Origin of the sequence: Sphingopyxis sp. LC81, from assembly GCF_000756375.1 — a bacterium.
Classification (GTDB): Bacteria; Pseudomonadota; Alphaproteobacteria; order Sphingomonadales; family Sphingomonadaceae; genus Sphingopyxis.
Genome location: NZ_JNFD01000039.1, coordinates 1 through 54,014, shown reverse-complemented (window position 1 = coordinate 54,014; position 54,014 = coordinate 1). Strand labels below are relative to the sequence as shown.

The following is a 54,014-nucleotide window of genomic DNA, read 5'->3' as shown; positions in this document are numbered from 1 at the left end:
GGCAAGCTGTTGTGGCGGGATTTCTCATTCCCCTGTCCTTCATCGTCATCAGGCGGCAAGCTCCCCGCCTGCCTCGGGGAAAAGCGGGGGCGCTGGTTATCGGCGCAGGGATATTGGGCACACTTGGTTATTGCATCGCGGTCTGGGCGATGAGCCGAAGCACGATGGGCGGCGTTTCTGCCATTCGCGAAACCAGCATATTATTTGCGGCACTTATCGGGACATTCGTGCTGCACGAAAGGATGACGCTGCAGAAGATTTTGGGTGCGTTGACGGTGACGGCGGGCGTCGTCTGTCTCTCGGCGGGATAAGGAACCCGCCTTTCGCTGTCCGGCATTTAGTGCCAGGGCGACGTCCGTACGCTCCAATAGACAATATAGAGCAGCCCCGCCCACAGCAGCAGGATGAACGCCATGCCGGCGCGGCTCGACGGACGTTCGCTCGCGGTTTCGGCGGCGGCGTGGAGTTCGGCCCAGAGTGGATCGGGGATCAGGCGGCGCACGACCCACAGGCCGAGCGGCACGAGCAGCAAATCGTCGAGCCAGCCGAGCACCGGAATGAAATCGGGGATCAGGTCGATCGGCGACAGCGCATAGGCCGCGACCGCGATCGCGAGCAGGCGCGCGAGCCAGGGCACGCGCGGGTCGCGCGCGGCGAGCCAGGCGGCGTGCGCCTCGACCGCGAGGCGGTGGCCGAGGTCGCCGATACGTTCGGAAAGGGATTTGCCGGTCATCGCGATCTACACTAGCCTTCCCGCATGGCTATCCAACTGAAAAGCGCACGTGTTGAACGCTGGCCGGTCGCCGGCGCGTTCGTGATCAGCCGCGGCACCAAGACGCACGTCGATGTGGTCGTCGCCGAAATAGAGGGAGAGGGCGAGCTTGGGCGCGGCGAGGGGACGCCGGTCTATTATCTGGGCGAGGATGCGGCGGGGTGCCGCGATCAGATTTTGCGCGTCGCGCCGCATATCGCCGAACTGGATGCTGCGAGTGCGCGTGCGGCGGTGCAGGAGTTGATGGCGGCGGGTGCAGCGCGCAACGCTCTCGACTGCGCGCTGTGGGACCTTGAGGCGCGGCAGCGCGGCCTCAGGCTTTGGCAGCTCGCGGGGTGCGACGGCGCGCCGACGTCGCGTGTTACCGCATTCACCATCTCGCTCGGCACTCCCGGCGCGATGGCGGAGCGGGCGGCGACGGCCGAGGCCGACGGCTATCGCTTGCTGAAGCTCAAGCTCACCGGCGAGGACGACCGGCTGCGCGTCGCCGCGGTGCGCAAGGGCGCGCCCGGGGCGCGGCTGATCGTCGACGCGAACGAAAGCTGGCGCGACATCGACATTTTGAGCGAGGCCGAGGCGCTCGCCGATCTGGGGGTCGAAATGATCGAACAGCCGGTGCCGGTGGGCGCCGACGCGCTGCTCGATCCGATCTATGCGCCGATTCCCTTCCTTGCCGACGAGAGCTGTCAGACCGCGGCCGATGTCGCGCGGATCGGCGCCTTTTACGACGGGGTGAATATCAAGCTCGACAAGGCGGGCGGATTGACCGAGGCGCTGCGCATCGCCGATGCGGCCGATGCGGCGGGCTTGTCGATCATGGTCGGGTGCATGCTCTGTACCAGCCTCGCAATCAGACCGGCTTTCGTACTCGCGCAGCGCGCGCGCTGGGTCGACCTCGACGGACCGGCGCTGCTGGAGCGCGATCGCGAGGGCGGGTTCGAGTTTCGCGACGGGCGGATCGGGCCGCCTGTGGTTTAACGTTACCCCTGCCTTCGCAGGGGCGACGAATGTTTACAGCGCCACTTTGGCATGTTGGCCGAAGTCGCCCGCCTTCATTGTCATGCCGGTCGCGAGCTTGAACATGCCTTTGACGCCCGGATGCGCGGTCCAGATTTCGGCATCGTCGAGATCGAAGCGCAGCAGGACGAGCCTGGGGTCGTCCTTGCCGCCTTCGTACCAGGCGGCGATGTGGTTGTTCCACAATTTGTCGAGCACCGCGCGGTCGGTTTCGCGACGCAAAGTGCCAGAAATGCATGCGAAAAGGTCGTGGCCCGCGGCGGCGAACTGCGCCATCGCGGGGCCGCCGCCGGCCAGCTGGTTGTCGGTTGCGGTGAAAAACCAGAAGACGCCGTGCGCTTGCCTGTCGAGCTGCGCGGTCATCGGGATATGATGTTCGCGTTCGCCGGTCGCCCCGACCATGACGATGGGGCTGTTGGCCAGCGCCTTCCAGAATAATGCCTTGATGTCGTCGCTCATCGAAAGACTCCTTCATGCCCCCCGATGATCGCTCAACGCGGCAGGGCGCCGGTCGTTGCCCCGTTCAGCGCCGCCGCGGCTCCGCATAGCTGACGACCTCATATTCGATGCCGTCGGGATCGAAGAAATAGAAGCGGCGCCCGGGTTCGTAATCGCCGTGGTTGAACGGGGTCAGCCCGACCGCCTTCACGCGCATTTCGATCGTGTCGAGATCGTCGACCTGCACCCCGACATGGTTGAGTGGTGCGCCTTTCGGATATTGCGCGCCGGCGTGCTCGCCGTCGGGGCCGGTGTAGAGCGCGATATAGGCGGCGTCGCTGCCAAGGTGGATCGTGCGCCCGCCACCCTGCGCAGGGCCGCGCCAGCGTTCGTGCCAGCCGAAGATCGCCGAGAGGATTCCGGCGGTGCGGTCGGGATCGCTGACCGTCAGATTCACATGCTCGATGAAGGGGTGCGTCACCTGTTTTCTCCTGATTCGCGTTGACGCGCGGCTTATGAAAGCTCAAGTCAGGTTGAGATCAAGGGGAAAAGCGGGAGCGCGGACAATGCATCGGACCGACCTGATCGCGATCGGCGAACTCGCGGCGCGCACCGGCGTCGCGGTGTCGGCGATCCGCTTTTACGAAGCGAAGGGGCTGATCGAGGCGCTGCGTACCGGCGGCGGCCAGCGCCGCTTCCTGCGCGCCGATATCCGCCGCGTGTCGTTCATCCTGATCGCGCAGCAACTGGGGCTGAGCCTCGAGGAGATCGTCGACGAGCTGGCACGGCTTCCCGCGGGGCGGACGCCGAACGGCGCCGACTGGACGCGGATCAGCACCGGCCTTCGTGCGCGGATCGACGCGCAGATCGCGGCGCTTCAGCGCACGCGCGAACTGCTCGGCAATTGCATCGGTTGCGGCTGCCTCTCGCTCAAGAAATGCGGCCTCTACAACCGCGAGGACAAGGCGGCGCAGCGCGGGGCGGGGCCGCGCTATGTGCTCGGCGACCGGTCGGGCGAGATCGCCGAGGTCGGCTGAGTGCCGGTCAGGCCGCGCTGAGCCGTTCGATCTCGGGCGCGCCGGCGAGGCAGGGGCCGAGCTTGGCGCTAAGGTCGCGGAAATGGTTCGACGCGCGGTGCGCCACGACCGCCGCGTCGTCGTCATAGCATTCCATCACCTTGTAGACGCTAGCCTCGCCGGTGCGGAACAGGCGGTAATAGCTGTTGCCGGGTTCGTCCGCGCGGACCGCGGCCGCCAGCTCGGCGAACACCGCCTCGAACGCCTCTTCCTTGCCGGGCTGCACGCGCAGCGTGGCGATCACACCGATGGCACTCATCGTCTTTCTCCCAAATTTCAGGCTTTGAGGTCGGGGTCGACGGTCCAGCCGTCCTCGACCTGGATGCCGAAGCTGTTCAATATCATCGAAACCTGCGCGTATTGGCCGACGGTCATGACGAGGTCCATGCGGCCCTTGTCGCCGAGCGGCGCGAGCGCGGCCCAGCTTGCGTCGGTCACGAAATGATTGCCGGTGAGTTCGTCGGTCGCGCGGAGCATCGCACGGTCGAGGTCGTTCCAGCCGCTCGCGTCGGGGCCGGCCTTGATGCGCGCAATCTCGTCTTCGGTCAGCCCGCAATCGAGCCCGATGCGTTTGTGCTGCGTCCATTCATAACCCGAGCGGCAGTTGTAGCCGGTGCGCAGGATGACGAGTTCGCGGTCGCGGGCGGAAAGCGCGTTGCGCTTCGAGAGGATATAATTGCCCCAGCCGAGGAAGGCGGTCAGCGCCTTGGGCGCATGGGCGAGGGTGCGGAAGATGTTGAGGATCTTGCCGCCCCCGACCTTGCCCCCATCGGAGGCAAGGAAGGGTTCGAGCGCGGTGCGCTGGTCGGCATCGAGCCGGTCGAGGTCGACCGGCTCGATACGCGGTTGGCTCAGCCGCAAATCAGAAGACCTCGAAGAGGCCCGCTGCGCCCTGGCCGCCACCGATGCACATGGTGACGACGGCGTACTTCACGCCGCGGCGCTTGCCTTCGATCAGCGCGTGGCCGACGCAGCGCGCGCCGGTCATGCCGAAGGGGTGGCCGATCGAGATCGAGCCGCCGTTGACGTTGAGCAGCTCGTTCGGGATGCCGAGCTTGTCGCGGCAGTACAGCACCTGCACCGCAAAGGCTTCGTTGAGTTCCCAGAGGCCGATGTCGTCCATCTTGAGCTCGAAGCGTTCGAGCAGCTTGGGGATCGCGAAGACGGGGCCGATGCCCATTTCGTCGGGCTCGGTGCCCGCGACCGCCATGCCGACATAGCGGCCGAGCGGCTGGAGACCCTTCTTTTCGGCGACCTTGGCTTCCATCAGAACCGCGGCCGATGCGCCGTCGGCGAGCTGGCTGGCGTTGCCCGCGGTGATCGAGAAGCCTTCGCCCATCACCGGCTTCAGGCTCGACAGACCTTCGAGCGTCGTGTCGGGACGGTTGCACTCGTCCTTGTTCGCGACGACGTCCTGGAAGCTGACTTCCTTCGTTTCCTTGTTCACCACCGCCATCGTCGCGTTGCACGCGACGATCTCGTCGTCATATTTGCCCGCGGCCTGCGCGGCGGCGGTGCGCTGCTGCGACTGGAACGAATATTCGTCCTGTGCTTCGCGGCTGATGTTGTAGCGCTTGGCGACGACCTCGGCGGTGCCGATCATCGGCATATAGGTGTCCTTGTGCATCGCGATCAACTCGGCGTCGGTCTCGATGAACACCTTGCCGCTGCCGCTGACCTTCGAGATGCTCTCGATACCGCCGGCGACCGCGATATCCTGGCGGTCGACGATGATCTGCTTCGCGGCGGTCGCGATCGTCATCAGGCCCGACGAGCACTGGCGGTCGATCGACATGCCGGGGACGGTGACGGGCAGGCCGGCGCGCAGCGCAATGAGGCGCGCGACGTTCATCGTCTGCGAGCCCTGCTGCATCGCGGCGCCGAAGACGACGTCGTCGATCTCGCCGCCTTCGATGCCGGCGCGCTCGACCGCGGCGCGGACCGCATGGGCCCCCAGCGTCGGGGCGAGGGTATTGTTGAACGAGCCGCGCGCCGCCTTGGTCAGCGGGGTGCGGGCGGTGGAAACGATGACGGCGTCACGCATGATGTAATTCCTCTTCGAAGAGTTTGGCAGAATCTTTGCCGGGGAGGGCTATGCTCAAACGAAAAACTGGCTGATCCATTCGGCGATCAGGGCGGGCTTTTCCTCGCCCTCGATCTCGACGGTGACTTCATTGGTCTGCTGCCACTGGCCGGGGCGCTTTTCCTCGAGCTCGAGCAGCTTCACATGGCTGCGCACGCGTTTGCCCGAGCGGACGGGCGAGAGGAAGCGGACCTTGTTGCAGCCGTAATTGACGCCCATCTTGACGCCGCCGACCTTGGGGCCGTCGGTGCTCGCGCCGAGCAGCGGCATCAGCGAGAGGGTGAGGAAGCCGTGCGCGATCGTGCCGCCGAACGGCGTCAGCTTCGCCTTTTCCTCGTCGATATGGATGAACTGGTGGTCGCCCGTGGCGTCGGCGAACTTGTTGATCATCTCCTGATCGACGAGCACCCATTCGGAGGTGCCGAGATGCTCACCGACCTTGGTCTGCAGTTCCTGCGGCGTGATGGTGGCCATATGTCATCCCCTGAAATTGCTGGTTCGGGGCGCGTTCTAGGCATCTCTTGCCGCGTTGCACAAGAGCCAAGCCCCGCAGCCGCGGCGCCGTAGCGTCAGCCGGGCTTCGCTGCCTTTGCCGCCGCCGCCTTTGGCTTTGGAGACTCGGAATAGGGCATGATCATGGTCCCGTCGGGCGCCGCGGTAAAGGTCGTCTGCGTCGGATAGGCGAACTCGTAGCCGCTCCTGGCCATCGCGTCGAAAACGCGGATGGCGATATCGGTGCGCGCCGCGGCGACGACATCATAATCGTCGCTGAAGACATCGAAGATCAGTTCGAAATCGAGGCTCGACGGGCCGAAGGTCAAAAAGCTCGAGCGGATGAATTCCTGGCCGCCGGCAACCACCTGCTCCTCGAGCAACGCCGGCAGGTCGCGGAGCATGGTGGGGGTCGTCTGGTAGATGACGCCGATCTTGAAGGTGATCCGGCGGCGGTGGAGATGCGCGAAGTTGGTGATCTCCTTGCTCAGCAAATTTGTGTTCGAGATCACGAGCAATTCGCCGTTGAGCGAACGGAGGCGCGTGCTCTTGAGCCCGATGCGTTCGACCGTCGCGGTGCTCATATCATATTTGATCGTTTCGCCGACGCGGAACGGGCGGTCGAAGATGATCGAGAGCGAGGCGAAGAGGTCGGAAAATATCCCCTGCGCGGCGAGGCCGATCGCGATGCCGCCGATACCGAGGCCGGCGATGAGGCCCGTGACGTTCACGCCCATATTGTCGAGGATGACGATCGCCGCGATCGCGAAGAGCGCGATGCTGATCAGCAGGCGGATGATGCCCATCGCGTTGCTGAGCGTCTCGTTATTGCCCTCGGCGGCGCGGCGCTGGATCAGCCCGAGCACGATCTCGCGCGCCCAGATCGCGACCTGCAGCACCACCGCGACGGTGAAGACGAGCTGGACCAGATGCATGATCACGGCGGGCGGCTGCGCATAGCCCGCGACCATGCGGATCGCGATGATCGCGAGCACCGATGATTTGGTCTTGTGGATCACGCGCCCGGCGATGTGGGTCAGCGAGAGGTCGCCTTCGGCCGACCGCGCATATTTGAGCGCAAAGCGGCGGGCCATCGACAGCAGGAAATAGATGAGCAGGCCGACGCCGATCGCGATGCCGATCTGCAGCCAGTGAATTTCCACCCACGCGAGGCTCATGTCCCAAGTGCGTTGCAGGTCGGCGAGCGGGTCGGTCGCGGCCGCCTTTGCGGGCGCAGCTTTCGGGGCGGCGGTGGTCGCGGCGGCGAGGATGGAGAAATTCATGGGGGTCCTATGTACGTCGGATCAGGCGGATTGGAGCAGCACCGCGGCCGCGGGCGCCTGCTCCAGATAGGTCAAAAATCCGCGTTCGTAACGCGAAAGATAGCGCGTCGCGCGCGGCAGGTTGCCGACCATCGCGGCAAAGTCTTCGCGCGCCTGCGCCGCGGCGAGCATTGCCGGGTGGACATAGGCCTTGCGCGCAATCGCGGGGGTGTTGCCGAGGCGGTCCGCGACATGTTCGAGCATCGCCTTTAAGGTCGGCGGTTCGGGCGCGTCGTAGAGGAAGGCGAATGCCTCGACGCTCGCCGACCAGGTGCGGAAATGCTTGGCGCTGAACTCGTCGCCCATCGCTTCGCGGATATAGGCGTTCACATCGTCGGACGCGACGGCGCAGAGGGCACCCTCATCCTCATATTGAAAGAGATTCTGGCCGGGCAGGTCCTGGAGCCGGCGCACCAGCGTGGTGAGGCTGCGGTCGCTGATCGTGACCTCGCGCTTGGCGCCGCCCTTGGCGATATATTTGAGGCGGAGCGTCTTGCCCGAGAGTTTGGCGTGGCGCTGGCGAAGCGTCGTCGCGCCGAAGCTTTTGTTCGCCGCGACATATTGTTCGTTCCCGACCCGCAGCGCGGCGAGGTCGAGCAGGCGCACGACCGCCGCGACGACGCGTTCCGGGCCGAGCGTCCGGCGGTTCAGATCATCGACGAGGCGCGCGCGCAGCAACGGCAGCGCATGGCCGAAGGCGGCGCAGCGGTCATATTTATCGGCCTCGCGCGCCATCCGGAAATCAGGATGATAGCGATATTGCTTGCGCCCGCGCGCGTCGTAGCCGGTCGCGAGGATATGGCCGTTCGCCGCGGGGCAGAACCATGCGTCCTCATAGGCCGGCGGAAGCGCGATCGCGTTGAGCCGGTCGATCTCGTCGCGGTCGCGGATGATCTTGCCCCTGGCGTCGCGATAGCGCCAGCCGACGCCCGAACGGGTGCGGCTGATGCCGGGCAGGCTGTCGTCGACATGGACAAGGCGCGGAGCGGACATGGATCCATAGCGCCTCGCCGCCGCTGATGGTTCCCCGGCCGCGATCCGGCGCCCGCGGATCAGGTCTCGCTACGGCCCGCGGCGAAGATGGTGCGCGGTGCGGCGAGCAGGCGGTCGCCGGCCCGCTGGGCGATCCGCCGCCCCGGCACTTCGAGCGCGATATGGAGAAGATGCGACACGGCGAGCGTCAACAGGATGAAGGCGAGGATTTTGACCGGATGGACCAGCGCCGGATCGTCGACGAAGAAAAGCTTGAAGAGGATCCACAGGAAGAAATGCGACAGATAAACGGCATAGCTGATTTCGCCGAGCCATTGCGCGATCCGGCCCGACAGGAGCGGCCGCGGCGCCGTCGAGGCCTGCAGCGCGAGGATGACGACGGCGGTCATGATCAGCGGCACGGCCGCGGGCTGTGACCCGGCCACCCCGAACAGAAGCACCGCGGCGCCAATGAGGCCGAGCGCGGTGCCATAGATGATCGCCGTACCGCGGGGCGCTTCGCGCTGCGCCGTCCACCATTGGCAAAGCAGGATACCGATGCCGAATTCGACGAGACAGCGCAGCAGGCCGGTCGCGGGAATATCGTCGCCAATGCTCGCGCGGCCGGTGGCCGCGAACCACCATCCGAGGCCGGCGGCCATCGCGATGATCAACAAAGGGAAGCTCCACACGCCGCGCGGCAGCCGGGTCAGCCAGCCGCCGGCGATCGCCAGCAGCAGATAGGCCGCCCATTCGGTCGAGATCGACCAGGCCGGATCGTTCCAAGTCAGCCCGTTGCCGAACCCCCAGTTCTGGACCAGCAGATAATGCGCCGGCAGCGCGGCGAAGCTGTAATGCGCGCCGGGGTCACGCCCGCTGACGAGCAGCGCCACCGCGAACAGCAGCATCGCCGACAGGATCGCGAGGTGGAGCGGGAAGATGCGGGCAAATCGCCGTATGATGAAGCGCGGTGCGGCGCGGATACCCTGATCGCGGAATTCGGCGCCATAGGTCCACCACAGCACGAACCCCGACAGCACGAAGAACAGGTCGACCGCGAGATAGCCCTCGGCCAGCACCGCAATCACCCGATCGGGCAGGAAGCCCCCCATCGCGCCGCGAATATGGTAGAGCAGCACCATCAGCGCCGCGAATCCGCGCAGCCCGGTGAGGGTCGGCAGCATCTGCCGCGGCATGGCGGTGGCGCTCACGCGGCCACCATCGGGCGCGGCGTCAGCGGTCGCCAGCCCGCTTCCTGTTCGCGCCGGCGGCAATAGGTCGTCAGCCCGATCTCGAGCGCCAGCATCATGTAGATGAAGGGCTGGAAGGCGATGGCGACGAACAGCGAGCCGACCAGATAGACGATGTGGCCGTGCTGCAGCGCGGTCGCCAGCGGCGCGATCCATTGCTCTTCGCCGCGCCGCGTTTTCAGGTAGCGCCGCCGGATCCGTTCCATCTGGACCAGTCCCGCAAAATGGAGGAGCAACCACATGGCGGTTCCCGGATAGCCCTGTTCGCCCAGCATCTCGAAATAGCTGGAGTGATAGGCGCGCGATTCTTCCTCATACACGCTCGCCGTCTCTTCTGGACTGCTCGCTTCCTTTTCGACGCGGACACGATTTTGAAGGAAGGCGTTGAAGCCGCCGCCCATGGGATTGTCCTTCGCATAGTCCCAGGTCCACGCCCACACCGCGACGCGCGTCGAAGCCGACTGGTCGGACTTGTAGCCGCGGATCGTTTCCATCCGGTCGGTGTAGCTTTGCGGCAAGAAAGGAATGGCGGCGGCCGCGAGCAGTCCCGCGCCGGCGATGTAGAGAAGGCGGTGTTTGACCGCGCGCAGCGACAGCAGCGCGAGCACGAAGAGGCAGATCAGCCCGGTGCGCGCCTGCGTGCCGACGGGCAGCAGGGCACAGGCGAAGACCAGTGCGAAGCAGAAGGCCGACACCATCCAGTCGGGCGGAAAGATCGTCCCGTGACGGCGATACCACAGGATCAGCGGGATGATCGATATGGCGACGCACGACATGGTGCTGCCCTCGTAAAGCCCGTAATTTTCGCTCAGCAGCAACCGAAGCGTGCCATAACCGCCGCCGCCCGCTGCGGTTTTGATACCGCCCGCGATCGCGATCGCCGCCGCCGAGAGCAGCAACATCAGCGCCAGCGCCTCGATCCGCAGCTTCGTCCGCAGCGTCAGCGGAAGGAAGATCGCCCAGATCAGCGCCTTCCACACCCAGCTCCATTTGTCCGCCGCCTCGACGGGGAAATCGGCGTAGATCGTCGTCATCCAGCAATAGACGAGCAGCATCACGAGCAGGGTCTGCCGCCCCGACCAGCGGGTATCCTTCTTGTCGTCGGCGACGAGCCAGCCGGCGATTGCGAGCCCGAAGACGATCAGCGAAACCGGGATCGAGTTGATCAGGAAATAGCTCAGACGCTGCGGCGCGACGATGTCGATATAGCAAAAGCACAGCACGAACAGGAATGGCTTGCGAAAGCCGATCCCGATGAACGCGAACAGAAAGGCTACGAACGCGAGGTCACGCATCGGGGCGGGCATCCGCTTCGGCGCGTTCGGCGTCGCGGCGTTGCTGCCACAGCAGGCGCGGGCTGACCTCGCGATCGAGATCGTCGCGATGGAGCAGGCGCCAGAGCGCAATCGCCATCAGGACGTGCGTCAAGCCAAGGGAAAAATTGTCGACCATGTCCGCTCCGGCTACGCGATCGGGGTTGACGCCGCGTTAAGGCTTGTATGTCAGTGCACTGGCCCATGACACGCATCCTGCACGTCCTCGACCATAGCCTGCCCGCGCACAGCGGCTACACCTTTCGCACGCGCGCGCTGATGAAGGCGCAGGTCGCCAAGGGTTGGGAAGTTGCGGGCGTGACGGGTGTGCGGCATCCCGAGCCGGGTCCGGACGGCGAGACCGTCGACGGGCTGACTTTCTATCGCACGCCTCCGATCGCAACCGGGCTTCCGGTGATCCGCGAATGGCGCGAAATCGGGGCGCTTGCGAGGCGCGTCGAGGCGCTGGCTCGTGAATGGCAGCCGGATGTGCTGCACGCGCATTCGCCGGTGCTCGATGGTCTCGCGGCGCTGCGCGTCGGCAAAAAACTCGGCATCCCGGTGATCTATGAAATTCGCGCCTTTTGGGAGGATGCGTCGGTCGGCAACGGCACCGGGCGCGAAGGCAGTTTGCGTTACTGGCTCACCAAGCAGCTCGAAACCCACGCGGTGAAATCGGCCGATGCGGTCGCGGTGATCTGCGAAGGATTGCGCGGCGACCTGATCGCGCGCGGGATCGACGCGGACAAAATCACCGTGTCGCCGAACGGCGTCGACCTCGAGCTGTTCGGCGATCCGCCTCCGCGCGACGGCGCGCTGGCCGACACGCTCGGCCTTGCCGCCGACGATGCGGTGATCGGCTATATCGGCAGCTTTTACGATTATGAGGGGATCGACGACCTCATCGCGGCGATGCCTGCGCTGGTCGCCACGCAGCCCAAGGCGCGGCTGCTCCTCGTCGGCGGCGGGCCGAGGGAGGCGGCGTTGAAGGCGCAGGCCGCGGCATCGCCTGCTGCCGCGCACATCCATTTTGTCGGCCGTGTCCCGCATCAGGAAGTCGAGCGCTATTATTCGCTGATCGATATCCTCGCCTATCCGCGCAAGAAGATGCGGCTGACCGATCTCGTCACGCCGCTGAAACCGCTCGAGGCGATGGCGCAGGGCAAGCTCGTCGCCGCGTCCGACGTCGGCGGGCATCGCGAACTGATCGAGGATGGCGCAACGGGCACCTTGTTCGCGCCCGACGACCCCGCCGCGATTGCGGGCGCGCTCGCCAAGCTGCTGGAAAATCGCGAGATGTGGCCCGCGCGACGGCGGACGGCACGTATATTTGTGGAAAGTCATCGTAACTGGTCATCAAACATTTTACGTTACGAGCCGGTTTACCAGCGATTGCTGCGCGGCGCCTGAACGCCGCGATTCTAAGTGACGACAAATGGCCCGACGGGCCGATGGATTTGAAACGATATGGAAGAAACCAGCGAGAATCGGACCAAGGCGACGGCGACCGCGCTGCTGCGCGCGCTCCAGCCCGCGATTCCGGCGGTGATCGGCGCCGCGGCGCTGACCTTCATGTTCGCCGCGGTCATGCCCTTTTCGTGGGTCGCGGGGATCAGCTGGAACCTCTATCTCGACCGCCTCTCCGACCTTTTCGTGCAGCCGATCGGCAATGGCGGACGGATGGCGCTCGCGTTCGGCATGTCGGCGTTCGCCGCGTTGATCGCGGGGCTCGTCGCGCTGCTGATTGCAAAACCCGAAGCGGCGGGGCTGTCCTCGCTGCGCGACCGTTTTCGCCGCGCCTCCCATGATGTGGAGAGTGACGATAGCGAAGAGATTCTGACGCGCCGGCGTCGCGTTGACCTGCATCCCGACGATCCGCCGCGTCCGCCGATCCGCGCCGGGCGCGACCTGCCTGTGGGTGGGCTGGACGGAAGCGCCATCGCTGAACTGGGTGCTCCCGGCTTGTGGCTGGACGAAGCAGCGACCGATGACGCCGATGAACTGGTGCTCGCCGATCTCGCGCCCGAAGAGGAATTCGACGGCGACGCGCCCTGGCTGCAACCCGCCGAGATGACCTCGCCGCCGCCGATGCCCGATCCCGCCGACAAATCGCTCGACGCGATGGTCGCGCGGTTCGAAGCCGGGCTGGCGCGTCGCCGGCAAGCCGCCCCCGTTTCGACCACCGCGATCCCGGTGCCCGAAGCTGTGGCGCCCGAAAGCGAACCCGAAGTCGACTTCGCGCTCGAAGCCGCGCTCAGCACCTTGCAGCGGATGACGCGCCAGTCGGTCGGCTAATCCTCGACCGTCAATATCTCGATCCGCAGCGTCTGCGGCTCGGTCCCGCATTCCACCACGACATCGGCGACGATATGGCCGGGGAGCGTCCATTCGGCCGTGTTCAGCCGATCGTGCAGCGCGCGTCGGACCGGCTCGCTATCGCCCGCCGCGAGCACACAGGGAAACAGGTGACGCGCGCCGACGAAACTCGCGCTCGCCCAAGGGCGAAAGGTCGATGCGCCCGGCGCCAGCCCCTGCGGCAATTCGCGCACAAGCAGATGGCGGAGCCGCCGATGCGGGCAACCGGGACGCGGCGGCAAGGCCGGGGACCAACGCATCATGCCTGTGCTCCCTGCTCGATACGGCGGAAGGCGCGGGTTCGCCGGTCGCCCTGCGGCGCGACCTGGCCCGCGCGCCGTTCGGCACGCCATTTGTTCATGAAATGTTCCAAGCGGCATGTCATGTCGAGCCCCGGCTCGCGGCCCCCGCGCAAATCGGCGACGAGGCGCGGGTCGTGCGCGGCGGCGCGGCCGAACACGCTCGGCGGCATCGCCGATTCCTTCAGAAAGGCCTCGATCCGTTGCAGCAGGCTGCGCTCCATATTTTCCTCCCTGATCGCACTGAAACCGGGCGACTCACCCAATAGGATATTTCCTATTTGATGCCAATTTTCCTACTTGTCTAGGAAAAATCCGTTTGCTAGAGACGAAATAGGAAGGACAGCCCCCAGCGACCTATGGCCGATTTCGATCAGGATCCGCGCACCGCGCTCGACCGCCTCCTGGCTGAAAGGGGGATCGACTATGCGCGCATATCGCAGGTGATCGGGCGCAACCCCGCCTATATCCAGCAATATATCAAGCGCGGCTCGCCGCGGCGGCTGGCCGAGCAGGATCGCGCGCGGATCGCCGCCTATCTCGGCGTGTCCGAAGCGATGCTGGGCGGGCCTGTACAGCGTGTCGCGACGCCGGCGCGGGTGCGCGGGCCCGGAATGATATTGGTGCCGAAACTCGCGATCGGCGCCTCGGCGGGTGCGGGCGCCAGCGTCGATGGCGAAGCCGTCGAGGGCGAGGTCGCGTTCGACCCCAAATGGCTGCGCGACCTCGGCGCCGATCCGCGCGCGCTCAGCATCATTCGCGTCGAGGGCGATTCGATGGCGCCGACGCTCGACGATGGCGACGACATATTGGTCGACGGCGGCGATGCGGCGGCGCGGCTGCGCGACGGCATCTATGTCCTGCGCATGGATGATGTGCTGATGGTGAAGCGCGTCGCGCGCGCGCCGGGGCAGGGCCGCATTTCGGTGATCAGCGACAATCCGCACTATCGCAGCTGGGACGACCTGCCGATGGCGTCGGTGCAACTGGTCGGCCGCGTCGTGTGGACGGGCCGGCGGGTACGCTAAATCCGCTTAACGCGGCGCCGCCATTAGCGCTTCGATCTCATGCTCCAGAACTTCGGCGCGCTGGCATTGGTCGGCCTTGCCGTCGCGGCACTTTTCGGCCGCCTTGTCGCGCTGGCGCGACAGCTTGCCCAGCTGTTCCTCGCGCTTGCGCATTTCGCGGCCGCGGTTGCGATCCGATTCGTCCTGGCTGGTCGTCGACCAGTCGGCGACCTGACCGACAGCTTTCACCGGCGCGGTGACGACCGTCTTGACCGCGCTGAAACAGCCAGCGAGCAGGGGCGCGGCCATGACCGCCAAGATTAAAACGCGCATTTTCTTCTCCTCGCCGATGACGCCCCATCGCATAACCGCCGCGATCTGAACAGGATATTGCGACGGATCGGCGCCGCGCGCGGCCGGTGTGTCACATCACTGAAATAAATGGTTAAATTGCTGTTTACCAAGCGGCTCTAGGTCGGAGCGCGAACAAGGTCGCAGACTGAAGAGAGAGTGATGAACGCCATGGGATATGCCTTTACGCCATCGCCGGGCCACGCGTCCGCGATCGGCGCCGACGCGCATATGTCGCAGGTCATCGACCTGTTTCGCGGCAATCCGCAGCTCCGCGCGCTCGCGGTGGTCGATGGCGACGAGCGGCCGGTAGGCATCATTCGCGAACAGCGGGTGCGCGAATTGCTCTTTTGTCCCTTCTGGTTCTCGCTGATGCAGAATCCGACGATCGGCGGCTCGATCGCCTCGATGATCGAACCTTGTCCGACCGCCGATGTCGCACGGTCGACGACCGATTTGCTGCGCATCGTGGCACAGTCACCGGGGCAGCAGGAGCTGATCCTCGTCCGGGCGGGACGGTTCGTCGAGACACTCGACAGCGGTCAGCTCGCCAAGCTGGCGATGCTGCGCGAGGTCGAACTGGCACAGGAGCGTGCGGCGCGCACGACGCACATCGACGATGCCGGGCGGCGGTTCCAGCAGGACATCACCGCGCTCACCGCGACGCTGTCCGAAATGGCGCGCAAGGTCGAAGCGGTCGCCGGCACCTTGTCTGAACGCGCGCAGCAAACGGGCCGCGACGCGGTCACCGTCGCGGGCGCGACGGCGCAGACGCTGGCCGGGCTGCAGGACCTCGGCGATCGCGGTCATGCGCTCGCCGCGACAATGGCGAAGATCGTCGACGACGGATCGCGCGCGCGCACCGTTCGCGGCGACGCGCATCGCAAGATCAAGCAGGCCAGCGATCGATCGGTCGCATTGAAGGCGGCGAGTCAGTCGATCGAGCAGATGCTCGCATTGATCATCGACATGGCGAGCCGTACCAACATGCTCGCGCTCAACGCGGGGATCGAGGCCGCGCGCGCCGGCGATGCCGGCCGCGGCTTTGCCGTGGTCGCGTCGGAGGTGAAGACGCTGGCCAGCCAGACGCGCTCCGCGGCGGGCGACATCACCCAATATGTCGACCGGATCCGCGATATCGTCGAACAGGTCGCGGCCGGATTTGAAGAGGTCGAGAAGGCGATTGACGCCAACAACGGTTTTTCCGACGCGATCGACCGCGCGGTCGACGGGCAGAGCGCGACGACGCTGACGATCGCGAGCTATGTCGAACAGGCGGTCTTCGCTGGCCGCGAAATCGACGCGCGTGTCCGCGAGATCGGGCATGGCGCGACCGCCGTCGGCGATGGCGCGCAGGCGCTGGGCAAATTGTCCGCCGGGCTGACCGAAGCGGCGCTGTCGCTCCACCAGCGCGCGCGCGACTTCGTCGAGGCGGTTGCCGCCGCCTGATTCGTCTCGATTCGACAAGGGCTTGCCCGTTCGCGCAGCGCTGATAGGATGCGGTTCGCGCCGGGGGCGTCAGAGGCCGTCGGCGGGGAGGAGGGTCATCATGACGAATATCCAAAAGGGACTAGCCGAATTTATCGGCACGTTCTGGCTTGTCTTTGGCGGTTGCGGCAGCGCGGTTCTGGCCGCGGCATTTCCCGATGTCGGGATCGGACTGCTCGGCGTCTCGCTTGCTTTCGGGCTGACGGTTGTCACCATGGCTTATGCGATCGGCCATATTTCGGGCTGTCACCTCAATCCCGCAGTCACTGTGGGGCTGTGGGCGGGCGGGCGCTTCGACGCGCGCGATATTCCGCTCTATGTCATCGCGCAGGTGCTCGGCGCGATCGTCGCGGCGTTCCTGCTTTATCATGTTGCGGCGGGCAGCCCGACCTTCGACATCGCAAATGGCCTCGCTGCCAATGGTTATGACGCGGGTTCGCCGGGCAATTACGATATCACGTCGGCATTGATCATCGAGATCGTGCTGACCGCCTTCTTCCTGTGGATCATCATGGGATCGACCGACGGGCGGGCGCCCGCGGGCTTCGCGCCGATCGCGATCGGCCTCGCGTTGACGCTGATCCACCTCATCTCGATCCCGGTGACCAACACCTCGGTCAACCCGGCGCGCAGCACCGGTCCCGCGCTGGTCGTGGGTGGCATCGCGCTGCAGCAATTGTGGCTGTTCTGGATCGCGCCGTTGATCGGCGGGGCGATTGGCGGGCTGCTCTACAAGACGCTTGGGGCCGACAGCTTTCCGAAACCGAATATCGAAGGCGAATAATCGCCGGGCCGGCGGGGGCTGCAGCCTCCGCCGCTCCTATTTCAGCAGGTCGACCGCAAAGGCACGGACTTCGTCGGCCATGTCCGGGCGCCCGAGTGCGACCGCGAGGTTCGCCTGGATATATCCGGCCTTCGAACCGCAGTCATAACGCGCACCGTCGAAGGTGACGGCGTGGAAGGGCTGGTTGCCGATCATCGTCGCCATTGCGTCGGTGAGCTGGATTTCGCCGCCCGCGCCCTTTTCCTGTCCCTCGAGCACGCGCATCACTTCGGGCTGCAGGATATAGCGGCCCGAAATGATGAGGTTCGACGGCGCGTCGGCGACCGGCGGCTTTTCGACGAGGCCGTGGACTTCGGTGAGCGCGCCATCGCGCGCGCCGGGCGCGATAACGCCATAGGCGGACACTTGTTCGTGCGGCACTTCGAGCACCGAGATCAGATTGCCGCCGACCTTTTGATACGCATCGACCATCTGTTTCATGCAGCCGGGCGATCCGTGCATGAATTCGTCGGGTAGGAAGATGGCAAAGGGCTCGTCGCCGACGATATCGCGCGCGCACCAGATCGCATGGCCCAAGCCCAACGGTTCCTGTTGTCGGACATAGGCGCAGGCGCCGGGGCCGAGGCGCGTCGGTTCGAGCACCGACAGATCCTTCCCGCGCTCGGACATCGTCTTTTCGAGTTCGAACGCGACGTCGAAATGATCCTCGATCGCGCTTTTGCCGCGGCCGGTGACGAAGATCATCTGTTCGATCCCCGCCTCGCGCGCTTCGTCGACCGCATATTGGATCAGCGGCCGGTCGACGACCGGCAGCATTTCCTTGGGTATCGCCTTGGTCGCAGGGAGGAAGCGGGTGCCGAGGCCGGCAACGGGGAAGACGGCTTTGCGGATCGGTTTCATATGCTAGGGCTTAACCGCGAACTTTGCTTAAGAAAAGAGTCCGGGGAGCGCCGATCGCCGCGTCACTGCGGCGTGACGATCACGACCACGCGCCGGTTGTCCTGCCGACCCTCCGCTGTCGCATTGCTCGACAGCGGCAGGGTCTCGCCGCGGCCGACGACCTGGTCCGCGGTGAACCGCATGCCGCCCGCCTGCATCGGCGCCGCGACGGCTTCCGCGCGTGCCTGCGACAGCGTCAGATTATACGCCGGGGCGCCGGTCGAATCGGTATGACCTTCGATCCGCGCGGTTGCGATACCCACCGAGACGAGCTTGACGGCGATATCGCTGATCCGTTGTAGCTGGTCGGGCGACACGCTGCTTTCGTTCGATGCGAAAAGCAGCCGCTCGGGCATGTTCAGCATCCACCCGGGACCATCTTCAACGAAGCCCTGCGACTGGAGAACGGCGATTTGTTCCGGCGTGAAGCCGGTGGATGGCGGCACGCTTTGGCACGCCGCGAGCAATGCGGCGAAGCCGATGAGGAAAAAGGTCCGGATCGATCGGGGGAAATCAAGGGTCACGGCATTACTCCGCTGGTTATCATCGGGAACGGTTGGTCAGTTTGTCGGCATACATGGCGGCGTCGGCTGCGGTGAGCAGCGCGGTGGCGTTGCTGCCATCGTCGGGGAAGACCGCGACGCCGACGCTGACCGCTGCGCGATAGGTTTCGCCGCCCGGCAGCGCGATGGGCTGCGACACGCAGGCGCGGATCCGGCTCGCCAGATCGCTGGGGACGGCGTCGGTGTCGAGCGGGTCGACGATGACGATAAATTCGTCGCCGCCGATCCGCGCGGCGAAATCGCCCTTGCGAAGCGTTTCCTTGATGCAGGCCGATAGCGCGACGAGCACGGTGTCGCCCGCGGCATGGCCGAAATTGTCGTTCGCCGCCTTGAAATTATCGGCGTCGATGAAAAGCAGCGCAAAGCGGTCGCCGCGACCCTCGGCCGCCCGGATGCGCTCCGCCAGTTGCTCGTCGAACGCGGCGCGGTTCGGCATCGCGGTCAACGTGTCGTGCGACGCGCGGTGCGCGAGCATCGCGCGCTCGCTTTCCATATGCCCCTGCCAGCCCTGCAATTCGTCGAGCAGCGCATTGATATCGCCGCCCAGCCGGTCGAGCTCGGCAATGCCGAGCGGCTTGACTCGCTTGTCGAACCGCCGGTGCAGGCGCACGTCGTGCGCGACGGTCGCAATTTCGTTCAATGGCTTGACCAGCTCATATTCGAAGCGCCGCGCGAGGAAGATGGTGCCGAACGCCGTGATCAGCAGGCAGCCGAGGCCGGCAAGCAGGCCGAGGCGGACATAATCGACCAACGTCGAGCTGTCGCCCCACACCTCGATCGTGCCGATCGCCGACCCGTTGCGCTGGACGGTGACGGCGAAGGGGCGGGGGAAGAAGATACGCGTCAGGATCGGCGCCGGGTCGGCGCTGGGTGAGGTCCATTCGGTGACCGGCCGACCGACGTCGTTGAGCACGCGCAGGCGGGCGATCCCCGGAATCCGGGTCAACGGTTCCAGCCCTTCGCGGACCGCCTGCGGATCGTTGAACACCAGCGCGGGTTCGACGCCATAGGCGCCGAGCTGCGCCGCGAGTTCCATATTGCGGTCGGCATAGCCGCGCAGCGCGGTGACCCCGGCGAGCAAAATGGTCAGGCCCGAAAGCGCGACCGCGAACAGGGTAATACCAAAATGAAAGCGCGACAGCAGTTTTTGCAGCGTCGTGCGCGCGCCGATGCGTTCGACCGGGGGCGTGGGGGTCTGTCCGGTCATGCCGCGCCGCCTTTGCCGCCGCCGATGCGCAGCACGCGCGGATCGATGCGCAGCGGGCCGCGCCCGATCGCGTCGATATTGACCGAAAAGCTGATGCTCGCCGCCTTGTTGCTGAGGCAGAACATCGCGCCATAGATGCAGGCGGCGTCATCGTCGGTGATGGTCAGGACCGGGCGCCCGCGCACCCAGGCGATGAGTTGCCGGCGATCGGCGACGGGCATCCGGCCGAGGAACAGGATGTCGCACTCGGGGGTGACGGTGGCGGTGGTCGTCCGGCGGACCGTGACCGAGCCGGGCCCCGGCACATCGGGGGCCATGCGATCGGTCAGCCGCGGCGTGCCGACGATGCACATCGTCCGGGCGGCGGCGGCCGAGCCATCGGGCCAGCTTGCATAGCTGACGATGCCGCCCACCATCCGGTTGACGGCGCGCGTCATCCCGCCCGCCCCGTCTTCGACAGCGGTCTGGCTTGCGGCTTGAACCGACATCTGCGGCGTCGTCACCAACGCGCCGATCAGAAACAGTGATGCCAGCACCTGGCCGTGCCCCCAACTGCGTTTCAGGGGCATCCTGCCCCAGCGAAGGCGCGTCCGCTAGACAAAACAATTGGAAAGTCAATGAAAAGTGACGTCATGCGGCCATATTGCAACAGCCGTCGCGTCGATTCACGCTCGTCTATTCGGCGCGCAAACGATCACTGAATCCCTTGCGAAGTTTAGCCAGCTTTGGCGGGATCACCGCCATGCAATAGGGATTGCGCTGGCCTTCGCCGTCCCAATAGGACTGGTGGTAATCCTCGGCCGGATACCATTGGGACGCACTCTCGATCGTGGTGACGATGGGTGCGGGCCAATCGGCGGCGGCGCGGGTGATTCCGGCGCGCGCGGCATCGGCCTGTGCTGCATCGAGCGGGAAGAGGGCGCTGCGATACTGGGTGCCGATGTCGTTGCCCTGGCGGTTGAGCGTCGTCGGATCGTGCGTCGCGAAATGGACGTCGAGCAGGTCGTCGTAGGAAATGACGGCGGGATCGAAAGTGATGCGGATTGCTTCGGCGTGGCCGGTGTCGCCGCCGCAAACCTGCTTATAGGTCGGATTCTCGACCGTCCCGCCGATATAGCCGCTCTCGACGCCCTCGACTCCGCTGAGCGACTGGAACACGGCTTCGGTGCACCAGAAGCAGCCTCCGGCGAAAATGGCGGTCTCTTGGGTCATGGGCGTCGATCCTTTTCGGGGAGAGGTGATTGTTCCCGAAATAGGATGTGCGCCGGGCTATTCCAAGGGCGGCGGGGCGTCGACCAGCGGCGGGCGCAGCGGTTGGCCCGCCTTGCGCAGCGAAGCGATCGCCGATGCTTCGGCTTCGAGCGCCGCGACGCGGTCGCGCCAGTTCGGGTGCGTGCTGGCCTGGAACATCGGCCGCCCCTTTCGCTGGCCGAAGCGCGACCAGAAACGCGCTGCCGCGGCGGGATCATAGTCCGCGCCGGCGAGCAGCCACACCGACAGCCGATCGGCTTCGACCTCGGTCTGCTTGAACAGGCGGGCATTGCGGCCGAATTGCTTGCCGAGCCCGCGATCGACCCCCGCGGCGTCGAGCCGCGCGCGGTGGCGCAATATATTATGCGCCAGCTCGTGCGCGATCGCGGCCGCGAGTTCCTCGTCATCGGCGGCGAAATCGGCGAGGCCCTGATTGACGAGGACCATCCGCCCGTCGGCGACAGCGGCGGGCCTGTCGCTGGCCTCGACCCGAAAATCGCTGACGCAGCCCGCGACCGGCGTGAGGGTGACGATGCGCCCGGCGCCGACATGCAATGCGATCGCGGTATCGACCGGCAGCGCCGCCATGCTGCCTTCGATCGCCGTAATACGTGCGAAGGGATGGTCCCCGCTTCCGTCGGGGACGGGCGTGTCCGCTATCGCTGTGACGGGTGTGCCGACCTTCATTCCCGCCGATGCGGCGGGCGCGTGCGGGGCCAGCGCCGCAATGAAAGGGGGAAGCTGGTCGGTGATCCCATAGGCCGCGAGCGCCTCGGCGCGCCGGTCGGCGGTGTAAAGGCGCGGGTCGCCCCATATCCAGCCGAACTGGGGCTGGCGCACCGGGCACCAGGCGGCGTTGGCGGTTGTCAGCCGAAAGCCGATGGTCGCGACGCGCGCCTCCGTTGCGGCCAGCGCTGCGTAAGGGGATTGCTGGGCGAAAGCTGGCGCAGCCATCGACAACGACAGGATGGCGAAGATCGATCGGGCGTTGCGAAGCATCGGCATCCCCTATCAAGTCGCACCTGTCGGGGCCATGAATTTCCCCCCGATGCCCGGCTTCGGACCCCTTGCCTATCGCCCGGCAAGCGCCGATAGGGCGGGCCATGACGCACGCCTCTGTCTTGCCGGCGCCTGCCGCCCGCCAACCCCGCCCCGCGGCGCTCGCGCGCTGGCTCTGGGCGGTCGCATTGCTCGTGATCATCGTAGTTGGGGTCGGCGGGATCACCCGCCTCACCGAATCGGGGCTTTCGATCACCGAATGGCGTCCCGTTTCGGGCGTGCTGCCGCCGCTGAGCGAGGCCGGATGGATCGCGGAATTCGAGAAGTATAAGCAGATCCCCGAATATAAGGAGATCAACCTTGGCATGACGCTGGCGGGGTTCAAGGCGATCTTTTTTTGGGAGTGGCTGCACCGCATCCTCGGCCGCCTCGTCGGCATGGCGCTGGTCGTGCCCTTGATCTGGTACGCCTGGCGCCGCGCGATCCCGACCGGATACGGCTGGCGGCTGCTCGCGCTTGCCGCGCTCGTGGGGTTGCAGGGCGCGATCGGCTGGTGGATGGTCGCCTCGGGGCTCGAATATCGCACCGACGTCAGCCATTTCCGCCTCGCCACCCATTTGCTGACCGCGCTGTTCCTGCTTGGCGGTTTGGTGTGGACGGCGCGCGACCTCGATAGTCTGGCGCGCGATCCCGCCGCGCGGCCGGCGCGCCTGACCGGACCCGCGATCGGCATCATCGCGATCCTCTTCGTCCAGCTGCTGCTCGGCGCGTGGGTTGCGGGGCTCAACGCCGGTTCTGTCGCGAGCACATGGCCGCTGATGAACGATCATTTCGTGCCCGAGGGTATCGACTGGGCGGGCGGTGCCTGGCTTGCGCTGACCAATGATCCCTTCCTGATCCATTTTCTCCATCGCTGGTGGTCGTGGGCCGCGGCGATCGCGTTACTCCTCCTTGCGCGCAGCTTGTCGCGGCGCGGCGCGCATATCGAGGCGCGGCTGCTCGCCCTGGTCGTCGCGGCGCAGATGCTGCTCGGCATCTGGACCGTCGTGTCGGGCGTTTCGATGTGGGTTGCCGTGTGGCACCAGGTGACCGGCGCGATCCTTGTCGCCATCGCCGCGGCGGCGCTTCACCGGCTGGGTCGCCGCGCGGCATGATTTCGGTCGGCGGTATCGGCGGCGCACTCTTGCTGCTGGTGGCCCAGCCCCTTCCATCCCCCGCGCTGGGCGATGTTCCGGCCGCGGCGGCCGCGCATTTTCAGTTCGCTCCCCCGGTGGGCCGGCCGATGACCTATCGCGTAACCACGCGCCGGATCGGCCGCGAAGGATCGCTGGTCAACTTCTCGCTCGTTTATGCGCTGCAATGGCAGCGCGTCGGGCGCGGTTACCAGCTCGAGGCGGTGCTGCAGCGGATCGATTCGGATGCCCGGCCCGAAGTGACCCGTGCGCTGTCGTTGATGCTCGAGCCGCTGGTCGGCGAAGCGATGGCCTATCTTGTCGCGCCCGACGGCAGCCGGATCGATCTTGTCGACCCGGACGCGTTGTGGGAGCGGGTGACGGCGCGGATCGAGGCGGTCGGGGCCAAGGCGGGACGGCCCGAAGCCCGGCAGCTGGCACAGCTGATCGCCGCCTTGCCCGCCGCCGAACGCGACCGGCTGGCGACCGCCGATATCCGGGCGCTGGTTGCGCCCGCAAATGGCGCCATCCCGCTCTCGGCGCAGGCGGACGGTGCGAGCGTGTCGATCGTGCACGACGGCGCGTTGCAGACGATCGCCAAGGTCGAGCGCGATTCCGCACCCGTCGCCGGCACCGCCAAGCCGCTGGAAATCGACAATCTATGGACCGTCGACACCGCCACCGGACTGGTGATGCGTGAACAGCGGCAGAGCTGGATCGTCGAGACGGAAGGCGTCGGACGGACGCTCGTCGAAGAGCGGGTCCGGGCGCTGGAGTTCGCTTCCTAAGGCCTGTGGTATTATGATACCTGTCAGCAAAGCCGCGATCTGCTTGACTTTCCGCTCAGTTGGCGCCATTGGCCCGCTCCGAAGCGCCGCTGCGTCCCTTCCAGGATCAGGCGGCGCGGTTTGTTTTCGGGCGGCGGCATGGCTGCTCGTCCTAGTCCATATCTGTCAAGGAGGTCGCCATGATGAAGGCGCTGACCAAGACGACTGTTTCGGCGAATGCCGGTACGGTCGAAAAGAAATGGGTGCTGATCGACGCCGAGGGTCTCGTTGTGGGCCGCGTTGCATCGATCATCGCCAACATCCTGCGCGGCAAGCACAAGCCGTCGTTCACCCCGCACGTCGATTGCGGTGACAATGTCATCGTCATCAACGCGGAGAAGGTGGCGTTCACGGGCAAGAAGCTGCAGGACAAGCGTTACTACAAGCACACCGGCTATGCCGGCGGCATCAAGGAAACGAGCCCCGCGAAGATCCTCGAAGGCCGTTTCCCCGAGCGCGTGCTCGAAAAGGCTGTCGAACGCATGATCCCGCGTGGGCCCCTGGGCCGCCAGCAGATGCGCAACCTGCGCATCTTCGCCGGCACCGAACATCCGCATGAAGGGCAGAGCCCCGAAGTGATCGACGTCGCGTCGATGAACCGCAAGAACAAGGTGGGTGCATAATGGCTGACGAACAGACCATGACCGATCTCAAGGATCTCGCCGGCGCCGTCGAAGGCACCGTTGCCGCTCCGGTCTCGACCACGCCGCTGCGCGAAAAGATCGTCGACAAGCAGGGCCGCGCCTATGCGACCGGCCGCCGCAAGGACGCCGTTGCCCGCGTGTGGGTCAAGCCCGGCACGGGCAAGATCACCGTCAACGGCCGCGACCAGGAAGTTTACTTCGCACGTCCGACACTGCGCCTCGTCATCAACCAGCCCTTCGGTCTGACCGAGCGCGTTGGCCAGTATGACGTGATCGCAACCGTCAAGGGCGGCGGTCTGTCGGGCCAGGCGGGCGCCGTGCTGCACGGCATCGCACAGGCGCTGACCCGTTTCGAACCCGCACTGCGCGGCGTCGTGAAGACGGCCGGGTTCCTGACCCGCGACAGCCGCGCCGTCGAGCGTAAGAAGTACGGCAAGGCCAAGGCCCGCCGCAGCTTCCAGTTCTCGAAGCGCTAATCAGTTTCTTCCGTCGACGGACGGAGAAAGGAAGGGCGGTCCGGCAACGGGCCGCCCTTTTCCGTTGGGAAACGGGCGATCCGACGCCGCACCGGCTCGGTTAGAGCAGGTCGAGGCTCCCGAGCGCGAGCGCCTGACGCGCTGGTCGTTCGGCCATCACCGCGAACATCTCGTCGCCGCGTTCGGTGCGTTCGACGCTCATCGAGGCGAAGACCGCCATGAAATAGCCGCTCAAGGCCCCGACGCGGTAATCGGGCCACAGCGCTTCGGCATCGGGCTCGACGCCCGCGGTGGTCAATGCCGCGATCCAATGGTCGAAGGCGGGCCGGTCGGCTGCGGCGCGCTCGAACGGATCGGCGATGCTGGTGCCGACCAGATAGGCGAGATCGGCGGCGCCGCTGCCGCGCCCTAGCGTCTGCCAGTCGACGATCCAGCAGGCTTCGCCGTCCGGCGTGAAGAGGATATTGTCGACGCGCAGGTCGCCATGGACGATCGTCCGGACCGAAGGCTCGCGCGCCAGATAGGCGTCGAGTTTCGTAACCAGCCCGGCGCCGAGGTCGAGCACGTCGGGCGCGAGCCTTGCCGCATAACGCTCACGAAAACCGGCATAGAGCTGGGGGAACAGGGCGCGGATCAGCCCGGCATTGTCGCGCGCAAGCGAGGGCATCTGCGCGAGCCGGGCGTCGTTCCACAAATAGGCGTGAAGTTTTGCCGCCGCTTCGATGCAAGGGGTCAGCCCGGAAAGGCCGAGACCGGCAAGCTGGTCGCCCGCCCGTGCCGGAGCGAGGTCCGACAGGATCAGGACAAAATCGACGTCATCGTCGGCGATGTCGCAATGGTGGCAGATCGGCGCGGGAACGCCGCTGGCCGCGGCAAGCTCGCGATACCAGCTGATTTCCTTGACATAGGTGCCGGTAAGCTTGGCGATATTGCGGCTCGCCTCGTCATGGCTGGGGCATTTGGCGATGACGGTCGCGGGGGCGTCGACGCCATCCGCCCAGTCGAGCGTCAGGCGATAGCTGTCGCACATCTGCCCGGTGCCGACCTTGGCCGCGACGAAACCCTTCAGCTTTTCCGGGTGTCCGAGCACCGCACCGAGCCACCCTGGCTGCATCGCCTCGGGCGAGGTCGGAAAGCTCACGGTGCGGGGTCCAGCAGGCCGGAGAGGCCGGTCGGCGCATGCGGGCCGACGAACAATTGTTCGAGCACACCGACGCCGCTTTCGCTGCGGTCGCCGTCGGCGAGCTCGGCACGGACGAGCGCCTGCACATGCATCGCTAGCGGATTGCCCCAGGTCCGTTCGGCTTCGGACAGGCTGTCGTGCGCGACCTCGAGATCGCCGTGATCGAAACCGTGACCCCAGACGGGATGGGTGTAGCCGAGTCCGCTCATCGCGAAGGTCGGCCCGCTCGGGGTCAGCGTCAGGCGCGTGCTGCCGTCGAAATCGGCGGTCAGCTTGCTCAGGCGCCGCGTGCCCGGCTGCCATTCGGCGGCGAAGGCGGGATCGGCATAATGGCGCTCGCCGCCGTTGGCCCCGACCAGCAGCGCGCGGCGGTTCCATGGGCTCCCCTCGCCGTCATCGTTGCTGTGAAAGAAGAGCGAGCGGTCGGCGAAATTGCACGGCGTCCACAACCAGAAGAATTGGTGGAAATTGCCCTGCGGCGGCGGCTGCGGCTCGGCGGCACCGACGGGACGGATTCCCCAGCTGCGGTCGCGCGTTCCGGCCCAGCCGGCATCGACATCGACACGCGCACCATCGACCGAGAGCCATCCCGACCAATGGCCGTTCTGCGTCATGCGCGTATAGTCCATGAACAGGCGCGTGCCATTGCGGCGAGTAAAGCGCGGTTCTTCGATCGGGAAATGGCGCGCGGTAAAACGCAGATCGGCGGCGAGCGGGCCGTCGTTCGCGGCAATGCGCAGCGTCAGCGTTTCGAGCGGTGCGTCGATGCCGATCGAAATCGGCCCCACCGACAGGTCGAGCCGCTCTCCACCCGAGCGGCGGCTCGCGCGCAGATTGTGCTGCACGCCATCGACCAGCACGCAGAAAGCGGCGTCGACGATACCGAGCTGCGGATAGAAACCCATCGCCGCGGCAAAAAAGACCGACCCGTCGGGCGAATAGCCGTTGAAGAAATAACGGTCATAGAAATTGCGGTCGGTGCCCGCGAACGCGATCGGCTCGGCGCTCTGGTGCAGCGGGAAATCATCGCCCTTTGTCAGCATCGTCTCTCATCCCATTTTGCGTTTTTTCTTGCAACGTAACGGGATAAGGCGCGGCGTCAATGCACCGGCGGATCGACCGGCGGCACGGCGTCGATCGGCGCGACGGGTTCATCCGGCGTGCGCGGTGGCAGGGCGTCGGGCGGGATGTCGGCGATTTGCATATCGGTGGTCGGAACCGCCTCGATATTGCGCACGCGCACGGCGATGGCGCCGTCCTTGATCCGCAGTTCATTGAAGCTTGGCGGGGTCGAACGGATGCGCTGCGATAACGTCCCTGCGCCGATCATGCGGATCGGTCCGGATGTGGTTTGCGCGACGAGATCGAAGGCGTCGTGGACGTGGCCGGTGAGCACCGCCGCGACGCCACGCTTGGCCAGTTCGCGCAGCGCCCGTTCGCCGCCACGGGTGAGCGAGCGCCCCTTCGTGCCCGCTTCGACCAGCGGGTGGTGCGCGGTGACCAGAGCCGTCGTGCCGCGCGGCAGCGCGTCGATCGCCGCGAGTGTCTTTTCCAGCGCCCGCGCCGTCACCCAGCCCTTCGACCAGTCGAGCCGCCATTGCGCGCGCGCGGTGGTCTTCAGCGGCACGACTGCGACGCCGGGCAGGTCGAGTTCGCGTTCGACCAGCCGCTCGATCCCGCGAATGCGGCGATAGGGATAGAAGAAGCGTTCGATCGGGTTGAAATAGGGCAGGTCATGATTGCCGACCTCGACCGTCACGGGCACGTCGAGCGCGCCGATCCAGTCGCACGCGGCGGCAAACTCATGGCTGCGCGCGCGCATCGTGAGGTCGCCGGTGATCAGCACCGCATCGGGCTGCTCGCGGCGCACGCATTCGCGGAACCAGTCAAGCGCGGCAGGGTCCTCGAGCCCGAAGTGCAGGTCGCTGATATGGAAGAGCCGCGTCATCGCGTGGCGGGTGCCGTGGCGAGAAATGCGAGCGGGCTGGCTTCGAGGCGATAGGTTGCGCCCGACGGCAATTCGGCGGGTTCGCCGTCGAGCAGCAGGCCGATCGATCCTTTGCCTTCGATGACGACCGCGCGGCGTTCGGACAGGTCGACGCTCGGCCCTTCGCGAAAATCGCCGCCGAGCCAGGCGATCCCGTGGCTCAGGATCGACCCGGCGCTGTCGGTGATCAGCCCCTCGGCGAGGATGCGGTCGGGCTTTGGCGTCAGGTTGATCGCCTGGAACGATTCGTCCGAGCCGCGGATGCGCACACCGTCGCCATGAAGCGTCGCATCGATCGCATCGGGGATGGTTTCGGCCAGCCCGCTGAGGCTGAGCGAACGGAATTGCTCGCGGACTTCGGCCCATGCGGTCGTCGGCCCGGCGATCACACCGATATAGGCGCGCCCCGCGTCGCAGAGAATCGTCGGCGGATGGACGCGCCGCGCCTTGCCCGCGAGCGCGTCGTGCAAGATATCCTCGGGACCGCGATCGCCATGCAGCGTCTTGTGGAACAGGTTGAGCGTCCCGCCGGGGAGCGGGAGCATCGCGCCGCTCCATGTTTCGAGCGCGCCCGCAGCGGCGTTGACCGTACCGTCGCCGCTGAGGACGAGCAGCAGATCGATGCCGCCGCCCTCCAACGTGGCCGCCGACGGCAGGTCGGCGTCGGGAAGGATGATCGTGCGGACGAGCGGCGCGCCTGCCGTATCGCATATCTCGGTCAAACGGCCGACGAGCGCCTCGTCGGAACTTCCGCTGCGCAGGTTGCAGACAAGGGCGGGGCGGGAGAAGCTGTTGGTCATCGCCCTGTCCTACGCGCGAACGCGGAAAAGGTGGCGGCCTATGTCGCGCCGCCGCTTGTTCGCCGCCCCGCCGCCCTGTAGGGCGCGGATGATGGCGGGGCCGGTTTCCAAAGGACGACGGTTGATCAAATTCCTATTTGTGGTGCTGCTGCTCGTGCTGCTGTTCGGCGGTGGGGCCAAGATGATCGTCGCGGGCGGTGCGAAGTCGCTCAACATGGCCGACCGGCTGCTCGGGCAGGGCGATGGGGCGCGGCTGCTGCTGGGCGATCAGCCCTATGGCAACGGGCCGCGCCAGTCGCTCGACATCTGGGTTCCGGAAAATGCCAAAGCCGACGATCAGCTACCCGTAGTCGTCTTCTTCTATGGCGGCGGCTGGAACAGCGGCGAGCGAGACAGCTATGGCTTTGCCGGCCGCGCGCTCGCGCGGCAGGGGTTCGTCGTCGTGATCCCCGACTATCGCCTCGTGCCCAAGGCATATTGGCCGGATTTCATCGAGGACAGTGCAGCGGCGGTCGCATGGACGCACGAGCATATCGCAAAGCTCGGCGGCGACCCCGACCGGATCGCGCTGATGGGCCATTCGGCGGGCGCCTATAATGCCGCGATGCTCGCACTCGACCCGCAATGGCTGCGCGCGGCGAAGCGCGACCCGTCGATCATCCGCGGCGTCGCGGGCCTCGCGGGCCCGTATGACTTCCTTCCGCTCGAAACGGGCGGCCGCGGCGACAAGGCGATGGGCAAGGTCAAGCCGATCGAGAAAACCCAGCCGATCCACTTCGCGCGGGGCGATGCGCCGCCGATGTGGCTCGCGACCGGTGACGAGGATGACACGGTGCGTCCGCGCAACAGCCAGAACCTCGCCGCCGCGATCGAGAAGGCGGGCGGCCCGGTGACGCTCCGCGTCTACCCCGGCATGGGCCACACCGGCATCGTGATGGCGCTCGCCGCGCCGTTCCAGAACAAGGGGCCGGTGCTGGAGGAGGCGACCGATTTCCTGCGCGGCGTCACCGCGCGGCGCATTGCTCCCGCGCCGGACGCCGCCCAATGAGCGGCGCGATTCCGGCGATCATACTTGCGGGCAGCCGCCCCGGCCCCGATCCGCTGCTGACCGGAACCGGCGTGTCGACCAAGGCGCTGCTCCCGATCGCGGGACAGGCGATGCTCGTCCATGTCGTCACGGCGCTGCGCGCTTCGCCCGAAGTCGGGCCGATCACAATCCTTGCGCAGAACAGCGCCGAGTTAGCGGCCGAGCCGGGACTGGCCGGGCTCACCGACCTGCATTTCGCGGATTCGGGGCAGGGGATCAGCAGCTCGCTTGCCGCCGCGCTGCCGCCGGGCGACGATCCGTTGCTCGTCACGACCGCCGACAACGTCCTGCTGACCCCCACCATGGTCGCCGAATTCCTGCGCGGCGCCGCGGACAGCGACGTCGCGGTCGCGATGGTCGAGCGCGGCACGTTGCTTGCGCGATATCCGCAGTCGAAGCGCACCTGGCTGAAATTCCGCGGCGGCTGGTGGTCAGGCGCGAACATGTTCCGCCTGCGCGGGCGCCGTGTGTTGCCGTTGCTCGATTTCTGGGGGCGCATCGAACGCGACCGCAAGAAAGGGCTGAAGATCGTCGCGGCGTTCGGCCCGTGGCTGCTGATCGGTGCGCTGCTCCGCCTCTTCACGATCCAGCAGGGCGTCGCGCGCGCGGGGCTGCGTTTCGGCCTCAACGCGAAGGTCGTGCCGATGTCCGAGCCCGAAGCGTGCATCGACGCCGACAAGCCCGCCGACATCGAACTGATCGAAGCGATATTTGCCGCGCGGCGGGAAGCGGCTATAGGCCAGCCCCTATGACCATCGACAAAGCCATCATCCTGTCGGCCGGGCAAGGTTCGCGCCTGCTGCCGCTGACCCGCGACATCCCCAAATGCCTGATCGAGTTCAACGGCCGCAGCCTCATCAGCTGGCAGGTCGCGGCGCTCGTCGCGAACGGGATCAAGGACATCGTCGTCGTCACGGGCTTTCGCACCGAGCGTGTCGAGGATCATGCGCTCCAGCTCTACCGCGACACCGGTGCGCGGATCCGCACCCTGTTCAATCCCTTCTTTCAGGTCGCCGACAACCTCGGCACCTGCTGGATCGCGCGCGAGGAGATGGACCGCGATTTCATCATCCTCAACGGCGACACCATCATCTCGGACGAGATCGTCGCGAAGTTGATCGCGGGCGCGAACGAGCCGATCAATGTCACCGTCGACGTCAAGGCCGACTATGACGACGACGATATGAAGGTGAACCGCGACGCCGAGGGGCGCCTGCACCACATCGGCAAGCGGCTGCTGCCCCCCGACACCAATGCGGAGTCGATCGGCATGCTCGCTTTCGTCGGCGACGGCCCCTCGATCTTCCGCAACCAGGTCGACCAGATGATGCGCACCCCCGACGGGGTCGAGCGCTGGTATCTGCGTGCGATCGACATCATCGCGAAGGGCAACCGCGTCGGCACCGTGTCGATCGAGGGGCTGGAATGGCAGGAAGTCGACTTCCCGCAGGATGTCGAGGCCGCCGACGCGCTTACCGCGAAATGGGCCGAAGAAGGCCGCTACGCGAAATAGGGTTTGAGCCAGCCGACGAGTTCGGCGACCTGCGTCTCATCGAGCTTCACCGCTTGCCCGAGGTCGGGCTGGCCCGGCCAGCCCGCGTCGGCCACGGTCAGCCCCGCGCCCGAACGTTCGCCGTCATAGCGCGGCAGGACGTGGAAATGGACGTGCGGGTCGACCATCATCAGCATCAGATAGTTGATCTTCGCATAGCCGACTGCTTGCCCCAGCGCGGCCTCGATCGCGGCGGTCGCCACCTTGAGTTCGGCATGCGCTTCGGCCGGCAAGTCGCCGAACGCTGTCGCATCCGACTTTGCCGCCAGCACCAGCGCGCCGAGCGTCGGCTGCGCGGGGCGCAGCAACACGGCCCAATGCGCATATTCGGCGATCAGCGTCGCCGGGTGGCCGAATTTCGCGATCGTATCGTTCATGCTTCTTCCATCCAGCTGACGATCGGCCGGCCCGAACGCTTTACGGCATAGGCTTGCACCAGCCGCACCGCATGGACGACCAGCGATATGACGGTCCACCACGCGAGCGCGATCAGCCCGATGTCGGGGCGCCCGGCGAGCGTCGCGAAAAAGAGGATCGCGAAGTTCGGATTGCGGCGCGCGGTGATCAGGCGGAAATCGCTGTCGAACTTCTGCCAGACATGGATGTCCATGCCGAAGTCTTTGATGAACAATCCCTCGATCACGCGCTGGAGCACATAGCCCGCGACCACCGCGACCATCACCCAGATGAAGGTCGGCGTCGACAGCGCCAGCCCCCATGCGCCCAGCCCGACGCCCCAGAAATACCACCAGAAGGGCGGATGGATCAGGTCGACGCCATGGTCGGCGACATTGCCCCATTTCGACGAGGTGATCGTGCAGCGCGCGAGCTTTCCGTCGACGGTGTCGAGTACCATGAAGATGAAGCCCGCGAGCATGCCGGTCCAATAATGGCCGTAGGCGAAGAGGTAGGTCGCGTAGACGCACAGCGCCGCGCCGATCGCGGTGACCATGTTTGGGGTCATGCCGATGCTCGCGGCACCGCGCGTCAGCCACAAAGCGAGTTCGGGCCAGAGATATTTGGTCAGCGCATCGGTGACGCCCTTGTACGCGCCGAAATAGCTCTTCCGCTCGATCTCGCGCCGCGTGCCGGGGGTCAGCTCCCTGACGAACGGCTGCTCGAGCTTGCGAAGCTGGCGGTTGTAAAGCTTGCGCCCGTCCGACAGGTCGATGACCGCGGCCGCCATCGGGTCGCTGCCCACGGGAATCTGCCCGATCACGGGGGCGCCGCCCCACGCGAAAACCGTGCCAGGCTGATCAATCACCCAGCGCAGCAGCATCGGGTCGAAGACATAGGCGAGGTTGAAGACCAGCTCGTGGCCCGGCGCGAGCGGCTTTCCGTCCTTTTCCGCCATGCGGCGGCAGCGCTCGGCGTTGGTCATGCCCCAGATCGGGGTGGCGTTGTCGCCGAGCAGGCGGATCGGCGCGCTCATCGCGGCGTCCTTGCGAAATCGAGGATGATGTCGGCCTGCCGTATCGAGGCGGGGATCGGGAATTGGTCGATGGAATCGTGCATGGCGGCTTCCTGAGCATCAACAAAGGTCGGTTGCAAGTCCGCAGCCCGCGCGAGCGCCGCGGGGAGTTCGGCGATATCGTCGATGACCTGACCCAAATGCCAATGCGCGAACGCCGGATCGTCGCGCCACGCCAACCGGTCGAGGTTGAGGAAAATGCACGGACGCGGGCGCAGGAGGAATTCGTAAACCTGGCTCGACACGTCGCCCAGATAGACGTCGGAGCTCATCGTATAGCTCATGTCGATCGAATGATGGCTTCCCATATCGACCCGGATATGTGGCGCGGTGGTCGTGATCGGCGGCACGCGCTGCGCCAGTTTCGTATGCGGCGCGATGATTACGTTCCACCCCTCGAGCGCCTCGAGCGCGGCGAGCAATTCGGGTCCGTGCGCCGGCCACGACGACAGCTTCGCGTCGAAATGCGGATTGTAGAACAGCACCGGCCGCTCATTGTCGAAAAAGCGCTGCCGCTCGGCGCATATTTCGAACTTGGCATAGCCGCCCACGACGACATTGCCGGGTTCGGACAGTCTGTGTTCGATCATGCGCCGCCGGTCCTTCTCGCCCGCGACGAGAGTCAGGTCGATCAGGGCGTGGCGCCCGCGATAGCCGCCCGCGCGGTCGCCCGCGCCATGTTTGATCACGACGATGCGCGATGAAAAGCCGGGGATGCGTTTCAGCCAGGCGCTCGAAATCTCGGTCGTGACCAGCACGGGAAAGCGCCGGATCGCCGGATAGTTGAGCAGCAAAGTCGCGAGCCGCGAGGGCTGGCGGAACAGGGAGTCGGGGCCAAAGGGCGGCCGGCGCAGCAGGACGGGTTCGAACCGGCGCTGCGTATCATAGCTGAGTATGAGATCGAGGATCTGGCGCGACGGCGACAAGATCGAAACCCGGACATCGTCGCGCTTCGCGAGTTCGAGCGCCGCCGGCAGCCAATGATAAAGCTGTTGTGCTTCGGCAAGGGCAAGGAAGGCGATAGGGGTCGGCAAGGGGGGCTCCGGTGGCGAGGAACTGGCGAAAGGGGCCGGGCGCATTCAACCGGGCCCGATTTCGAAATCCAGCGTCCGCCAGCCCTGCTGTGCGGCAAGACGGACCAGCTTGCGGCTGCGTCCGATCAGCCAGGATTCATTCGCCAGCGCAAAGGTCGGGGCGTCGCTCGGGTGATCCGAATAGGCGCGGATATGCACCGCGCCGCTGGCCGCGTTCGCATCAAGCCACTCGGTCACCCGGCGCGCCTTTTCGGGCCCGTAGCAATTTTCGCCATCGAGCAGCGGGAGCCAGCTGCCGTCGTCGGCGCGCCGGTGCCGGGTCGCGACAATGGCGTCGAAGCCTAGGGCTTCGGCAATCGCGCCGGCGTAGAATTCGGGCGCTGCTGTCGCCATCAGCAGGCGGTATCGCTCGGCGCGGTCGCGCGCGATAGACGCCTGCGCGCCCGGCGGCACGTCGCGCGGCACGCGCCAGGCGGCGAAATCGACGGCGAGCTTATCGGCGCGGGCGGGGGCGATGCTGGCGCCGAGCATCAGGCGAATCGCGGCAGGCTTGAACCGGTCGCGGCCATAGAGGCGCAGCGCATAGCCGATCATCAGCGCTGCGAGCGCGGGAAGCAACAGCATGCGCCACGGCGCCTCGCGCCACGCCGCCCACAGCAGGAACAGCGTGAAGGTCGGCTTGCGCAGCACGGTGCGGTCGAGGTCGTAGATCGCGACGCGGATGGGCAGTTCCTCGCTCATCGCTCTGTGGGTCCGATCAGGCGCAATCTACGCGCCGTCTTGCCGAGCGATGCGCGGTCGGCGAGTGGCAGGGCAAAACGCAGCGCGAACCAGATCGCGGCGGCGGCGATCAGTCCAAGCAGGGGCAGCGCGATGGCATCGGGCAGCAGGCCGGCGAACAGCGCCGTCGTTCCGGCAACGAGGGTGATCGCCATTCCGCGCAAGGCAACCGCCGGGAATTGCGCATCGAAGGGGTGAAGCTTCTCGATCGCCGCGAGCTGGAGCATCGGGATCGCGGCCATCACGACAAGCCCGATCGCCGTCGCCAGCGTCACCCCGGTCAGCGGGTCGAGATGGCCGACGATCAGCCATCCAGCGCCGACCGCGACGGCAACCCCGAAGATGCTGGCGGTGAGCTGCTGGCGGAACGCCGCGACAACTTGCAGCACCGGCGCCGAAATGCCGAGCACGGCTTCGGCGGCGCGCGCGAACAGCAGGATGACGAGCGCGGCCTGCGCGGCCTGCGCGCCATGCCCGAAGAGCCCGAGCAGCGACGCGCTGCCCGCGGCGAGCACCGCGGCGAGCGGCAGCGCGATCGCCAGGATCAGCCGCGTCGCATAGGCATAGATGTCGGCGACCTGCCGCCGGTCCTCGCGCTCGGCGCTCGCGGCGAGGGGCGCCATCACATAGGTGAAGGCGATACGCACGAGCTGGACGACGCTCGACAGCTTGCGCGCGATTGTGAACAGGCCCGCCGCCGCCGCGCCCGCCGCGCCGGGGAGCAGCATGTTGAGGATGAGCGCGGGCGCATCGCCGAACAGCCGGGCGATGATGTTCGACGGCAGGATCGAAAGCCCCGCCCAGAAGGTGTTGCGCGCCGTGTCGCTGGCCCACGGTCCGCGCCACAGATCGGCGAAACTATAGTGGCGTGCGAGCAGCCGCACGCTGAGCCCCGCGGTGATCGCGAGCGAACAGAGATGCGCGATGAACAGCCCCTTGAGGCCCAGTCCGCCGGCGAAAAACAGCGCCGCGAACACCAGCCGCAGCATCTGTTCCCACACGATCCTGAGGCGGATTTCGGCGCCGAACACCATGCGCGCGCGCAGCGCCGATGTCGCGATTTCGACAAAGGCCCACAGCGGCAGCGCCCACACGAAGATGCGGATCGCGGGGGTGACGAGATCGCGGTCCTTCGCCGCGACATTGAGCAGCGGCCCGAGGTCGGCAGCAAAGATGGCGACCAGCGCCGCGACGATGATGCACGGCCCGACGCCAAAGATCATCGCGGTGCGCAGCGCCGCCGCAGCCTCGGCCTTGCCCGCCGATTGCGGCACGGTGCGCTGCATGGCGCTCGTCATGCCGAGGTCGAAGATATTCTCGAGCAGGTTCACCGCTGCCCACAGCACGGCATAGAGGCCATAGCCGGCAAGGCCGAACATCAGGACGTAAAGCGGCTGCGCGACGATCTCGACCACTGCGCCGAGGCGCGCCAGCACGGTCGTGCCAAGCCCGCGCGCGACGCTGCGGCTGGTAACGGCGGGTTGGGCGACGTCTTCGCTCATCCTTGCCGCACCTAGCGACTCGTCCGCCGCGCCGCCAGCGGCTTTCGCGCTTTGGCGGCCTTCACCCCCTTGTCGACTCTGCCATTCGGGGCTAGGCAGCGCGCAATTGCATAGGGAACCCCGCGATATGGCCCAATTTGTCCTGCCCAAGAACAGCCGCCCGCAAAAGACGGGCAAGGTCCACAAGGCCGAAGGCGCCGCGGCGGTGAAGAAATTCAAAGTCTATCGTTACGACCCCGACAGCGGCCAGAATCCGCGGTTCGACACGTTCGAGATCGACACCGAAAAATGCGGTCCGATGGTGCTAGACGCGCTCATCAAGATGAAGAGCGAGCAGGATTCGTCGCTGACCTTCCGCCGCTCGTGCCGCGAGGGCATTTGCGGCAGCTGTTCGATGAACATGAACGGCAAGAACGGCCTCGCCTGCACCACCGCGATCGAGGATCTGAAGGGCGACATCACGATCACCCCGCTGCCGTCGATGGACGTGATCAAGGATCTCGTCCCCGACTTCACGCATTTCTATGCGCAATATGCGTCGATCGAACCTTGGCTCAAGACCAAGACGACGACGCCTAGCGGCAAGGAGCGGCTGCAGTCGCCCGCCGAACGCGAAAAGCTCGACGGCCTCTATGAGTGCATCCTGTGCGCCTGCTGCTCGACGAGCTGCCCCAGCTATTGGTGGAACAGCGACAAATTCCTCGGCCCCGCGATCCTGCTCCAGGCGTATCGCTGGCTCGCCGACAGCCGCGACGAGATGACCGGCGAACGTCTCGACGAGCTCGAAGATCCGTTCCGCCTCTACCGCTGCCACACGATCATGAACTGCGCCAATGCGTGCCCGAAGGGCCTCAGCCCCGCGCGCGCGATCGCCGAGATCAAGAAGCTCGAGGCCGAGCGGCAGGTGTGAACGACGGGATCGAGGAACCGAAGCGCCGGGACCATTTCAGCGCGGAGACGCTGGAGGATGGTTGGGTCAGCTGGAACCTCAAGGACCCCAGCCGCTTCAACGCTTTCATCGAACCGCTGACGGTCCGCGTCGAACCGCCGACCGCCGACGGCCGCCCGTGCGCGCGGGTGCGCATGATCCCCGAACGCAAGCACAGCAACCTCGGCGATAACGTTCATGGCGCCGTGACGCTCGCGCTCGTCGACATCGCGCTGTTCGCGGCGTCGCATCAGTTTGGTTCGCTCAACGCCGGTCATTCGGTGACGCTCGACCTGTCGACGCAGTTTGTTGGCGCGGGGCGCGTCGGCGAGCCGCTCGACGCCGTGGTCGAGCTGGTGCGCGAGACTGGCCGGCTGATCTTCCTGCGCGGCCTTGTCGTGCAGGGCGAAGGCGACAGCCATATCGTACTGACCTTCGCCGGAACGATCCGCAAGGCGAGCGCCAAGTGACCACCGTTCTTGCGGCTTATGATGCGCTTGTCGCGGCGGGCGAGCTTCGTCCCGATCCCGAACAGCGCGCCGCCGCCGAGCGGCTGAACCAGTTGCAGGCCGAGCTCGAAGCCGTGCCTAAGCGCGGCAGCCTGCTCTGGCGTCTTGCCGGCCGCAAGCCCGAGGCGCTGCGCGGCGTCTATCTGTGGGGCGCGGTCGGACGTGGGAAGTCCATGCTCATGGACCTCTTTTATGATCAGCTTTCTATCCAGCGGAAGCGGCGCGTTCATTTCCACGCCTTCATGCTCGACGTCCATGCGCGGATGCGCGAGGTTCGCAAAAGCGAGAGCGGCGATCCGATCCCGCTCGTCGCCGACGCGCTGGCCGAGAACGTGCGCTGCCTCGCGTTCGACGAGATGGTCGTGAACAACAGCGCCGACGCGATGATCCTCTCGCGCCTGTTCACCGCGCTGATCGACCGCGGGGTGACGATGGTCGCGACCTCGAACCGGCCGCCGAAGGATCTCTACAAGGACGGGCTCAACCGCGAGCATTTCCTGCCCTTCATCGCGCTCGTCGAGGAACGGCTCGACGTGATGAGCCTGAACGGCCCGACCGATTACCGCCGCGACCGGCTGGGCGACGGGGCGCGCTGGTTCGTTCCCGCCGACGATGCCGCGAGCGCGGCGCTGTCGGCGGCCTTCTTCCGCCTCACCGACTATCCGCCGGAGGACCGCGCGCATGTCCCGACGCTCGAACTCGACGTCGGCGGCGGGCGGACGCTGCACGTGCCAAAGGCGCTGAAAGGCGTCGCGGTCTTTTCATTCAAGCGGCTCTGTGCCACCGCGCGCGGCGCCGCCGATTATCTCGCGGTTGCGCGCCATTTTCACACGGTGATCATCGTTGGCATCCCGCGCATGGGACCCGAGAACCGCAACGAAGCGGCGCGCTTCGTGACGCTGATCGACGCGCTTTACGAATATAAGGTCAAGCTGCTTGCGAGCGCCGCGGCGATGCCCGACCAGCTTTACATCGCGGGCGACGGGGCGTTCGAATTCGAGCGGACGGCAAGCCGCCTCGCCGAAATGCAATCGGACGATTATCTGGCGCTAGGCCACGGCCAGGAAGACGCCGCCTAGAACCTTTCCCCATCGTGACGAATTGACCGTCACCGAAATGAGGTCGCGGACGTAGCGCACCTCGTGCGCCAGATGACCGAAGCCCTGCTCGATCGTCCGGCGCAGCGTGCGGAGCGGCTTGGGCGCGGCGAGCCCGATCCGCGCCGGGCGTGCGGGCGGTCCGGGCAGCGTCGCGAAACCGCCGCTCGTCACCCGCGCGTCGTCCGCGACCGCGCGGCACAGCGCTTCCATTCGCGAAATTGCGAGGCCGTTGGGAACTTCGCGGTCGCGGCTCAAGAGTTCGAAGCTGTGGCTGAACGCCGAAAACTGGATCGCGCCGCTCGCCGCGCTATGATCGAGCGCGTCGCGCATCTCCTCTTCGGACATCGCGCAAAGCTGCGCCGGGCGAAAGCGGTTCGCGCGGTCCATCAGCCCGCTGACCGGCACCTCGACGACGCCATGGTGCGTGCGCATGCCAAGGTTGCCGGCATCGAGCGAGATGGCGCAGCCATGGCCCTGATACGCGCCGTTGAAGCTGCTGTCGAAGCGGAAACCCAGGGCGGCGAGCGCGCGCAGCGTGTCGTCGTTGGCGCCGAAATTTCCGGCACGAAAGGCCGTCGGTTTCGGGGCGCCCGCGCCGACAAGGATGTCGCGCGCGAGCGCGATCAGCTTCTTTTGCGCCGCGAGCGGGAAATCGCCAATGTTGCGGCCGGTCTGCCGCCCGACCGGGTTGAAGCGCGCGAAGGCGAGCCATTCGGTGTGGATATGGACCTGCACCTCGTGCCCGCGCTCGACGACGGGCCGGACAATCGCGTCGATCACCTCGGGGCCATAGACGAGCGCGGGCATTGGATCGATGAAGAACACGCCGGTCAGACCGTGGCGTTCGAGCATGTCCATCTGGAAATGAATGCCGAAATCGCCATCGCGGCAGCGGCCGAGAATCGAGCTTTCGAAATTGGCGCGCGCGTCGGCGCCGCGCTGATAGAGGCCGGCCGACAATTCGGTGTCGAAGCTGATGATTGCCCGGGTCATGGTTCCCGCGCGTAGCATGGCAGCGATAAGGGAGGGTTAACCGATTCCTGCGGGATCGCCGCGAAGGCGGGGCGTGCCGCCGCTTCGCGCTTGTCACATCTCGCGACTATTCCCATTGGAGCGCGTCGCGCAAGGCGGCTTATAGTTATTGCGAACTATTAGCAAAGAAAGCCGATTTTTCGTCCTTTTCGCGGTTGTTTCGTTAACGGAATCGGCGTAGGGGCGTCGCCAGTCTTGGGACCGGAGCGGAGCTTTAGCCCGTGCTCCCGCCGGTCTGTGAACCAATTGCCGGGCTTGCCAGGAAGGGAGTGCCGCGCGCCATGGGACGCAAGAAGATCGCTTTGATCGGAGCCGGAAATATCGGCGGAACGTTGGCGCTGCTCGCCGCGCAGAAGGAACTCGGCGACGTCGTCCTGTTCGACGTGGTCGAAGGCGTGCCGCAGGGCAAGGCGCTCGATCTGTCGCAGGTTGGCCCGATCGCGGGTTTCGACGCGAAGATCACCGGCACGAACGACTATGCCGACATCGCCGGCGCCGACGTCATCATCGTCACCGCCGGTGTCGCCCGCAAGCCGGGCATGAGCCGCGACGACCTGCTCGGCATCAACCTGAAAGTGATGAAGGCCGTCGGCGAAGGCATCAAGGCCAACGCCCCCGACGCGTTCGTCATCTGCATCACCAACCCGCTCGACGCGATGGTCTGGGCGCTGCGCGAATTCTCGGGTCTGCCGCACAATAAGGTCGTCGGCATGGCCGGCGTGCTCGATTCGGCGCGCTTCAGCCACTTCATCGCCGACGAGTTCGACGTGTCGGTGAAGGATGTGAACACCTTCGTGCTCGGCGGCCACGGCGACACGATGGTTCCCGTCGTGCGCTACTCGACCGTCAACGGCATCCCCGTTCCCGACCTCGTCAAGATGGGCCTGTCGTCGCAGGACAAGATCGATGCGATCGTCAAGCGCACCCGCGGCGGCGGCGGCGAGATCGTCGCGCTGCTCGGCACCGGTTCGGCTTTCTATGCGCCCGCAGCCTCGGGCATCGCGATGGCCGAAGCCTATCTCGGTGACCAGAAGCGCATCCTGCCCTGCGCCGCTTATGTCGACGGCCAGTATGGCCTCGACGGCCTCTATGTCGGCGTGCCCGTGCTGATCGGTGCCGGCGGCGTCGAGAAGATCGTCGAGATCGAACTCGACGATGCCGACAAGGCCGGTCTGCAGGTCTCGGTCGACGCGGTCAAGGAACTGCTCGACGCTTGCAAGGCGCTGGATCCGTCGCTGGCATAATGCTCGCTACGCTTGCCTTGGCTGCTGCTGCGTCACAGCCGGTTTACCCGGCCGAGCAGTTGATGCGGGAGCTAAAATCCGTCTGCTCTGTCGACTATCGGTGGGCGAAGCAGGCGGGCTTTATTGGTCCCGCGTCGGACGCGATTGGCTATTGGGCGAGCACAGCGACAGCAAACGGCTGGACTCCCGTTACGAGTGACACGCAAAACCTCTCTCGTCGCGACGTTTCGGCATTGGGAAGGATAGAGGCGCTCAATCAGCTGCTGTTCGGCAGCTATGCGGTGGCGAACGACTATGCTCCGGTCCCAACGGAACTGCTGGGAGGCCAAGTTTTCCGGAAAAATGTCGCGGGCCGAACCTTGTATCTTTCCGTTTTCGGCGCCGATGATGGTGTGCGAACGGTCGGCGAATGCCGGATTCATGATCTGCTGGGTGACGGCGTGCAGAAGAATCCGATCTCGTCGCAGGCTGTGAAGCGCGTCTTTGGTGCGAACACGAAGACCGGGAAAGGCCCGTTCGGCAGCACGACCTATTCGTGGCACGCGGGCGAAGAGCGGATCGGGCATTTTGAAGTCCATTTTGGCTTCGGTGGCTGGAAGCTCTCGTCGTTCAATCAAAAGATCGAAAACTTTGACCCCTATGCACCCTATGGCCTTACGCTGGTCATGGGATTTCGCGATGAAACGATAATAATCTGAGGAAATATCAATGAGCATTCTTATCGACAAGAATACCAAGGTCATCACGCAAGGGATGACCGGTGCTACCGGCACTTTCCACACCGAGCAGGCGCTCGCCTATGGCACGCAGATGGTCGGCGGCGTGACGCCGGGCAAGGGCGGCACGACGCACATCGGCCTGCCCAACTTCAACACCGTCGAAGAGGCCAAGGCCGCAACCGGCGCGACCGCGAGCTGCATCTATGTTCCGCCGCCGTTCGCCGCGGACTCGATCCTCGAGGCGATCGATGCCGAGATGGAGCTGATCGTCTGCATCACCGAAGGCATTCCGGTGCTCGACATGGTCAAGGTGAAGCGCGCGCTGTCGGGTTCGAAATCGCGCCTGATCGGCCCGAACTGCCCCGGCGTGCTGACCCCCGGCGAATGCAAGATCGGCATCATGCCCGGCAGCATCTTTTCGAAGGGCAGCGTCGGCGTCGTCTCGCGCTCGGGCACGCTCACCTATGAAGCGGTGTTCCAGACCACCAACGTCGGCCTCGGTCAGACGACCGCGGTCGGCATCGGCGGCGACCCCGTCAACGGCACCAACTTCATCGACGTGCTCGAACTCTTCCTCGCCGACGAAGCGACCAAGTCGATCATCATGATTGGCGAAATCGGCGGCGATGCCGAGGAACAGGCAGCGCAGTTCCTGATCGACGAAGCCAAGCGCGGCCGCAAGAAGCCGATGGCCGGCTTCATCGCGGGCCGCACCGCGCCTCCGGGCCGCCGCATGGGCCATGCCGGCGCGATCGTGTCGGGCGGCAAGGGCGACGCCGAAAGCAAGATCGCGGCGATGGAAGCCGCGGGCATCAAGGTGTCGGCGAGCCCGTCGGAACTCGGCTCGACCCTCGCCGAAGTGCTGAAGGAACGCGTCTGATCGGACGGCCCGCCGGCGCCCTTTGCCGGCGGGCCTCCGCTCCCCATATAAATCCCACCCCTACCTCCCCGTGGAAAAGCAGATGAACCTCGAACGACAAAGCTTCGACATCGACGAGCCGCAGGCCGGCCCGAGCTGGGCGCCGAAGAACTGGCCCCAGATCGACAGCGACGACCTGACCGCCGCGCTCGACCCGCAGCAGATGCAGGTCGCGGTGAAGGCCGCCGCCGCCAAGGCGGGCGCCCCGCTGTCGAACGCCGAAGTCGAGCGCGCCGCGGACGATTCGATCCGCGCGATGATGCTGATCCGCACCTATCGCGTGCGCGGCCACCTTGCCGCCAACCTCGATCCGCTCGGCCTCAGCCAGCGCGAGCTGCCCGCCGACCTGACGCCCGAATATCACGGCTTCGTCGGCGCCGATCTCGATCGTCCGGTTTACATCGGCGGAACGCTCGGCCTCGAAAAGGCGACCATTCGCGAGATCGTCGCGATCCTGCGCGCCAATTATTGCGGCAATGTCGGCCTCGAATATATGCACATCGCGGACATCGAGGAGCGCCAGTTCCTGCAGGAACGGATGGAAGGCGCCGACAAGATCATCGAATTTTCGGTCGAGGGCAAACGCGCCATCCTGAGCAAGGTGATCCAGGCCGAGGAGTGGGAGAAATTCCTCGCGCGCAAATATGTCGGCACCAAGCGCTTCGGCCTCGACGGCGGCGAGAGCATGATTCCCGCGATGGAAGCCATCATCAAATATGGCGCCCAGTACGGCGTGCGCGAGATCGTTTATGGCATGGCGCACCGCGGGCGTCTCAACATGCTCGCGAACGTCATGGCGAAGCCGTATCAGGTGATCTTCCACGAATTCGCCGGCGGCTCGGCGAACCCCGACGACATCGGCGGTTCGGGCGACGTCAAATATCACCTCGGCACCTCGACCGACCGCGAATTCGGCGGCGCGTCGGTGCATATGTCGCTCGTCCCCAACCCGTCGCACCTCGAAGCCGCCGACCCGGTCGTGCTCGGCAAAGTGCGCGCGCAGCAGGTCGTGCGCGACGACCTAACCAAGCATGAGCAGGTGCTGCCCGTGCTGATCCACGGCGACGCGGCGTTCGCGGGGCAGGGGATCGTCTGGGAATGCCTCGGCTTCTCGGGCATCCGCGGCTATAACACCGGCGGCTGCATCCATTTCATCGTCAACAACCAGATCGGTTTCACGACCAGCCCGCAATTCGCGCGCTCGTCGCCCTATCCGTCGGACGTGGCGAAGGGCGTGATGGCGCCGATCCTCCACGTCAACGGCGACGATCCCGAAGCGGTGACCTTCGCGTGCAAGCTCGCCATCGATTTCCGCCAGCAGTTCAAGCGCGACGTCGTGATCGACATGTGGTGCTATCGCCGCTTCGGGCATAACGAGGGCGACGAGCCGTCGTTCACGCAGCCGCTGATGTACGCCGTCATTCGTCAGCATCCGCCGGTGTCGCAGCTTTGCGCCGCGAAGCTGGAAGCCGAAGGCGTGGTCGATGCGGGTTGGGCCGATGCCCGGCGTGCCGAATTCGTGGCGCGGCTCGAAGAGGATTTCGAAGCGGCGAAGAGCTACAAGCCGAACAAGGCCGACTGGTTCGCGGGCCGCTGGTCGGGGCTGCACGCCCCCGCCGATCCCGAAAATGCGCGCCGCAATATCGCGACCGGCGTGTCGGACAAATTGTTCGATTCGATCGGCCGCACGCTGACGACGATCCCCGCCGACGTCGAAGTCCACAAGACGCTCCGCCGCGTGATCGACGCGCGCGGCGCGATGTTCGCCGACAAGAGCGACGGCGAAGTGTTCGACTGGGCAACCGCCGAAAGCCTCGCGTTCGGCACCTTGCTCAGCGAAGGCTATCAGGTCCGCCTGTCGGGCCAGGATTCGGGTCGCGGCACGTTCAGCCAGCGTCATGCGGTCTGGATCGACCAGAAGACCGAAGCCAGATATGTCCCGCTGACCACCGTGCCGCACGGCCGGTTCGAGGTGCTCGACAGCCCGCTCTCCGAATATGGCGTGCTCGGCTTCGAATATGGCTATGCGATGGCCGATCCGAAGAGCCTCGTGCTCTGGGAAGCGCAGTTCGGCGATTTCGCCAACGGCGCGCAGATCATGATCGACCAGTTCATCGCGTCGGGCGAGGCCAAGTGGCTGCGCGCCAACGGGCTCGTGATGCTGCTCCCGCACGGTTATGAAGGACAGGGGCCGGAGCATAGCTCGGCGCGCCTCGAACGCTTCCTCCAGCTGTGCGCGGGCGACAATATCCAGGTGTGCAATATTTCGACCCCGTCGAACTATTTCCACGTCCTGCGCCGCCAGATGCTGCGCCCGTTCCGCAAGCCGATGATCATCATGACGCCCAAGTCGCTGCTCCGCCACAAGCTCGCGGTGTCGCAGCGTTCGGACTTCATCGGCGACGCGCATTTCCGCCGCCTGATGTCGGATCGCACCCCGCCGGCGGACAAGGACGTCAAGCGCGTCGTCCTCTGTTCGGGCAAGGTCGGCTACGACCTGATGGAAGCGCGCGATGCCGCGGGCCTCACCGACACGACCGTCGTGCGCGTCGAGCAGATCTATCCCTTCCCGGGTGAGCCGCTCGCGGTTCGTCTGAAGCGGATGCCGAACCTCGAAGAGGTCGTCTGGGCGCAGGAAGAGCCGCGCAACAATGGCGCCTGGTTCTTCGTCAACGAACTGATCGAGGATGCGCTGACCGAGGCGGGCAAGAAGGGCATGCGTCCCCGCTATGCCGGTCGCGCCGCTGCGGCTTCGCCCGCGACGGGCCTGATGAGCCGCCACCAGACCGAACAGTCGGCGCTCGTCGCCGACGCGCTCGGCCTTTCGGTTCGCGCCGAAATCCGCCGTACCAAGAACAAAGCCTGAGCCCCCAAGGAACTGCACCTATGAGCACCGAAGTCAAAGTCCCCACGCTGGGCGAAAGCGTTACCGAAGCGACGATCGGCGAGTGGCTGAAAAAGCCCGGCGAAGCCGTTGCACTCGACGAGCCCATCGCGAGCCTTGAGACCGACAAGGTTGCGGTCGAAGTGCCGTCGCCCGTCGCGGGCGTGATGGGCCAGCAGCTCGCCGCGGTCGGTGACACGGTCAATGTCGGCGCGACGATCGCGACGGTCGAAGCGGGCGGCGCTGCCGCGGCGCCGACGCCCGCCGCCGCCCCCCCCGCGCCCGCCGCGAAGGCCGAAGCGGCCGCGCCGGCACCGGCCGCAACCGCCGCCCCGGCTGGAGAGGGCGTCGACACCGTCACCACCATGTCCCCCGCGGTGCGCCGCCTCGTCCTCGAGCATGGCGTCGATCCGACGAAGATCCAGGGCAGCGGCAAGGACGGCCGTCTGACCAAGGAAGATGTGCTCGCCGCCGCCAGCGCCGCCCCCGCGGCCGCCCCGGCCCCAGCGGCCGCTACGCCCGCTCCCGTCGCCAGCGGCACTCCGGGCCGTCACGAAGAGCGGGTCAAGATGACGCGCATGCGCCAGACGATCGCCAAGCGGCTGAAGGCGGCGCAGGACACCGCGGCGATGCTGACGACGTTCAACGACGTCGACATGTCGGCGGTGATGGCGACGCGCGACAAATATCGCGAAAGCTTCGAGAAGAAGCACGGCGTGCGTTTGGGCTTCATGAGCTTCTTCACCAAGGCGGTCGCGCTCGCCGCGCATGACATTCCGGCGGTCAACGCACGCATCGACGGCGACGAGATCGTCTATCACGACTATCTCGACGTCTCGGTCGCGGTCAGCGCGCCGAACGGCCTTGTCGTTCCCGTCGTGCGCAACGCCGACAGCCTGTCGTTTGCCGACATCGAGAAAGCGATCGCCGACCTCGGCAAGCGCGCCAAGGAGGGCACGCTGACGATGGACGACATGACCGGCGGCACCTTCACCATCTCGAACGGCGGCGTGTTCGGCGGCCTGATGTCGACCCCGATCATCAACCCCCCGCAGTCGGCGGTGCTCGGCCTCCACCGCATCGAGGATCGCCCGGTCGTCCGTAACGGCGAGATTGTGATCCGTCCGATGATGTACCTCGCGATGAGCTATGATCATCGCCTGATCGACGGCCGCGAGGCGGTGACCTTCCTGAAGACGATCAAGGAAGCGATCGAAGATCCGACGCGCCTGCTGATCGACCTTTGATCCGATGATGGCGCTCCCCCTCCGCGCGGTTCTGTTCGTCGCTGCCGCTGCCGCCCTGGCGGGCTGCAGCGAAGGCGAAAGCCGCATGGCGAAGGGACTCGAAGAGGGCCTGAGGACCAGCTTCGTCGAAAGCTTCGGCGAATCGTGCCGCGCGGCCACCGAGGGCGGCGGCGCGGCGGCGGGCCTCGCAGCCGAGGTCTGCAAATGTGCGGCCGGCGAATTGATCAAGAAATATCGCGCATCTGAACTGATCGGCCTGTCGCCCGAAATGGCGGCACCGGTTATGAAGTCATGCGCTGCGAAATCCGGGCTGCCCGTTTGAGCGGATTCGCTCGTTGACGGCGCCAGGCAGAAATTGAGGTAGATTGAACATGGCTGATTACGACTACGACGTCCTTGTCATCGGTTCGGGCCCCGGCGGTTATGTCGCGGCGATCCGCGCGGCGCAGCTGGGCCTGAAGACCGCGTGCGCCGAAGGGCGCGAGACGCTGGGCGGCACCTGCCTCAACGTCGGCTGTATCCCGTCGAAGGCGATGCTCCACGCGTCGGAATATTTCGAAGCGGCCGCGGGCGGCGCGATGGCGGCGATGGGCATCAAGGTGAAGCCCGAACTCGATCTCGGTACGATGCACGGCCAGCGCAAGGATGCGGTCAAAGGCCTGACCGGCGGCATCGAATTCCTGTTCAAGAAGAACAAGATCGACTGGCTGAAGGGCTATGCCCAGTTCACATCCAAGGACACGGTCGAAGTCGCGGGCAAGGCCTATCGCGCGAAGAATATCATCATCGCGACCGGCTCGTCGGTCACGCCGCTTCCGGGCGTCGAGGTCGATAACGACAAGCAGATCATCGTCGATTCGACCGGCGCGCTCGAACTCGCGAAGGTTCCGGGTCATATGGTCGTGATCGGCGGCGGCGTGATCGGGCTCGAACTCGGCAGCGTGTGGCGCCGCCTCGGCGCCAAGGTCACCGTCGTCGAATTCCTCGACCAGATCCTGCCCGGCATGGACGGCGACGTCCGCAAGGAAGCGAACAAGATCCTCAAGAAGCAGGGCATGGAATTCAAGCTCAAGACCAAGGTCACCAAGGCCGACGTCAAGGGCAAGAAGGCGGTGCTGACGCTCGAACCCGCAGCCGGCGGCGACGCCGAAACGCTCGAAGCCGATGTCGTGCTCGTGTCGATCGGCCGCCGTCCGAACACCGACGGCCTCGGTCTCGACAAGGCGGGCCTCGCGGTCAACCAGCGCGGGCAGATCGAAACCGACCATGATTTTTCGACGCTGGTCCCCGGCATCTGGGCGATCGGCGACGTCATTCCCGGCCCGATGCTCGCGCACAAGGCCGAGGATGAAGGCATCGCCTGCGCCGAGAATATCGCGGGGCTGACCGGCATCGTGAACCATGATGTCATCCCGTCGGTTGTCTACACCTGGCCCGAAATCGCCGGCGTCGGCCTGACCGAAGAGCAGGCGAAGGAAAAGGGCGAGGTCAAGGTCGGCAAATTCCCGATGATGGCGAACAGCCGTGCGAAGACCAACCACGAGCCCGACGGCTTCGTGAAGGTGATCGCCGATGCCAAGAGCGACCGCGTGCTCGGCGTGTGGTGCATCGCGAGCGTCGCGGGCACGATGATCGCACAGGCCGCGCAGGCGATGGAATTCGGCGCGACGTCCGAAGATATCGCCTACACCTGCCACGCGCATCCGACGCATAGCGAAGCGATCAAGGAAGCCGCGATGGCGGTGACGGGCAAACCGATCCACATCTGACAAAACAAAATGGGGGAGAGAAACATGGCGAAGCATTGGCTCTGGGCAGGGGCTTCGCTGACCCTCTCCCTCATGGCGACCAGCGCGCAGGCGGCGCCCGATCTCAACGCCGCGAACGCGCGGCTGACCGCGCTGCTCGACAAGAATTATCCGGCGCTCGACGCGCTCTACCGCGACCTCCATCAAAACCCCGAACTCGGGCTGCAGGAAGTGCGCACCGCGGGCATCCTCGCGCAGCACCTCCGCAAGGCGGGCTTCACCGTGACCGAAAAGGTCGGCGGCACCGGCGTCGTCGGCGTGCTTAAAAATGGCGAAGGCCCGACCATCCTCATCCGCGCCGACATGGACGCGCTGCCGATGGAGGAAAAGACGGGGCTCGCCTGGTCGAGCAAGGCGCGCGCGACCTATGAGGGCAAGGATGTGCCCGTGATGCACGCGTGCGGGCACGATACGCATGTCGCCTATCTCGTCGGCGTCGCGCAGGCGCTCGCCGCGATGCGCGATAGCTGGTCGGGCACCGTGGTGCTGATCGGCCAGCCCGCCGAAGAGATATTGAAGGGCGCGAAAGCGATGCTCGACGACGGGCTGCTGACGCGTTTCCCCAAGCCCGACTATGGCTTTGCTGCGCATGTGCTGAACGGCCCGACGGGCACGGTCGCGATCAAGGCGGGCACCGCCTTCTCGGCCTCCGACAGCTATTCGATCACCTTCCACGGCCGCGGCGGGCATGGTTCGATGCCTTCGATGGCGCTCGACCCGATCCCGATCGCGGCGCGCTTTGTCACCGATGTGCAGACGGTGATCAGCCGCGAGAAGGATCCGGGTGCCTTCGGCGTGCTGACGATCGGTGCGATCAACGCGGGCAGCGCGCCCAACATCATCCCCGACAGCGCCGAGGTGAAGGTCAATATCCGCTCGCTGACCCCCGAGGTGCGCCAGCTCCTCCGTTCGGGCGCCGAACGGTCGGCGAAGGCTGCCGCGATGATGGGCAACGCGCCCGAACCGACGATTACCTATCTGACCGGCACCGCGAGCCTGGTGAACAATGAATCGATGGCGGCGAACGGATTTGCGACGCTGAAGCCGGTGTTCGGCGAGCGCCTGCTCTTCGCGCCGGCGAGCGCCGCGCCGGTGTCGGCGAGCGAGGATTATTCGGAGTTCGTCGACGCGGGCATCCCGTCGCTCTATTTTGCGATCGGCGGCTATGATCCCGCCGTGCTTGCCGACCTGAAGGCGAAGGGGCAGCCGGTGCCGACGAACCATTCGCCCTTCTTTGCGCCCAAGGCCGAACCGGTGATCCGAAACGCCGTGGCGGCGATCGTGCTGTCGGTCATCGGCGGCGTGCGCCCCGACGCAAAATAGGGCTTTCAACCGGCCATCATCGCCTGCCACCGGCGCTGTGCGTCGACGCTCCACACGCCCTCGGGTGACGGGTAGAAATCCGGAAAGATCTTTGCGTCGTCGGGCAGGACAACCCACGGCTGTTTGCTGCGCGTGAAGATATGAACATCGGGCGGACATTGGTCGGGGTCGTCGAGCGTGCCGACACGGACGAAGGAAGAGCGACGGCCCGAGTTGGGATAATGGCTCCACAGCGCGACCCGGCAGGTCGGGCAGCGGATGATTTCCTGCCCCCGGCCGCTTTCCGACGGGGTCATTACATAATCGACTATCCCTTCGGCCTCGACGCGCTCGCTCTCGATCACGGCATTGATGACGAAGGCGCTGCCGGTCTCGCGCTGACACCAGTGGCAATGGCAGCAGTGGACGATCATCGGTGCCGCGGTCAGCCGGTAACGAACCGCGCCGCACGTGCATCTGCCTTCCATCGCCGCCTCCTCTCCATTGTGCCGTATCGCGCGCGATGATAGCCCGGCGCGCGATGGATACACAAACCCTCGTCCGCCTGCTCGACCTCGTTGGCATCGGCGTCTTCGCGCTGTCGGGCGCGCTGATGGCGGTGCGGCTGCGCCAGACGCTGGTGACGGCCGCCTTCTTCGCGCTGGTGACCGGCGTCGGCGGGGGCAGCGTGCGCGACCTGTTGATCGGCGCGCCGGTGTTCTGGGTGCAGGATGGCGCGATCGCCGCGGTGTGCATCGCGATTGCGATGGTCGTCTGGCTCACCCCCGAACGCTGGTGGCAAGGGCAATTGCTCGAATGGGCCGACGCCGTGGGACTCGCCGCCTATGCCGTGTTCGGCACCGCGAAGGCGCTGGCGTGGGGCGTCCCGCCGGTGCCCGCGCTGATGATGGGGGTGATCACCGGCTGCGTCGGCGGCACGATCCGCGATATCCTTGCCGGCGTGCCGTCGATCATCATGCGCCCTGAAGTCTATGTGACCGCGGCGGCGCTCGCGTCGGGCCTGTTCCTGCTCCTGCAATGGCTCGGCACGGGGACGGCGGTCGCGGCGGTCGCGGGCGCGGTCGCGGGCTTCATCCTGCGCGGCGCGGCGATCCGCTGGTCGCTCGCGCTTCCGGCCTACCGCGGGCATGGTGAAGACGCTTAGGCCAAAAGCAGTTAAGCTTGCCAAATCGCGAAACTCTGTCAGTTTCGGCTTATGAACAGTGATGTCAGCACCATCGCCCGCCGGGTGCGGGGCCAGGCCGACGCCTTGCCCGAGCTGTTCGGCGGTTTCGATTTCGACAAGGCGCCCGAACGCTGGGCGCCCGAGGCCGACGCCGTCAGCGAGCTCAGCCGCGTTCGCAGCATCGACCGCGCCGCCTATCTCGATGACCCCGACCTGCTCGGCCGTATCCGCGAATATACGATGCTCGGCGACCGCACAGGCGACGCCTATGCCGCGCTGATGCCGCGCTACGGCTTCCAGCGCACCGTCGCGATGCTCGTCGAGGCGTGCGACAAGGGGATCGAGGCGATCGAAGACGCCCCGCCTGAACTCGCCGCGCTGATCCAAGAGATGGAGCAGAAGCCCGACTGGCTCGACATGACATTGGTCGAGGAGGGGGCAGCCTATGAACGCAACGCCACCGCGAACCTGTCGCCTTTCCTGATCCGCGGCGCGTTCATCGCGACCTTCCTCAACAAATATTCGGCGCTGCCGATGGCGCTCACCGGAACGCTGGGTCAGGCGACCGCGGCGCGGCGGGTGAAGGAAACCGCGACCTTCTTTGCCACCACCGCGCTCCCCGGCGCGCTCGATCGTTTCGGGCCGGGGTTCAAGGCCGCGGCGATGGTGCGGCTGATGCATTCGATGGTGCGCATCAACGTGCTGTCGCGTCCCGGCATGTGGGATGCCGACACCTATGGCATGCCGATCCCGCAGCTCGACCAGATGCCTGCGGGGCTGATCCCGGTCTATTTCATGTCGCAGGAGGTGCTCGCGAAGGGGCGCACGAGTTTCACGCGGCTCGAACGCGGCCGCGTCGAGCTCGCGCGCTATCGCTGCTATCTGCTCGGGCTGCCCGAGGACCTGCTCGCCGACACGCCACGGGAGATCGTCCGCATCTGGCGCACGCGCAGCGCGACGCTGCGTTATGAATATGACGACCAGGTCTGCGGCGGATTGCTCCGCGCGACGATGGACGCCGAATTGTCGAAGGACCGCTCGCCGAAAGGGCTGGTGAAGCGCCGCCTCGAATATTCGGTCAGCCGTGTCTTTTTCGTGAAAGCCTTCCTCGCCGGTGACGAGGCGCGCGCGGCGAATGTCGGCGTGCCGGTCAAGCGCCGCGACCACCTCATCTATGGCGCGACGATGCTCGGGATCGCCGGGCGTATGGCGGCGTATCGCGTCGCCTCGCGCCTGCCCGTGATCCGCCATCTTGCCGATCGCCGCCTCGTGCGGCGGATCGAGCGCCAGCTCGACGGTTATGGCCGCGCCGAATTCACCTCGAACGCCGCCAATTACAAGCCCGCCACCGCGGGGTGATCCGACTTTCAGCCAAGGGATTTTCATGCAGACAGAGCAAGCGACCTTCGACGGCATCAGCATCACCTATGAAGACAAGGGGCCGCGCGATGCGCCGGTCATATTGCTGGTGATGGGGCTGGGCGGCCAATTGACGCTGTGGCCCGACGAGTTCGTCGATGCGCTGAACACCCGCGGTTTCCGCACGATCCGCTACGACAATCGGGACGTCGGCCTGTCGACGCGCTTCGATGCCGCGGGCGTGCCGAACGTCAAATGGATGATCGTCAAATCGGTGATCGGACTGCCGATCCGTCCCGCTTATACGCTGGCCGATATGGCGGCCGACGGCATCGGGCTGCTCGACCATCTGGGGATCGAGTGCGCGCATGTCGTCGGCGTGTCGATGGGCGGGATGATTTCACAGCATATCGCCGCGCGCTACCCCGACCGCGTGCTGTCATTGACCTCGGTGATGTCGACCACGGGCAACCGCCGCCTGCCGCGCGCGCAGAAGGAGGCGATGCAGGTGCTCGCGAACCGCCCGATGAACGGCGACAAGGAGGCGCTGATCGCCTACTCGGTCAACGCCGCGCGCGTGATCGGCAGCCCCGGCTATCCGGCGACCGAAGACCGGCTGCAGCGTCGCGTCCGCGCCGACTTCGAACGCGGCTGGTATCCGCAGGGCGTTGCGCGGCAGATGGCGGCGATCGTCGCCGATGGCGACCGGCGTCCGATCCTGAAAGACATCGAGGCACCGACGCTCGTCATCCATGGCGAGGACGATCCGCTGGTGCCGCTCCCCGGCGGGCGCGACACGGCGGAGAATATCGCGGGTGCGCGGCTGCTGACGATCCCCGGCATGGGCCATGACCTGCCGCTGGGGCTGGTCGATACGATGGCCGATGCGATTGCGGAGCACGCGAAACAGGTTGCCGTCGCGGCGTAAGCTCTCCCCCCATTTATGGGAGGGGTCGGGGGAGGGGATGTCGACTTAGGGAATTGCCGAAACAGGCTCTCCCCTAACCCCTCCCGCAAGCGGGAGGGGGACTTAGCGCAGCAACAGCGCCAGCGCCCCGAAGAACCCCTTCGCCTCGACCTGACCCGGCCGCGGGACGGCGGGGAGGTACGCGCGGCAGTCGAGGCACGACGCCTGCACCGATCCCGCCTGCGTCAGCATCGTCAGGTCCTGCACCAGCCGCCGTTCGGTGAGCTGGCGGGTCATCGCCGCGGTGCCGAACCAGCCGCGCGGGGGTGCCGCGGGTTCCTTTTCGGCACCCGACCAGCTGGCGAGCAGCCGCGGTG

61 protein-coding genes and 1 pseudogene (1 of these 62 running past the window's edge) are annotated in these 54,014 nt (G+C 66.0%); 29 read left to right on the top strand and 33 right to left on the bottom strand.

The window, feature by feature from the left end:
• Positions 1 to 311, top strand: the end of a protein-coding gene (locus FG91_RS18325) for a DMT family transporter (RefSeq protein WP_052187871.1). 562 nt of this gene lie to the left of the window's left edge; the window shows 311 of its 873 coding nt (coding positions 563-873); its start codon lies off the left edge, out of view; the stop codon is at positions 309 to 311.
• Positions 312 to 337: 26 nt separating this feature from the next.
• Here the strand turns inward: FG91_RS18325 and FG91_RS18320 are convergent, their stop codons facing one another.
• Positions 338 to 733: a YkvA family protein gene (locus tag FG91_RS18320; RefSeq protein ID WP_081940669.1), complete on the bottom strand. Its 396-nt coding sequence runs from the start codon at positions 731 to 733 to the stop codon at positions 338 to 340.
• 24 nt (positions 734 to 757) lie between these two features.
• Here FG91_RS18320 and FG91_RS18315 point away from each other — a divergent pair, with 24 nt between their 5' ends.
• Positions 758 to 1,750, top strand: a complete 993-nt coding sequence (locus tag FG91_RS18315; RefSeq protein WP_037517881.1) for a dipeptide epimerase — start codon at positions 758 to 760, stop codon at positions 1,748 to 1,750.
• A gap of 33 nt (positions 1,751 to 1,783) precedes the next feature.
• Here FG91_RS18315 and FG91_RS18310 read toward each other — a convergent pair whose 3' ends face one another.
• On the bottom strand, positions 1,784 to 2,248 hold the full coding sequence (locus FG91_RS18310) for a pyridoxamine 5'-phosphate oxidase family protein (RefSeq protein WP_037517878.1): 465 nt from the start codon (positions 2,246 to 2,248) through the stop codon (positions 1,784 to 1,786).
• A 64-nt stretch (positions 2,249 to 2,312) separates the two neighbouring features.
• Positions 2,313 to 2,708, bottom strand: a complete 396-nt coding sequence (locus FG91_RS18305) for a VOC family protein (protein ID WP_037517875.1) — start codon at positions 2,706 to 2,708, stop codon at positions 2,313 to 2,315.
• A gap of 85 nt (positions 2,709 to 2,793) precedes the next feature.
• On the opposite strand from FG91_RS18305, the gene soxR reads away from it, so the two are divergent.
• Positions 2,794 to 3,264: a redox-sensitive transcriptional activator SoxR gene (gene soxR / locus FG91_RS18300; protein ID WP_037517873.1), complete on the top strand. Its 471-nt coding sequence runs from the start codon at positions 2,794 to 2,796 to the stop codon at positions 3,262 to 3,264.
• A gap of 7 nt (positions 3,265 to 3,271) precedes the next feature.
• Here the strand turns inward: soxR and FG91_RS18295 are convergent, their stop codons facing one another.
• The 9 genes from FG91_RS18295 to FG91_RS22205 all read right to left on the bottom strand — a co-directional run bounded on the left by FG91_RS18295 (position 3,272) and on the right by FG91_RS22205 (position 10,874).
• A complete protein-coding gene (locus tag FG91_RS18295; protein ID WP_037517871.1) occupies positions 3,272 to 3,562 on the bottom strand; it encodes a putative quinol monooxygenase in 291 nt (96 codons plus the stop codon).
• Positions 3,563 to 3,579: 17 nt separating this feature from the next.
• The gene (locus tag FG91_RS18290; RefSeq protein WP_037517869.1) at positions 3,580 to 4,164 is read right to left on the bottom strand and encodes a carboxymuconolactone decarboxylase family protein; all 585 of its coding nucleotides are present in this window, start codon (positions 4,162 to 4,164) and stop codon (positions 3,580 to 3,582) included.
• Position 4,165: 1 nt separating this feature from the next.
• Positions 4,166 to 5,347 carry an acetyl-CoA C-acyltransferase gene (locus FG91_RS18285; protein ID WP_037517867.1) on the bottom strand — a complete coding sequence of 394 codons (1,182 nt, stop codon included), beginning with the start codon at positions 5,345 to 5,347 and terminating at the stop codon, positions 4,166 to 4,168.
• Positions 5,348 to 5,401: 54 nt separating this feature from the next.
• On the bottom strand, positions 5,402 to 5,860 hold the full coding sequence (locus tag FG91_RS18280) for a MaoC family dehydratase (RefSeq protein ID WP_037517865.1): 459 nt from the start codon (positions 5,858 to 5,860) through the stop codon (positions 5,402 to 5,404).
• Between the two features lie 95 nt (positions 5,861 to 5,955).
• Positions 5,956 to 7,161, bottom strand: a complete 1,206-nt coding sequence (locus FG91_RS18275; protein ID WP_037517862.1) for a mechanosensitive ion channel family protein — start codon at positions 7,159 to 7,161, stop codon at positions 5,956 to 5,958.
• Between the two features lie 21 nt (positions 7,162 to 7,182).
• Positions 7,183 to 8,193, bottom strand: coding sequence for a DNA topoisomerase IB (locus tag FG91_RS18270; protein WP_037517859.1), 1,011 nt, complete (start codon positions 8,191 to 8,193; stop codon positions 7,183 to 7,185).
• A gap of 59 nt (positions 8,194 to 8,252) precedes the next feature.
• Positions 8,253 to 9,383: an acyltransferase family protein gene (locus tag FG91_RS18265; RefSeq protein WP_152568177.1), complete on the bottom strand. Its 1,131-nt coding sequence runs from the start codon at positions 9,381 to 9,383 to the stop codon at positions 8,253 to 8,255.
• Complete coding sequence (locus FG91_RS18260; RefSeq protein ID WP_037517908.1) at positions 9,380 to 10,717, bottom strand: putative O-glycosylation ligase, exosortase A system-associated; 1,338 nt, start codon at positions 10,715 to 10,717, stop codon at positions 9,380 to 9,382. Before FG91_RS18260 ends, FG91_RS18265 begins: the two co-directional genes overlap by 4 nt.
• Positions 10,710 to 10,874: a hypothetical protein gene (locus tag FG91_RS22205; RefSeq protein WP_162835126.1), complete on the bottom strand. Its 165-nt coding sequence runs from the start codon at positions 10,872 to 10,874 to the stop codon at positions 10,710 to 10,712. The genes FG91_RS18260 and FG91_RS22205 overlap by 8 nt, the downstream gene beginning before the upstream one ends.
• Positions 10,875 to 10,939: 65 nt before the next feature.
• Here FG91_RS22205 and FG91_RS18255 point away from each other — a divergent pair, with 65 nt between their 5' ends.
• Both FG91_RS18255 and FG91_RS18250 read left to right on the top strand, forming a co-directional pair.
• Positions 10,940 to 12,145 carry a TIGR04063 family PEP-CTERM/XrtA system glycosyltransferase gene (locus tag FG91_RS18255; RefSeq protein WP_037517856.1) on the top strand — a complete coding sequence of 402 codons (1,206 nt, stop codon included), beginning with the start codon at positions 10,940 to 10,942 and terminating at the stop codon, positions 12,143 to 12,145.
• Positions 12,146 to 12,202: 57 nt separating this feature from the next.
• Positions 12,203 to 13,030 (top strand): hypothetical protein, encoded by an 828-nt coding sequence (locus tag FG91_RS18250; RefSeq protein ID WP_037517853.1) that lies wholly within the window; start codon positions 12,203 to 12,205, stop codon positions 13,028 to 13,030.
• Here FG91_RS18250 and FG91_RS18245 read toward each other — a convergent pair.
• Entirely contained in the window at positions 13,027 to 13,353 is a 327-nt protein-coding gene (locus tag FG91_RS18245; protein WP_235212090.1) for a hypothetical protein, read from the bottom strand. The two genes, FG91_RS18250 and FG91_RS18245, sit on opposite strands and share 4 nt — an antisense overlap.
• On the bottom strand, positions 13,350 to 13,613 hold the full coding sequence (locus FG91_RS22140; protein WP_152568176.1) for a hypothetical protein: 264 nt from the start codon (positions 13,611 to 13,613) through the stop codon (positions 13,350 to 13,352). The genes FG91_RS18245 and FG91_RS22140 overlap by 4 nt, the downstream gene beginning before the upstream one ends.
• A gap of 135 nt (positions 13,614 to 13,748) precedes the next feature.
• Between FG91_RS22140 and FG91_RS18235 the strand changes: the two genes are divergently transcribed.
• Complete coding sequence (locus FG91_RS18235; protein WP_037517850.1) at positions 13,749 to 14,417, top strand: S24 family peptidase; 669 nt, start codon at positions 13,749 to 13,751, stop codon at positions 14,415 to 14,417.
• A 6-nt stretch (positions 14,418 to 14,423) separates the two neighbouring features.
• Here the strand turns inward: FG91_RS18235 and FG91_RS18230 are convergent, their stop codons facing one another.
• Positions 14,424 to 14,729: a hypothetical protein gene (locus tag FG91_RS18230; RefSeq protein WP_037517902.1), complete on the bottom strand. Its 306-nt coding sequence runs from the start codon at positions 14,727 to 14,729 to the stop codon at positions 14,424 to 14,426.
• Between the two features lie 180 nt (positions 14,730 to 14,909).
• On the opposite strand from FG91_RS18230, the gene FG91_RS18225 reads away from it, so the two are divergent.
• Positions 14,910 to 16,196, top strand: coding sequence for a methyl-accepting chemotaxis protein (locus tag FG91_RS18225; RefSeq protein WP_235212089.1), 1,287 nt, complete (start codon positions 14,910 to 14,912; stop codon positions 16,194 to 16,196).
• 100 nt (positions 16,197 to 16,296) lie between these two features.
• Entirely contained in the window at positions 16,297 to 17,019 is a 723-nt protein-coding gene (gene aqpZ, locus FG91_RS18220) for an aquaporin Z (protein ID WP_037517848.1), read from the top strand.
• 36 nt (positions 17,020 to 17,055) lie between these two features.
• Here the strand turns inward: aqpZ and galU are convergent, their stop codons facing one another.
• From galU to FG91_RS18190, 6 genes are all read right to left on the bottom strand, one after another.
• A complete protein-coding gene (gene galU / locus FG91_RS18215; RefSeq protein WP_037517846.1) occupies positions 17,056 to 17,919 on the bottom strand; it encodes a UTP--glucose-1-phosphate uridylyltransferase GalU in 864 nt (287 codons plus the stop codon).
• Between the two features lie 62 nt (positions 17,920 to 17,981).
• Positions 17,982 to 18,482: an OmpA family protein gene (locus FG91_RS18210; RefSeq protein ID WP_052187869.1), complete on the bottom strand. Its 501-nt coding sequence runs from the start codon at positions 18,480 to 18,482 to the stop codon at positions 17,982 to 17,984.
• A gap of 19 nt (positions 18,483 to 18,501) precedes the next feature.
• Positions 18,502 to 19,728, bottom strand: a complete 1,227-nt coding sequence (locus tag FG91_RS18205; protein ID WP_052187867.1) for a diguanylate cyclase — start codon at positions 19,726 to 19,728, stop codon at positions 18,502 to 18,504.
• Positions 19,725 to 20,297, bottom strand: coding sequence for a YfiR family protein (locus FG91_RS18200; protein WP_235212088.1), 573 nt, complete (start codon positions 20,295 to 20,297; stop codon positions 19,725 to 19,727). Before FG91_RS18200 ends, FG91_RS18205 begins: the two co-directional genes overlap by 4 nt.
• 106 nt (positions 20,298 to 20,403) lie before the next feature.
• Positions 20,404 to 20,940, bottom strand: coding sequence for a peptide-methionine (S)-S-oxide reductase MsrA (gene msrA, locus FG91_RS18195; protein WP_037517844.1), 537 nt, complete (start codon positions 20,938 to 20,940; stop codon positions 20,404 to 20,406).
• Between the two features lie 57 nt (positions 20,941 to 20,997).
• Entirely contained in the window at positions 20,998 to 21,978 is a 981-nt protein-coding gene (locus tag FG91_RS18190; RefSeq protein ID WP_037517895.1) for a M48 family metallopeptidase, read from the bottom strand.
• Positions 21,979 to 22,082: 104 nt separating this feature from the next.
• Between FG91_RS18190 and FG91_RS18185 the strand changes: the two genes are divergently transcribed.
• From FG91_RS18185 to rpsI, 4 genes are all read left to right on the top strand, one after another.
• On the top strand, positions 22,083 to 23,132 hold the full coding sequence (locus tag FG91_RS18185) for a COX15/CtaA family protein (protein WP_037517841.1): 1,050 nt from the start codon (positions 22,083 to 22,085) through the stop codon (positions 23,130 to 23,132).
• Positions 23,129 to 23,938: a hypothetical protein gene (locus FG91_RS18180; RefSeq protein ID WP_037517838.1), complete on the top strand. Its 810-nt coding sequence runs from the start codon at positions 23,129 to 23,131 to the stop codon at positions 23,936 to 23,938. Before FG91_RS18185 ends, FG91_RS18180 begins: the two co-directional genes overlap by 4 nt.
• A 182-nt stretch (positions 23,939 to 24,120) precedes the next feature.
• Positions 24,121 to 24,600 (top strand): 50S ribosomal protein L13, encoded by a 480-nt coding sequence (rplM, locus tag FG91_RS18175; protein ID WP_037517894.1) that lies wholly within the window; start codon positions 24,121 to 24,123, stop codon positions 24,598 to 24,600.
• Positions 24,600 to 25,097 carry a 30S ribosomal protein S9 gene (gene rpsI, locus FG91_RS18170; RefSeq protein ID WP_037517835.1) on the top strand — a complete coding sequence of 166 codons (498 nt, stop codon included), beginning with the start codon at positions 24,600 to 24,602 and terminating at the stop codon, positions 25,095 to 25,097. The genes rplM and rpsI overlap by 1 nt, the downstream gene beginning before the upstream one ends.
• A 100-nt stretch (positions 25,098 to 25,197) precedes the next feature.
• On the opposite strand, the gene FG91_RS18165 is transcribed toward rpsI, so the two are convergent.
• From FG91_RS18165 to FG91_RS18150, 4 genes are read right to left on the bottom strand one after another with little or no spacing between them, the layout of a single operon-like run.
• The gene (locus FG91_RS18165; RefSeq protein WP_037517832.1) at positions 25,198 to 26,238 is read right to left on the bottom strand and encodes an aminoglycoside phosphotransferase family protein; all 1,041 of its coding nucleotides are present in this window, start codon (positions 26,236 to 26,238) and stop codon (positions 25,198 to 25,200) included.
• Positions 26,235 to 27,323: a hypothetical protein gene (locus FG91_RS18160; protein ID WP_037517830.1), complete on the bottom strand. Its 1,089-nt coding sequence runs from the start codon at positions 27,321 to 27,323 to the stop codon at positions 26,235 to 26,237. The genes FG91_RS18165 and FG91_RS18160 overlap by 4 nt, the downstream gene beginning before the upstream one ends.
• A gap of 56 nt (positions 27,324 to 27,379) precedes the next feature.
• On the bottom strand, positions 27,380 to 28,228 hold the full coding sequence (locus tag FG91_RS18155) for a metallophosphoesterase family protein (protein ID WP_037517828.1): 849 nt from the start codon (positions 28,226 to 28,228) through the stop codon (positions 27,380 to 27,382).
• On the bottom strand, positions 28,225 to 29,067 hold the full coding sequence (locus tag FG91_RS18150) for a diacylglycerol/lipid kinase family protein (RefSeq protein ID WP_037517826.1): 843 nt from the start codon (positions 29,065 to 29,067) through the stop codon (positions 28,225 to 28,227). Before FG91_RS18150 ends, FG91_RS18155 begins: the two co-directional genes overlap by 4 nt.
• 121 nt (positions 29,068 to 29,188) lie before the next feature.
• Between FG91_RS18150 and FG91_RS18145 the strand changes: the two genes are divergently transcribed.
• Genes FG91_RS18145 through FG91_RS18135 form a run of 3 tightly spaced genes read left to right on the top strand, consistent with a single transcriptional unit; the run spans position 29,189 to position 31,667 of the window.
• Positions 29,189 to 30,115: an alpha/beta hydrolase gene (locus FG91_RS18145; protein WP_052187865.1), complete on the top strand. Its 927-nt coding sequence runs from the start codon at positions 29,189 to 29,191 to the stop codon at positions 30,113 to 30,115.
• Complete coding sequence (locus tag FG91_RS18140) at positions 30,112 to 30,906, top strand: nucleotidyltransferase family protein (RefSeq protein WP_037517824.1); 795 nt, start codon at positions 30,112 to 30,114, stop codon at positions 30,904 to 30,906. The genes FG91_RS18145 and FG91_RS18140 overlap by 4 nt, the downstream gene beginning before the upstream one ends.
• Complete coding sequence (locus tag FG91_RS18135) at positions 30,903 to 31,667, top strand: phosphocholine cytidylyltransferase family protein (RefSeq protein ID WP_037517822.1); 765 nt, start codon at positions 30,903 to 30,905, stop codon at positions 31,665 to 31,667. The genes FG91_RS18140 and FG91_RS18135 overlap by 4 nt, the downstream gene beginning before the upstream one ends.
• Here FG91_RS18135 and FG91_RS18130 read toward each other — a convergent pair.
• Genes FG91_RS18130 through FG91_RS18110 form a run of 5 tightly spaced genes read right to left on the bottom strand, consistent with a single transcriptional unit; the run spans position 31,655 to position 36,493 of the window.
• A complete protein-coding gene (locus FG91_RS18130) occupies positions 31,655 to 32,083 on the bottom strand; it encodes an HIT family protein (RefSeq protein ID WP_037517820.1) in 429 nt (142 codons plus the stop codon). The two genes, FG91_RS18135 and FG91_RS18130, sit on opposite strands and share 13 nt — an antisense overlap.
• Positions 32,080 to 33,138, bottom strand: a complete 1,059-nt coding sequence (locus FG91_RS18125; protein WP_037517818.1) for a CDP-alcohol phosphatidyltransferase family protein — start codon at positions 33,136 to 33,138, stop codon at positions 32,080 to 32,082. Before FG91_RS18125 ends, FG91_RS18130 begins: the two co-directional genes overlap by 4 nt.
• Positions 33,135 to 34,211 carry a glycosyl transferase gene (locus FG91_RS18120; RefSeq protein WP_037517815.1) on the bottom strand — a complete coding sequence of 359 codons (1,077 nt, stop codon included), beginning with the start codon at positions 34,209 to 34,211 and terminating at the stop codon, positions 33,135 to 33,137. Before FG91_RS18120 ends, FG91_RS18125 begins: the two co-directional genes overlap by 4 nt.
• A gap of 45 nt (positions 34,212 to 34,256) precedes the next feature.
• Positions 34,257 to 34,952: an HAD-IB family phosphatase gene (locus tag FG91_RS18115; protein ID WP_052187863.1), complete on the bottom strand. Its 696-nt coding sequence runs from the start codon at positions 34,950 to 34,952 to the stop codon at positions 34,257 to 34,259.
• On the bottom strand, positions 34,949 to 36,493 hold the full coding sequence (locus FG91_RS18110) for a lipopolysaccharide biosynthesis protein (RefSeq protein WP_037517813.1): 1,545 nt from the start codon (positions 36,491 to 36,493) through the stop codon (positions 34,949 to 34,951). The genes FG91_RS18115 and FG91_RS18110 overlap by 4 nt, the downstream gene beginning before the upstream one ends.
• A gap of 127 nt (positions 36,494 to 36,620) precedes the next feature.
• On the opposite strand from FG91_RS18110, the gene FG91_RS18105 reads away from it, so the two are divergent.
• Genes FG91_RS18105 through zapE form a run of 3 tightly spaced genes read left to right on the top strand, consistent with a single transcriptional unit; the run spans position 36,621 to position 39,009 of the window.
• Complete coding sequence (locus FG91_RS18105; RefSeq protein ID WP_037517811.1) at positions 36,621 to 37,403, top strand: succinate dehydrogenase iron-sulfur subunit; 783 nt, start codon at positions 36,621 to 36,623, stop codon at positions 37,401 to 37,403.
• Positions 37,400 to 37,891 carry a PaaI family thioesterase gene (locus tag FG91_RS18100; protein ID WP_152568175.1) on the top strand — a complete coding sequence of 164 codons (492 nt, stop codon included), beginning with the start codon at positions 37,400 to 37,402 and terminating at the stop codon, positions 37,889 to 37,891. Before FG91_RS18105 ends, FG91_RS18100 begins: the two co-directional genes overlap by 4 nt.
• Entirely contained in the window at positions 37,888 to 39,009 is a 1,122-nt protein-coding gene (zapE, locus tag FG91_RS18095; protein ID WP_037517809.1) for a cell division protein ZapE, read from the top strand. Before FG91_RS18100 ends, zapE begins: the two co-directional genes overlap by 4 nt.
• Here the strand turns inward: zapE and FG91_RS18090 are convergent.
• Positions 38,980 to 40,023, bottom strand: coding sequence for a polysaccharide deacetylase family protein (locus FG91_RS18090; protein ID WP_037517806.1), 1,044 nt, complete (start codon positions 40,021 to 40,023; stop codon positions 38,980 to 38,982). The two genes, zapE and FG91_RS18090, sit on opposite strands and share 30 nt — an antisense overlap.
• A gap of 320 nt (positions 40,024 to 40,343) precedes the next feature.
• Between FG91_RS18090 and mdh the strand changes: the two genes are divergently transcribed.
• The 8 genes from mdh (at position 40,344) to FG91_RS18050 (ending at position 50,206) form a co-directional block, all read left to right on the top strand.
• Positions 40,344 to 41,306: a malate dehydrogenase gene (mdh, locus tag FG91_RS18085; protein ID WP_037517804.1), complete on the top strand. Its 963-nt coding sequence runs from the start codon at positions 40,344 to 40,346 to the stop codon at positions 41,304 to 41,306.
• Positions 41,306 to 42,004 carry a hypothetical protein gene (locus FG91_RS18080; RefSeq protein ID WP_152568174.1) on the top strand — a complete coding sequence of 233 codons (699 nt, stop codon included), beginning with the start codon at positions 41,306 to 41,308 and terminating at the stop codon, positions 42,002 to 42,004. The genes mdh and FG91_RS18080 overlap by 1 nt, the downstream gene beginning before the upstream one ends.
• Before the next feature lie 10 nt (positions 42,005 to 42,014).
• Positions 42,015 to 42,905, top strand: a complete 891-nt coding sequence (gene sucD, locus FG91_RS18075) for a succinate--CoA ligase subunit alpha (protein WP_037517798.1) — start codon at positions 42,015 to 42,017, stop codon at positions 42,903 to 42,905.
• A gap of 82 nt (positions 42,906 to 42,987) precedes the next feature.
• The gene (locus FG91_RS18070) at positions 42,988 to 45,810 is read left to right on the top strand and encodes a 2-oxoglutarate dehydrogenase E1 component (protein ID WP_037517888.1); all 2,823 of its coding nucleotides are present in this window, start codon (positions 42,988 to 42,990) and stop codon (positions 45,808 to 45,810) included.
• A gap of 20 nt (positions 45,811 to 45,830) precedes the next feature.
• Entirely contained in the window at positions 45,831 to 47,075 is a 1,245-nt protein-coding gene (gene odhB / locus FG91_RS18065) for a 2-oxoglutarate dehydrogenase complex dihydrolipoyllysine-residue succinyltransferase (protein ID WP_037517795.1), read from the top strand.
• Positions 47,076 to 47,082: 7 nt separating this feature from the next.
• Positions 47,083 to 47,397 (top strand): hypothetical protein, encoded by a 315-nt coding sequence (locus tag FG91_RS18060; RefSeq protein ID WP_037517792.1) that lies wholly within the window; start codon positions 47,083 to 47,085, stop codon positions 47,395 to 47,397.
• Between the two features lie 49 nt (positions 47,398 to 47,446).
• The gene (lpdA, locus tag FG91_RS18055; protein ID WP_037517790.1) at positions 47,447 to 48,844 is read left to right on the top strand and encodes a dihydrolipoyl dehydrogenase; all 1,398 of its coding nucleotides are present in this window, start codon (positions 47,447 to 47,449) and stop codon (positions 48,842 to 48,844) included.
• Positions 48,845 to 48,868: 24 nt separating this feature from the next.
• On the top strand, positions 48,869 to 50,206 hold the full coding sequence (locus tag FG91_RS18050) for an amidohydrolase (RefSeq protein WP_037517788.1): 1,338 nt from the start codon (positions 48,869 to 48,871) through the stop codon (positions 50,204 to 50,206).
• 5 nt (positions 50,207 to 50,211) lie between these two features.
• On the opposite strand, the gene FG91_RS18045 is transcribed toward FG91_RS18050, so the two are convergent.
• A complete protein-coding gene (locus tag FG91_RS18045) occupies positions 50,212 to 50,673 on the bottom strand; it encodes a GFA family protein (protein ID WP_037517786.1) in 462 nt (153 codons plus the stop codon).
• Between the two features lie 53 nt (positions 50,674 to 50,726).
• On the opposite strand from FG91_RS18045, the gene FG91_RS18040 reads away from it, so the two are divergent.
• Genes FG91_RS18040 through FG91_RS18030 form a run of 3 tightly spaced genes read left to right on the top strand, consistent with a single transcriptional unit; the run spans position 50,727 to position 53,658 of the window.
• Entirely contained in the window at positions 50,727 to 51,350 is a 624-nt protein-coding gene (locus FG91_RS18040; RefSeq protein WP_037517784.1) for a trimeric intracellular cation channel family protein, read from the top strand.
• Between the two features lie 51 nt (positions 51,351 to 51,401).
• A complete protein-coding gene (locus tag FG91_RS18035) occupies positions 51,402 to 52,730 on the top strand; it encodes an oxygenase MpaB family protein (RefSeq protein WP_037517782.1) in 1,329 nt (442 codons plus the stop codon).
• 25 nt (positions 52,731 to 52,755) lie between these two features.
• Positions 52,756 to 53,658, top strand: a complete 903-nt coding sequence (locus tag FG91_RS18030) for an alpha/beta fold hydrolase (RefSeq protein ID WP_037517781.1) — start codon at positions 52,756 to 52,758, stop codon at positions 53,656 to 53,658.
• A gap of 102 nt (positions 53,659 to 53,760) precedes the next feature.
• On the opposite strand, the pseudogene FG91_RS18025 reads toward FG91_RS18030, so the two are convergent.
• Positions 53,761 to 54,014: pseudogene (locus FG91_RS18025) on the bottom strand (signal peptide peptidase SppA); the annotation flags it as partial.

Bases quoted from the DNA above. Each gene is read 5' to 3' on its own strand.
- FG91_RS18155 (WP_037517828.1), bottom strand. From the start codon at position 28,228: ATGACGCGGCTCTTCCATATCAGCGACCTGCACTTCGGGCTCGAGGAC.
- FG91_RS18035 (WP_037517782.1), top strand. From the start codon at position 51,402: ATGAACAGTGATGTCAGCACCATCGCCCGCCGGGTGCGGGGCCAGGCC.
- FG91_RS18105 (WP_037517811.1), top strand. From the start codon at position 36,621: ATGGCCCAATTTGTCCTGCCCAAGAACAGCCGCCCGCAAAAGACGGGC.
- FG91_RS18030 (WP_037517781.1), top strand. From the start codon at position 52,756: ATGCAGACAGAGCAAGCGACCTTCGACGGCATCAGCATCACCTATGAA.
- msrA (WP_037517844.1), bottom strand. From the start codon at position 20,940: ATGACCCAAGAGACCGCCATTTTCGCCGGAGGCTGCTTCTGGTGCACC.
- FG91_RS18040 (WP_037517784.1), top strand. From the start codon at position 50,727: ATGGATACACAAACCCTCGTCCGCCTGCTCGACCTCGTTGGCATCGGC.
- FG91_RS18135 (WP_037517822.1), top strand. From the start codon at position 30,903: ATGACCATCGACAAAGCCATCATCCTGTCGGCCGGGCAAGGTTCGCGC.
- FG91_RS18285 (WP_037517867.1), bottom strand. From the start codon at position 5,347: ATGCGTGACGCCGTCATCGTTTCCACCGCCCGCACCCCGCTGACCAAG.
- FG91_RS18270 (WP_037517859.1), bottom strand. From the start codon at position 8,193: ATGTCCGCTCCGCGCCTTGTCCATGTCGACGACAGCCTGCCCGGCATC.
- FG91_RS18090 (WP_037517806.1), bottom strand. From the start codon at position 40,023: ATGACCCGGGCAATCATCAGCTTCGACACCGAATTGTCGGCCGGCCTC.
- FG91_RS18295 (WP_037517871.1), bottom strand. From the start codon at position 3,562: ATGAGTGCCATCGGTGTGATCGCCACGCTGCGCGTGCAGCCCGGCAAG.
- FG91_RS18185 (WP_037517841.1), top strand. From the start codon at position 22,083: ATGACGCACGCCTCTGTCTTGCCGGCGCCTGCCGCCCGCCAACCCCGC.
- FG91_RS18255 (WP_037517856.1), top strand. From the start codon at position 10,940: ATGACACGCATCCTGCACGTCCTCGACCATAGCCTGCCCGCGCACAGC.
- FG91_RS18060 (WP_037517792.1), top strand. From the start codon at position 47,083: ATGGCGCTCCCCCTCCGCGCGGTTCTGTTCGTCGCTGCCGCTGCCGCC.
- galU (WP_037517846.1), bottom strand. From the start codon at position 17,919: ATGAAACCGATCCGCAAAGCCGTCTTCCCCGTTGCCGGCCTCGGCACC.
- mdh (WP_037517804.1), top strand. From the start codon at position 40,344: ATGGGACGCAAGAAGATCGCTTTGATCGGAGCCGGAAATATCGGCGGA.
- FG91_RS18070 (WP_037517888.1), top strand. From the start codon at position 42,988: ATGAACCTCGAACGACAAAGCTTCGACATCGACGAGCCGCAGGCCGGC.
- FG91_RS18260 (WP_037517908.1), bottom strand. From the start codon at position 10,717: ATGCGTGACCTCGCGTTCGTAGCCTTTCTGTTCGCGTTCATCGGGATC.
- FG91_RS18110 (WP_037517813.1), bottom strand. From the start codon at position 36,493: ATGAGCGAAGACGTCGCCCAACCCGCCGTTACCAGCCGCAGCGTCGCG.
- FG91_RS22205 (WP_162835126.1), bottom strand. From the start codon at position 10,874: ATGGTCGACAATTTTTCCCTTGGCTTGACGCACGTCCTGATGGCGATT.
- FG91_RS18205 (WP_052187867.1), bottom strand. From the start codon at position 19,728: ATGACCGGACAGACCCCCACGCCCCCGGTCGAACGCATCGGCGCGCGC.
- FG91_RS18160 (WP_037517830.1), bottom strand. From the start codon at position 27,323: ATGCTGACAAAGGGCGATGATTTCCCGCTGCACCAGAGCGCCGAGCCG.
- soxR (WP_037517873.1), top strand. From the start codon at position 2,794: ATGCATCGGACCGACCTGATCGCGATCGGCGAACTCGCGGCGCGCACC.
- odhB (WP_037517795.1), top strand. From the start codon at position 45,831: ATGAGCACCGAAGTCAAAGTCCCCACGCTGGGCGAAAGCGTTACCGAA.
- FG91_RS18315 (WP_037517881.1), top strand. From the start codon at position 758: ATGGCTATCCAACTGAAAAGCGCACGTGTTGAACGCTGGCCGGTCGCC.
- FG91_RS18125 (WP_037517818.1), bottom strand. From the start codon at position 33,138: ATGAGCGCGCCGATCCGCCTGCTCGGCGACAACGCCACCCCGATCTGG.
- aqpZ (WP_037517848.1), top strand. From the start codon at position 16,297: ATGACGAATATCCAAAAGGGACTAGCCGAATTTATCGGCACGTTCTGG.
- FG91_RS18310 (WP_037517878.1), bottom strand. From the start codon at position 2,248: ATGAGCGACGACATCAAGGCATTATTCTGGAAGGCGCTGGCCAACAGC.
- FG91_RS18245 (WP_235212090.1), bottom strand. From the start codon at position 13,353: ATGATGCGTTGGTCCCCGGCCTTGCCGCCGCGTCCCGGTTGCCCGCAT.
- FG91_RS18200 (WP_235212088.1), bottom strand. From the start codon at position 20,297: ATGCCCCTGAAACGCAGTTGGGGGCACGGCCAGGTGCTGGCATCACTG.
- FG91_RS18225 (WP_235212089.1), top strand. From the start codon at position 14,910: ATGAACGCCATGGGATATGCCTTTACGCCATCGCCGGGCCACGCGTCC.
- FG91_RS18235 (WP_037517850.1), top strand. From the start codon at position 13,749: ATGGCCGATTTCGATCAGGATCCGCGCACCGCGCTCGACCGCCTCCTG.
- FG91_RS18130 (WP_037517820.1), bottom strand. From the start codon at position 32,083: ATGAACGATACGATCGCGAAATTCGGCCACCCGGCGACGCTGATCGCC.
- FG91_RS18080 (WP_152568174.1), top strand. From the start codon at position 41,306: ATGCTCGCTACGCTTGCCTTGGCTGCTGCTGCGTCACAGCCGGTTTAC.
- FG91_RS18190 (WP_037517895.1), bottom strand. From the start codon at position 21,978: ATGCTTCGCAACGCCCGATCGATCTTCGCCATCCTGTCGTTGTCGATG.
- FG91_RS18320 (WP_081940669.1), bottom strand. From the start codon at position 733: ATGACCGGCAAATCCCTTTCCGAACGTATCGGCGACCTCGGCCACCGC.
- FG91_RS18280 (WP_037517865.1), bottom strand. From the start codon at position 5,860: ATGGCCACCATCACGCCGCAGGAACTGCAGACCAAGGTCGGTGAGCAT.
- rpsI (WP_037517835.1), top strand. From the start codon at position 24,600: ATGGCTGACGAACAGACCATGACCGATCTCAAGGATCTCGCCGGCGCC.
- FG91_RS18180 (WP_037517838.1), top strand. From the start codon at position 23,129: ATGATTTCGGTCGGCGGTATCGGCGGCGCACTCTTGCTGCTGGTGGCC.
- FG91_RS18150 (WP_037517826.1), bottom strand. From the start codon at position 29,067: ATGACCAACAGCTTCTCCCGCCCCGCCCTTGTCTGCAACCTGCGCAGC.
- FG91_RS18115 (WP_052187863.1), bottom strand. From the start codon at position 34,952: ATGAGCGAGGAACTGCCCATCCGCGTCGCGATCTACGACCTCGACCGC.
- FG91_RS18230 (WP_037517902.1), bottom strand. From the start codon at position 14,729: ATGCGCGTTTTAATCTTGGCGGTCATGGCCGCGCCCCTGCTCGCTGGC.
- FG91_RS18045 (WP_037517786.1), bottom strand. From the start codon at position 50,673: ATGGAAGGCAGATGCACGTGCGGCGCGGTTCGTTACCGGCTGACCGCG.
- FG91_RS18140 (WP_037517824.1), top strand. From the start codon at position 30,112: ATGAGCGGCGCGATTCCGGCGATCATACTTGCGGGCAGCCGCCCCGGC.
- FG91_RS18050 (WP_037517788.1), top strand. From the start codon at position 48,869: ATGGCGAAGCATTGGCTCTGGGCAGGGGCTTCGCTGACCCTCTCCCTC.
- rplM (WP_037517894.1), top strand. From the start codon at position 24,121: ATGAAGGCGCTGACCAAGACGACTGTTTCGGCGAATGCCGGTACGGTC.
- lpdA (WP_037517790.1), top strand. From the start codon at position 47,447: ATGGCTGATTACGACTACGACGTCCTTGTCATCGGTTCGGGCCCCGGC.
- FG91_RS22140 (WP_152568176.1), bottom strand. From the start codon at position 13,613: ATGGAGCGCAGCCTGCTGCAACGGATCGAGGCCTTTCTGAAGGAATCG.
- FG91_RS18250 (WP_037517853.1), top strand. From the start codon at position 12,203: ATGGAAGAAACCAGCGAGAATCGGACCAAGGCGACGGCGACCGCGCTG.
- sucD (WP_037517798.1), top strand. From the start codon at position 42,015: ATGAGCATTCTTATCGACAAGAATACCAAGGTCATCACGCAAGGGATG.
- FG91_RS18275 (WP_037517862.1), bottom strand. From the start codon at position 7,161: ATGAATTTCTCCATCCTCGCCGCCGCGACCACCGCCGCCCCGAAAGCT.